The organism is Streptomyces sp. NPDC048636 (assembly GCF_040650655.1).
In the GTDB taxonomy this organism is placed as follows: Bacteria; Actinomycetota; Actinomycetes; order Streptomycetales; family Streptomycetaceae; genus Streptomyces.
On sequence record NZ_JBEZHR010000002.1, the window covers coordinates 922,747 to 979,449 of the forward strand.

Below are 56,703 nucleotides of genomic sequence, written 5' to 3' on the forward strand. Positions count from 1 at the left end.
TTCGCGCTCTCCGTCGCCGAGACCGCGGTACACCCGGACCGGCCCTCCTCGTCGGTCGGACTGGACGCGCCCGACTTCACCCCGGACGCCTTCACCACCTCCTACGCCCGCGGCGGCGACCAGGACGTCGCCGTCACCGTCCGTAAGAGCGTGCGTGACAAGCGGCTCAACTACCGCGTGGACGGCGGCCGTACCCACACCGAGGCGCTCAAGCCCTGGAAGGGCGGGGAGAGCTACGGCGGCGAGGACAACCTCACGTTCGACCAGTACCGCGCCACCGTCGAGGGCGCGGATCCCGGTGAGAAGGTCAAGGTCTGGTACACCGGCCGTACCAGGAGCGGCAAACGGACCGCCAGCGAGCCGTTCACCTATACGGTCGCCTCCCGGCCCCGCGCCGACACGCTGGTGATCGCCGAGGAGGGCGGCAGCGACCCGGCCCGGCACACCGCCGCGTACACCAAGGCGCTCGCCGACAACGGCCGTAAGGCCGCCGTCTGGGACGTCGCGGCCAAGGGCGCGCCCTCCGCGCTCGGGGTGCTCGACCACTTCCGCACCGTGCTCTGGTACACCGGCGCCGAACGGCCCGGCGGCAAGACCCTGCTGGCCGTACGCGACTTCCTCAACGAGGGAGGGAAGCTGATCACCACCGGTGAGCGCGCCGGTGGCAGTTCCGAGGTGGGCCCGGCCGACACCGACGACTTCAGCCAGTACTACCTGGGCGCCGACAGCCGGATCACCCTCAAGTCGCCGGCGGCCTACCAGGGCGGCGGCGCGCTCAAGGGCACCGCGGCCACCCTGGGCGACGCCCCCGGCAACCCGCTGGACACCGCGGGCGGCTACACCGTCACCTCCGATGTGCTGCCGCCGAAGGACTTTCCGCAGTTCCGCAGCGCGGGCGCGGGCGAGTACCCCGGCGCGCGCTCCCCGTACCAGCCGTACGAGGGCGACTGGATGGCGGCGGCGGGTCACCACGACAACTCCTGGAAGCGGCTCACCCGCACCGTCGATCTGACCGGGGTGGGCGCGGCCGACAAGCCGAACCTGACCTTCCGGCTCAGCCATGACACGGAGCCCGGCTACGACCATGTGATCGTCGAGGCCCACACCGTGGGTCAGGACGACTGGACCACACTGCCCGACGCGGGCGGCGGCAGTTCCACCAAGGTGCCCGCCGAGTGCGAGGCGGGCTTCCTGCTCAACCTCCACCCGTTCCTCAAGCACTACCTCACCCCCGGCGACGACGGCTGTAAGGCGACCGGCACCACCGGCGCCTGGAACAGCTTCACCGGCTCCTCCGAGGGCTGGCGGCCGGTCTCCCTCGACCTGAGCGGCTACGCGGGCAATAAGGTCGAACTGGCGGTCTCCTACGTCACCGATCCGGGCACCGGCGGGCGCGGCGCCTTCATCGACAGCACCGCGCTGGTCGTCGGCGGCGCCACCCACGACACCGAGGGATTCGAGACGGCGCTCGGACCGTGGTCCGCGGCCGGGCCGCCGGACGGCAGCCCGGCGAATCCCGCGGACTGGAGCCGGTCCCAGGAGCTCTTCCACACCTCCGCGGGGGTCACCACCAGGGACACCGTGCTGCTCGGCTTCGGCCTGGAGCACGTCCCCGGCGCCGCCCAGCGGGCGAAGCTGATCGGTGGCGCACTCCGCGCCCTGCACCGTTGACAGACCGTGACGAACCGTGACTGAATCGGCGGCCCATACCACTTTTCGGTGGTCATGGGCCGCCGATGCCAATGTCACGTACGTCTCGTGATAGCGGTAGGGTCGGAGGCGGTCGGGGACATCCACACAAGCTCGCCGGGCAGCCCGGCACACCTAACGAGGAGATCGGTTCGTGACGATCCGCGTAGGCATCAACGGCTTCGGTCGCATCGGCCGCAACTACTTCCGCGCGCTTCTCGAGCAGGGCGCGGACATCGAAATCGTCGGTGTCAACGACCTGACCGACAACGCCACCCTGGTGCACCTGCTGAAGTACGACACCATCCTCGGACGGCTGAAGCAGGAGGTCAGCCACACCGAGGACACCATCACGGTGGGCAGCCAGACGTTCAAGACCATGGCCGAGCGCGACCCGGCCGCCCTCCCCTGGGGAGAGCTCGGTGCCGACATCGTCGTCGAGTCCACCGGCATCTTCACCAAGCGCGCCGACGCCGCCAAGCACCTTGCCGCCGGCGCCAAGAAGGTCCTGATCTCCGCGCCCGCCAAGGACGAGGACATCACGATCGTGATGGGCGTCAACCAGGACAAGTACGACCCGGCCAAGGACGACGTCATCTCCAACGCCTCCTGCACCACCAACTGTGTGGCGCCGATGGCCAAGGTCCTCGACGAGAGCTTCGGCATCGTCAAGGGCATGATGACGACGGTCCACGCCTACACCAACGACCAGCGCATCCTGGACTTCCCGCACAAGGACCTGCGCCGCGCCCGCGCCGCCGCGGAGAACATCATTCCGACCTCCACCGGCGCCGCCAAGGCCACCGCCCTGGTCCTGCCGCAGCTCAAGGGCAAGCTGGACGGCATCGCGATGCGCGTTCCGGTCCCGACCGGCTCGGTCACCGACCTCGTCCTCGAGCTCGACCGCGAGGTCACCAAGGACGAGATCAACACCGCCTTCCAGAAGGCCGCCGAGGGCCAGCTCAAGGGCATCCTGGAGTACACCGAGGACCCGATCGTCTCCTCGGACATCGTCAACTGGCCGGCCTCCTGCACCTTCGACTCCTCCCTGACCATGGTCCAGGGCAAGCAGGTCAAGGTCGTCGGCTGGTACGACAACGAGTGGGGCTACTCCAACCGCCTGGTCGACCTGACCGTTTTCGTCGGCGGCAAGCTCTGACGCTGTCGCGGTGAGAGAGGAAAGGGGCCCGCGCTACGACGCTGTCGCGGCGGGCCCCTTTCCCATGATCAAGGAGCCATTCTGTGAAGACGATTGACGATCTCCAGGTCGCCGGGCAGCGGGTGTTCGTCCGCGCCGACCTGAACGTCCCGCTCGACGGCGAGACGATCACCGACGACGGCCGGATCCGCGCCGCCGTCCCGACGATCACCAAGCTCCTGGACCGGGGTGCCAAGGTCATCGTCGCCTCGCACCTCGGCCGCCCCAAGGGCGCGCCCGACCCGCAGTACTCGCTGGCCCCCGTGGCGCGGCGGCTCGGGGAACTCCTCGGCAAGCCGGTCGCCTTCGCGACCGACACCGTGGACGACAGTGCGCGCGCCACCGTCGAGGGGCTCGCCGACGGCCAGGTCGCGCTGCTGGAGAATCTGCGTTTCAACGCCGGTGAGACCAGTAAGGACGACGCCGAGCGCGGCGCCTTCGCCGACCGGCTCGCCGCCCTCGCCGATCTCTATGTGGGCGACGGCTTCGGCGCGGTGCACCGTAAGCACGCCTCCGTCTACGACCTCCCGGCGCGGCTGCCGCACGCGGCGGGCGATCTGATCGCCGCCGAGCTGACCGTGCTGAAGAAGCTCACCGAGGACGTCAAGCGCCCGTACGCGGTGGTCCTCGGCGGCGCCAAGGTCTCCGACAAGCTGGGCGTGATCGACCATCTGCTGGAGAAGGCCGACCGCATCCTGATCGGCGGCGGTATGGCCTATACCTTCCTCAAGGCCCAGGGCCATGAGGTCGGCGGCTCGCTGCTCCAGGAGGACCAGGTCCCCACCGTCCGCGAGTATCTGCGCCGGGCCAAGGAGCGCGGGGTGGAGTTCGTGCTCCCGGTCGACGTGGTGGCCGCCGCCGAGTTCCCGGACCTGAAGACAAAGGCCCCGGCGCACCCCGAGGTGCTGTCCGCCGACGCCATCCCGGCCGACCGGCAGGGGCTGGACATCGGCCCGGAGACCCGCAAGCTCTACGCCGCCAAGCTGGCGGACACCGCCACCGTCTTCTGGAACGGCCCGATGGGTGTCTTCGAGCACCCCGACTACGCCGACGGCACCAGGGCCGTCGCCCAGGCGCTGCTCGACAGCCCCGCCTTCACCGTGGTCGGCGGCGGCGACTCGGCAGCGGCTGTCCGCATCCTGGGATTCGACGAATCCGCTTTCGGCCATATCTCGACCGGCGGCGGCGCAAGCCTCGAATACCTCGAGGGCAAGACTCTCCCCGGCCTCGCCGCACTGGAGGACTGAACACCGTGAGTGACCGTATTCCGCTGATGGCGGGCAACTGGAAGATGAACCTCAACCACCTCGAGGCCATCGCCCATGTCCAGAAGCTCGCCTTCGCCCTCGCCGACAAGGACTACGAGGCCGTCGAGGTCGCGGTCCTGCCGCCCTTCACCGACCTCCGGTCGGTGCAGACCCTGGTCGACGGCGACCGGCTGAAGATCAAGTACGGTGCCCAGGACATCTCCGAGCATGACTCCGGCGCCTACACCGGCGAGATCTCCGGGCCCATGCTCGCCAAGCTGAACTGCGCCTTCGCCGTGGTCGGCCACTCCGAGCGGCGCCAGTACCACGACGAGACCGACGAGATCTGCAACCGCAAGGTCAAGGCGGCCTTCCGGCACGGGCTCACCCCGATCCTGTGCGTCGGCGAGGGCCTGGAGGTCCGTAAGGCGGGCAACCAGGTCGCGCACACCCTCGCGCAGATCGACGGCGGGCTGGCGGACATCCCGGCCGAGCAGGCCGAGACCATCGTGATCGCCTACGAGCCGGTCTGGGCGATCGGCACCGGCGAGGTGGCGACCCCCGAGGACGCCCAGGAGGTCTGCGGGGCGATCCGCGCCCGGCTGGCCGAGCTGTACAGCCAGGAGCTGGCCGACAAGGTCCGGATCCAGTACGGCGGCTCGGTGAAGTCCGGCAATGTCGCCGCGATCATGGCCCAGCCGGATGTGGACGGCGCCCTGGTCGGCGGTGCCGCGCTGGACGCCGAGGAATTCGTCAAGATCGTTCGTTTCCGCGACCAGTGAGTATGCCGTAGCGCATGGGTCGTCGTACCCTGTCGGGGGTCGTGGTGGCGCGATCGCGCCATCCGGCCCCCGACGTCCGTAACTGCCCGAGAGAGTTGGTCCAGCTGTGATCATGGGGTTCTCGATCGCCCTCATCGTCTTCAGCCTTTTGATGATGATGCTGGTGCTCATGCACAAGGGGAAGGGCGGCGGTCTGTCCGATATGTTCGGCGGCGGCATGCAGTCCTCGGTGGGCGGCTCCTCGGTCGCCGAGCGCAACCTCGACCGGATCACCGTCGTGGTCGGGCTGCTGTGGTTCGTCTGCATCGTTGTCCTCGGCCTTCTGATGAAGCTCGACTGAGCCTCGAGTGAGGTTTCAGCCGGGCTTCGGTCAGGTGTTGTTCGTCCGCCGACCGGCATCCGATAACTGACGTTCCGTCCGTCAGCGGGTCAAGGGCGGCTTATCATGGGGGTGGCGTCCTCGGTGGCGGGTGTAACTCCACTCACTGGACGCGCGTTGGGCCTTACGTAGACTGGGGCGCCGGGCAGCGAAGCTCACCATCAATGTTTCGCGGCACCATCACGCAGGGAGTTACGACCGTGGCAAGTGGCAACGCGATCCGTGGAAGTCGGGTCGGAGCGGGGCCGATGGGAGAAGCCGAGCGAGGCGAATCGGCTCCGCGCCTGCGCATCTCCTTCTGGTGCTCGAACGGGCACGAGACTCAGCCGAGCTTCGCCAGCGACGCACAGGTCCCGGAGACCTGGGACTGCCCCCGGTGCGGTTTCCCCGCCGGTAAGGACCGGGACAATCCGCCGGACCCGCCGCGCACCGAGCCGTACAAGACGCATCTGGCGTATGTGCGGGAGCGGCGCAGCGACGCCGACGGCGAGGCGATCCTCGCCGAGGCGCTGGCCAAGCTCCGGGGCGAGATCTAGCAGCACCCGCCGACCGAGCAGCGCGTACGACGGCCCGGCCGGGCACCCTCCCGAGGGGGTGCGCGGCCGGGCCGTCGTCCATGTCCAGGGCCCATGTCCGGGGCCGTTGTCAGTGGCGGGGGCTACGGTCGGGGAGTGCTGATTCACGGGGGTGTCGCGGCCGGGGGCGGCCCCTGGGGGAGGGGTGGAGATGAGCGCGCTGGAAGCGGAGGAGCGGGGGCGTGAGCGGGTCGGCGGGAAACCGGCGGCGCCCGCCTGGCGCGGGGGTTTCGGGCGGCTGTGGACGGCCGCCGTGGTCTCCCGCTTCGGGGACGCGCTGCGCGGGGCGGCGCTGCCGCTGCTGGCGGTCTCCCTGACCGATTCACCGGTTCTGGTGTCGCTGGTGACCGCCTGTGGCTTCCTGCCCTGGCTGCTGTTCGGGCTGCTCGGCGGGGCGCTCGCGGACCGGGTGGACCAGCGGAGGGCGATGTGGGCGGTGGACGCGGTGCGGGCCGTCCTGATGGCCGGGTTCGCCGTGGCCGTCTGGAGCGACCACGCCACCATCGGGCTGCTGCTCGGGCTCGGCTTCGCCCTGACCACCCTCCAGACCCTCTTCGACAACGCCGCCACCGCGCTGCTGCCGTCGGTGGTGGGGCGGGAGGCGCTGGGCCGGGCCAACGCCCGGCTGATGACCGGGCAGGAGGTGATGGGCCGGTTCGTGGGCGCCCCGCTGCTGCCGGTGCTGTGGGGGCTGGGCGCCGCGGCGCCGTTCTGGGCGGACGCGGCCACCTATCTCATCGCCGCCCTCCTGGTCGCCTCGCTGGGCGTGGTGGCCCCCGAGCGCGCGCCGCGCCCGGCGGGGCGCACCCTGCGCCATGACATCGCCGAGGGCATCGGGCTGCTGTGGCGGGACCGGGTGCTGAAGTCGCTGTGCGCCTGCACCATGCTCGTCAACATCGGCATCGGCGCGCTGATCGCCACTCTGGTGTTGATCGTCACCGGCTGGCTGGACGCCGGGAACACCGGCTATGCCGTCGTGGTGACCGTCTACGGGATCGGCAGTGTGACCGGAGGGCTGGTGGCCGGCCGGATCACCGACCGGCTGGGCCGGGTGCGCGCCCTGCTGGTGTGCGGGGCGGTGCAGTTCGCCGCCCTGGTGGTGCTCGGCACGGTCCGCGACCTGCCGGTGGCCGTCGCCGCGATGGGCCTGTTCGGCCTCTCCGGGATGGTCTGGAACGTCACCGAGGTGACGATGATGCAGCAGCGCAGCCCCGCCGAGATGGTGGGCCGGGTGAGTGCGGCGTTCCGCACCCTGACCATCGCCGGAGCCCCGCTCGGCGCCCTGCTCGGCGGGGTGATCGCCGCGGCCTGGGGGCTGAACACCCCGGCGCTGGCGGCCGCCGCGCTGTTCGCCTGCGGTCTGGTGGCCCTCGTTCCGGGAATGCGGTCCGGGATCAATTAGGTTGGTGGCCAACGGGTCCAGGCACCGACAAGAAGTGGGCTGATGTCCGAGATGAACGCAGAAGGCCGTGGCAGGCTCGACCAGCTGCCCGAGTGGCAGGCGCTGGTCGCACACCGCAAGGAGCTGGGTGACGCGCAGCTGCGCGAGCTGTTCGCCAACGACCCCGGGCGCGGGCGGCGGCTCACCCTCCAGGTCGGCGATCTGCATCTGGACTACTCCAAGCACCTGGTCACCGACGAGACCTTGCGGCTGCTGCGCGAGCTGGCCCGCGCCACCAGGGTGGCCGAGCTGCGGGACGCGATGTTCCGCGGCGAGAAGATCAACACCACCGAGCACCGGGCGGTGCTGCACACCGCGCTGCGGGCGCCCCGCTCCGCCGTCATCACGGTGGACGGCAAGGACGTCGTCCAGGATGTGCACGCGGTCCTCGCCAAGATGGCCGTCTTCACCGACCGGGTCCGCTCCGGTGACTGGACCGGGCACACCGGCAAGCGCATCAAGAACGTCGTCAACATCGGCATCGGCGGCTCGGATCTGGGCCCGGCGATGGCGTACGAGGCGCTGCGCGCCTACACCGACCGCTCGCTGACGTTCCGGTTCGTCTCCAATGTGGACGGTGCCGACCTCCATGAGGCGGTGCGCGATCTGGACCCGGCCGAGACGCTGTTCATCGTCGCGTCCAAGACCTTCACCACCATCGAGACCATCACCAACGCCACCTCCGCCCGCGAGTGGCTGCTGACCGGTCTGGGTGCCGGTCCGGAGGCCGTCGCCAAGCACTTCGTGGCGCTGTCGACCAACGCGGAGAAGGTCTCCGCGTTCGGTATCGACACGGCCAATATGTTCGAGTTCTGGGACTGGGTCGGCGGGCGCTACTCCTACCCCTCGGCGATCGGCCTCTCGCTGATGATCGCCATCGGCCCGGACCACTTCCGCGAGATGCTGGCCGGATTCCACCTGATCGACGAGCACTTCACCGCCGCCCCGCCGGAGGAGAACGCACCGCTGCTGATGGGCCTGCTGGGCATCTGGTACGACAACTTCCACGATGCCCAGTCCCATGCCGTGCTGCCCTACAGCCACTACCTCTCCAAGTTCACCGCCTACCTCCAGCAGCTGGACATGGAGTCCAACGGCAAGTCGGTGGACCGTCAGGGCGAGCCGGTCGACTGGCAGACCGGTCAGGTGGTCTGGGGCACCCCCGGCACCAACGGCCAGCACGCCTACTACCAGTTGCTCCACCAGGGCACCAAGCTGATCCCCGCCGACCTGATCGGTTTCGCCCGGCCGGTGGACGACCTGGAGCCCGGTCTGGTCGCCCAGCACGACCTGCTGATGGCCAACCTCTTCGCCCAGGGCCAGGCGCTGGCCTTCGGCAAGACCCCGGAGGAGGTCGCCGCCGAGGGAGTGCCCGCGGAGCTGGTGCCACACAAGACCTTCCACGGCAACCGCCCCACCACCACGATCCTGGCCTCCGAGCTGACCCCCTCGGTGCTCGGCCAGCTTGTCGCGCTCTACGAGCACAAGGTGTTCGTCCAGGGCGCCGTGTGGGACATCGACTCCTTCGACCAGTGGGGCGTGGAGCTCGGCAAGGTGCTCGCCAAGCGGGTGGAGCCCGCCCTCACCGAGGGCGCGGAGGTCGAGGGGCTCGACCCGTCCACCGAGCAGCTCGTCGCCACCTACCGCGCGCTGCGCGGCCGTTGAGCCCTCCCGCCGATATCCCCGGGACACAGCGATCCCCCGTGCGCAGGGCGCACGGGGGATCGTCCGTCTCCGGCTCGATGACCCGGGTTACGGGGAGGCCGGGGGATACAGCCCGCGCGGCAGCCCGGCCGCCGCGGCCCGGTCCAGCAGCCACAGCGTGCGGCCACGGCCGTACGCCCCCGCCGCCGGGGCCTGGAGCTCACCGGCGCCCGACAGCGCGATGGTGACCGCCTTCGCCTTGTCCTCACCGGCCGCCAGCAGCCACACCTCCCGCGCCGCGCGGATCGCGGGCAGGGTCAGCGTGATCCGGGTGGGCGGCGGCTTGGGCGCGCCGCGCACCCCGACCACCGTCCGCTCGGTCTCCCGTACGGCGGGCAGCTCGGGGAAGAGCGAGGCCACATGGGTGTCCGGCCCGACGCCCAGCAGCAGCACGTCGAAGGAGGGCACCGCGCCGTGGTTCTCCGGCCGCGCGGCCCGCGCCAGGTCGGTGGCGTACGCCTCGGCCGCCGCGTCCACCTCGCCGCCGTACGGACCGTTGGACGCGGGCATGGCGTGCACCCGCGCGGGATCCACCGGCACCGCGTCCAGCAGCGCTTCCCGCGCCTGGGTGACATTGCGGTCCGGATGGCCCTCCGGCAGGAACCGCTCATCGCCCCACCACAGGTCCAGCCGGGACCAGTCCACCGCGTCGCGCGCCGGGGAGGCGGCGAGCGCGGCCAGCAGGCCATTGCCGTTGCGTCCGCCGGTGAGGACCACCGAGGCGGAACCGCGGGCGGCCTGGGCGTCCACGATCTTCGTGAGCAGCCGGGCCGCCGCGGCCTGGGCCATCAGCTCCTTGTCGCGGTGGACGACGACCTGCGGGGCCGTCATGCGTCCGCCGCCTTCCCGTCCGCCGGGTCCGCGGCCCCGCTTCCGGCCTTGCCCTCCGCCGACTTCGCCTTCGCCGCCGGGGAGTGCTTCGGCGGCGCCGGGACCGGACGGTCCTGGCCACTGCCGTGCCCCTGACCGGACGGGCGCGCCGGGGCATGGGTCGCCGCCGCGGCATTGCCCAGCTTGTTCACCCCGAACTTCACCGCCGAGGCGTACATCTCGTCCGGGTCCAGCCGACGCAGCTCCTCGGCGATCAGCTCCGACATCTCCCGCCGCTGGAGCGCCACATGGCGGTCCGGCTGCCCCGGCATGGCCAGCTCGGCCAGCGCACCGTTGGCCCGGTCCAGACAGATCTCACCGTCGGCCGTCTCCAGCCGGACCGCGGTCAGCCCGGGGCCGTCCGAGACCTGGCGGTCCACCGGTACCCGCAGCCGCTCGGCGAGCCACAGCGCGAGCAGCTCACTGCTCGGGTTGTACGCCTCGCCCTCCACGGTCGCGGAGGTGATCGGGGAGTGCTTCTGGTCCAGCGCGGCCGCGAGCACACTGCGCCACGGGGTGATCCGCGTCCAGGCCAGATCGGTGTCGCCCGGGGTGTAGGTGTCGGCCCGCGTCCCCAGCGTGGCGACCGGGTCCTCGGTGGCCTGGGCGTCGGTGATCCGGCGCTGGGCGAGCTGGCCGAGCAGGTCCTCGCTGGGGTTGGCCGGGGCGTCCTCGGGCCACCACACCACCACCGGGGCGTCCGGCAGCAGCAGCGGGAGCACCACCGAATGGGCGTGGTTGGCCAGTTCGCCGTGGAGCCGCAGCAGGACCGTCTCACCGGTGCCGGTCTCGCCGCCGACCCGCACCTCGGCGTCCAGCCGGGCCATCTTGCGGTCCCGGGGCGAGCGCCCCGGACGCTTGATGACCACCAGATTGCGGGACGGATGCTCCTTGGACGCCTCGCTGGCCGCCTTCAGGGCGTCATAGTGATTGCCCTCGTCGGTCACGAGGACCAGGGTGAGCACCATGCCCGTGGCGGGGGTGCCGGTGGACCGGCGCGCCTGGACCAGAGCGGAGTTGATCCGGGCGGACGTGGTGTCCGTGAGATCGATGTTCATGGCCGCCGCCAGCTCCGTCCGTCTCGTGCGAGCATCTCGTCCGCGGCCTTCGGACCCCAGGTCCCGGCCGTGTACTGCTCGGGCTTGCCGTGCTTGTCCCAGTAGGCCTCGATCGGGTCGAGGATGCGCCAGGACTGCTCCACCTCCTGATGGCGGGGGAAGAGGTTGGCGTCGCCGAGCAGCACATCGAGCAGCAGCCGCTCGTACGCCTCGGGGCTGGATTCGGTGAAGGACTCGCCGTAGGCGAAGTCCATCGTCACGTCCCGGATCTCCATGGAGGTGCCGGGCACCTTGGAGCCGAACCGGATGGTGATGCCCTCGTCCGGCTGCACCCGGATGACCAGGGCGTTCTGCCCCAGCTCCTGGGTGTCGGTGGTGTCGAAGGGGGAGTGCGGGGCGCGCTGGAAGACCACGGCGATCTCGGTGACCCGCCGCCCGAGCCGCTTGCCGGTGCGCAGGTAGAAGGGGACGCCCGCCCAGCGGCGGTTGTCCACCTCCAGCTTGATCGCGGCGTAGGTGTCGGTATTGGAGTGCGGGTCGATGCCCTCCTCCTCGAGATAGCCGAGCACCTCCTCGCCGCCCTGCCAGCCGTGTGCGTACTGGCCGCGCACGGTGTGCTTGCCCAGCTCCCGGGGGAGCTTGACGGCCCTGAGCGCCTTGAGCTTCTCGGTGACCAGCGCGTCCGCCTCGAAGGAGGCGGGCTCCTCCATGGCGGTCAGGGCGAGCAACTGGAGCAGATGGTTCTGGATGACGTCACGGGCGGAGCCGATGCCGTCGTAGTAGCCCGCCCGGCCGCCGATGCCGATGTCCTCGGCCATGGTGATCTGGATATGGTCCACATAGCTGCGGTTCCAGATCGGCTCGAACATCGTGTTGGCGAAGCGCAGCGCCAGGATGTTCTGGACCGTCTCCTTGCCCAGGTAGTGGTCGATCCGGAAGACGTCGCTGGGACGGAAGACCTCATGGACGACCTGGTTGAGCTCCTGCGCGCTCGTCAGGTCGTGGCCGAAGGGCTTCTCGATGACCGCGCGGCGCCAGGAGTCGCCCTGCCCGTCGGACAGCCCGTGCTTCTTGAGCTGCTGTACCACGGTGGGGAAGAACTTCGGCGGCACGGACAGGTAGAAGGCGAAGTTGCCGCCGGTGCCGCGGGCCTTGTCCAGCTCCTCTATGGTCGACCGCAGCTTCTTGAACGCCTCGTCGTCGGAGAAGTCACCGGGGACGAACCGGAACCCCTCGGCGAGCTGCTGCCAGACCTCCTCGCGGAACGGCGTCCGCGCGTGCTCCTTGACGGCGTCATGGACGACCTGGGCGAAGTCCTCATGCGCCCAGTCGCGGCGGGCGAAGCCGACGAGCGAGAAGCCCGGCGGCAGCAGACCGCGATTGGCCAGGTCGTAGACCGCCGGCATCAGCTTCTTCCGGGACAAGTCGCCCGTGACACCGAAGATGACCAGGCCGGACGGCCCCGCGATACGCGGGAGCCGCCGGTCCCTCGGGTCACGCAGCGGATTGCTGCTGGTGGTCAAGGTCTTCACGCCTCCGAAGGTGCGAGGCGGTTGAGCTCCGCCTCCGTGGACTTCAGCAGGTCGTTCCAGGACGCCTCGAACTTCTCGACGCCCTCGTCCTCCAGGAGCTGTACGACGTCGTCGTACGAGATCCCGACACCGGCCAGCGCCTCGATATCGGCCTTGGCCTGCTCGTACGTGCCGCGCACGGTGTCACCGGTGATCCGGCCGTGGTCGGCCACGGCCTCGAGGGTGGCCTCCGGCATGGTGTTCACCGTGCCCGGGGCGACCAGGTCGTCGACGTACAGGGTGTCCTTGTACGCCGGGTCCTTGACGCCGGTCGAGGCCCACAGCGGACGCTGCTTGTTGGCGTTGGCCCGGTCCAGGGCGGCCCAGCGCTCGGAGCCGAAGACCTCCTCGAACGCCTGGTAGGCGAGGCGGGCGTTGGCCACGGCGGCCTTGCCGCGCAGCGCCTTGGCCTCATCGGTGCCGATCTTGTCGATCCGCTTGTCGATCTCGGTGTCCACCCGGGAGACGAAGAAGGACGCGACCGAGTGGATCTTGGACAGGTCGAGACCGGCGGCCTTCGCCTTCTCCAGACCGGCCAGGAACGCGTCCATGACCGCGCGGTAGCGCTCCAGGGAGAAGATCAGCGTGACGTTGACGCTGATGCCGAGACCGATCACCTCGGTGATCGCCGGGAGCCCGGCCTTGGTGGCCGGGATCTTGATGTAGGTGTTGGGCCGGTCCACCAGCCAGGCCAGCTGCTTGGCCTCGGCGACGGTGGCCGCCGTGTTGTGCGCCAGCCGGGGGTCGACCTCGATGGAGACCCGGCCGTCCTGGCCGCCGGTGGCGTCGTGCACCGGCCGCAGGATGTCGGCGGCGTCCCGGACGTCCGCCGTGGTGATCATGCGGACCGCTTCCTCGACGGTGACCTTGCGGGCCGCGAGATCGGCGACCTGCTGCTGGTAGCCGTCGCCGCCGGAGATCGCCTTCTGGAAGATCGACGGGTTGGTGGTGACACCGACGACATGCTGCTGGTCGATCAGTTCGGCCAGATTGCCGGACGTGATCCGCTTGCGGGAGAGGTCGTCGAGCCAGATCGCGACGCCTTCGTCGGCCAGCCGCTTGAGTGCGTCTGTCATGAGTTATGTCTCCTACTCGTCGCTGCTGTCAAGTCGGCGGGCGTCAGCGCCCGGTGGCGTCGAGGGACTCGTGGGCGGCGGTGACCACGGCCTCGGCGGTGAGACCGAACTCCCGGTAGAGGACCTTGTAGTCGGCGGAGGCGCCGAAGTGCTCCAGCGAGACGATGCGGCCGGCCTCGCCGACGTAGCGGTGCCAGGTCAGCCCGATACCGGCTTCCACGGCCACGCGGGCCTTCACGGACGGCGGCAGCACGCTGTCGCGGTACCCCTGGTCCTGCTCCTCGAACCACTCGACCGACGGCATCGACACGACGCGGGCCGGGACCCCGGCGGCCTGGAGCCGCTCACGCGCCTCGACGGCGAGCTGGACCTCGGACCCGGTGGCGATCAGGATCACCTTCGGCGCCGCCTCCTGCCCGTCCGCCCCCGCGGCCTCGAACAGGACGTAACCACCCTTGGCCGCGCCCTCGTCGGCCTCGTAGGTCGGCACGTTCTGCCGGGTGAGCGCGATGCCGTGCGGTGCGGGCCTGTCCGTGTGGCGACGGGTGATCTCGCGCCAGGCGATCGCCGTCTCATTGGCGTCGGCCGGCCGGACGATGTTCAGGCCCGGGATGGCGCGCAGCACGGAGAGGTGCTCGACCGGCTGGTGGGTCGGGCCGTCCTCGCCGAGGCCGATCGAGTCATGCGTCCATACATAGGTGACCGGCAGCTTCATCAGCGCGGCGAGCCGGACGGCGGGGCGCATGTAGTCGGAGAAGACCAGGAAGGTGCCGCCGTAGACCCGGGTGTTGCCGTGCAGCGCGATGCCGTTCATGGTCGAGCCCATGGCGTGTTCGCGGATGCCGAAGTGGATCGTGCGGCCGTAGGGGTCGGCCTCCGGCAGCGGGTTGCCCTTCGGGAGGAAGGACGAAGAGGCGTCGATGGTGGTGTTGTTGGAGCCGGCGAGGTCGGCGGAGCCGCCCCACAGCTCGGGCAGCACCCCGCCGAGCGCCTTGAGCACCTGGCCGGACGCCTTGCGGGTGGCGACGTCCTTGCCCGCCTCGAACACCGGCAGCGTGGACTCCCAGCCCTCGGGCAGCTCGCCCGCGGTGATCCGGTCGAACTCGGCGGCCCGCTCGGCGTTGTTGTTCCGCCACTCCTGGAGCGTCTTGTCCCAGGCGGCGTGCGCCTCACGGCCGCGGTCGACCAGACCCCGGGTGTGGTTGATGACGTCGGTGTCCACCTGGAAGTGCTGCTCGGGGTCGAAGCCGAGGACGCGCTTGGTGGCGGCGACCTCCTCCGCGCCGAGCGCCGAGCCGTGCGACGCCTCGGTGTTCTGCGCGTTGGGCGCGGGCCAGGCGATGATGGTGCGGGCCGCGATGATCGAGGGGCGCTCGGTCTCGGCCTGCGCCGCCTTCAGCGCCGCGTGCAGCTGGTGGATGTCGAAGTCGCCGCTGGGCGCCTGCTCGACGCGCTGGACGTGCCAGCCGTACGCCTCGTAACGCCCGAGGACGTCCTCGGAGAGCGCGGTGGCGGTGTCGCCCTCGATCGAGATGTGGTTGTCGTCGTACAGGGCGACGATGTTGCCCAGCTTCTGGTGGCCGGCGAGCGAGGACGCCTCGGCGGAGATGCCCTCCTCCAAATCGCCGTCGGAGACGATCGCCCAGATGGTGTGGTCGAAGGGGGAGGCGCCCTCGGGCGCCTCCGGGTCGAACAGACCGCGCTCGTAGCGGGCGGCCATCGCCATGCCGACCGCGTTGGCGATGCCCTGGCCGAGCGGACCGGTGGTGGTCTCCACACCGGTGGTGTGGCCGAACTCCGGGTGGCCCGGGGTGAGGCTGCCCCAGGTGCGGAACGCCTTCAGGTCGTCGAGCTCCAGACCGAAGCCCGCCAGGTACAGCTGGACGTAGAGGGTGAGGCTGGTGTGGCCCGGGGACAGTACGAACCGGTCGCGGCCCGCCCATCCGGCGTCGGAGGGGTCGTGCCGCATCAGCTTCTGGAAGAGCAGGTACGCGGCGGGCGCGAGACTCATGGCCGTGCCGGGGTGGCCGTTACCGACCTTCTGCACGGAGTCCATGGCCAGGACGCGGGCGGTGTCCACGGCCCGCTGGTCCAGATCGGTCCATTCAAGGTCTGTGGTAGTCGGCTTGGTGCTCACCCTGAGTCAGGGCTCCTCTCCACACTGTCGCTATCCGGTGACCGTGTGTCCACCGGCGATGTCGAGCCTACCCCTGGAACGACGGTCATTTTTTCGCGTTCCACACGATGGTCGGGGAACGAACCGGAGGGCTCGGCGCATTCCCTCTCACGGTTGCGCGGGGTGATCGGAAGGAGATCGGAAGGAGCTGTTCCGGGCGGTGTGCGCCGTGCGCGCCCTGGTCGGCGCGGGCCGCCAACACGAGCCGACCCCGGCGGCGAGCGGCACATCCGCTACGTCTAGAGTGGCGTGGTACGCGCAAGTCTTTACCGGCTCTTCATGTCCGGTGCTTGCTGGTTCTTGCTTCCACCAGGGGTGTGCGTGACGGCCGTCGAATCCCGTCCTGCGGGGGTGCTGGAGACGAGCGAAACGGGCTCCGGCCACCGGCCGCTCGGGGCCCGTCTCATGGCGTTCGTCGCGCTGACCAAGCCGCGCGTCATCGAGCTGCTGCTGATGACCACGGTGCCGGTCATGTTCCTGGCCGCCCAGGGCGTTCCCGATCTGTGGCTGGTGCTGGCGACCTGTGTCGGCGGCTATCTGTCGGCGGGTGGCGCGGCCGCGTTCAACATGTACCTCGACCGCGATATCGACGCGCTCATGGACCGCACCTCACAGCGTCCACTGGTGACCGGGATGGTCTCGCCCGCCGAGTGCCTGGTCTTCGCCTCGGTGCTCACGGTGGGCTCCACGGCCTGGTTCTGGACCCTGGTCAACCCGCTGTCCGCGATGCTGTCACTCGGGGCGCTGGTCTTCTACGTCGTCGTCTACACGATGCTGTTGAAGCGGCGCACCTCGCAGAACATCGTCTGGGGCGGGATCGCGGGCTGTATGCCCGTGCTCATCGGCTGGTCCTCGGTGACCAACGAGGTCTCCTGGGCCGCCGTCATCCTCTTCCTTGTCATCTTCTTCTGGACGCCGCCGCACTACTGGCCGCTGTCGATGAAGGTCAAGGACGACTACGAGCGGGCCAGTGTGCCGATGCTGCCGGTGATCGCGGGCAACCAGGCGGTCGCGAAGCAGATCGTCCTCTACAGCTGGGCCATGGTCGGTGTCTCCCTGCTGCTGTGGCCGCTGGGCTACACCGGCTGGTTCTACCCGGTCGTCGCGGTGCTGCTCGGCGCGTTCTGGCTCAAGGAGGCGCATGGGCTCCAGGCGCGCGCCCGCGCCGGGATCACCGGGGCCAAGCTCAAGGAGATGCGGCTCTTCCACTGGTCCATCACCTATGTGTCGCTGCTCTTCGTGGCCGTCGCCGTGGACCCCTTCCTGCGTTGATTACCGACGGGTAGCATTGGCGTCATGGCAGACAGCACTCAGGCGGAGACGGCGGAGACGGTCGGGAGCGCCCAGCCCGCCAAGCCCTCCAAGGACGAGAAGCGGGCCCAGCGGCTGGCCCACGAGATCACGGCCTTCGCCACGAGCCACGGCGGCAGCGCCGAGGGCCAGCTCGCCCACATCGGCCGCGGCACCACCCGGATCGCCCTGGTGGGGGCGGACGGGGAGTGGGGGGTGCTGGTAGCCCCCTCGCACGAGGCCGCACGCCGCGCCACCGAGATCGCCGGGCTCACCCTCCAGGACGAGTTCGACGGTGAGATGGCCGCCAAGGTCCGCACCGGTCCGTATGAGTGGACGCGTATGGCGGGCATCCAGATCGGCGGCCCCGCCAACTCCTGATCCGAGCGCGGCCGGAGCTCCGGCCCGAGCGCGGCCGAACCCCGAGCCGGAGTCGGCCAACCCCCGAGCCGGGTCCCGACACCTCGCACCCCTTTCGCCCGTTAAGCCCATCGATGCCGGAGGGCGAGGAGGCGGCGGCGATGGACGAGGCGACGGACTCCCCGGACACCCCGGGCCCGCCGACCGGCCCGGTCCCGCGGGCCGGGCCGGGTGCGGTGGCGGGGCTGTTCACGCTGCCGCCCCTGGTCGACCAGTACAGCCACGGCACCGTCCACGGCGAGCTGGGACTCGGCTCGTTCGAGACCCATCTGGCCTCCGCCGCCGGATCGGGCGCCGCCCCCGCGGGCACCACCTTCTTCGACAGCTGGACCGGTCTCGCGGTGCGCCGCTGGTGCCCGCCGCTGCTGGGCATGGACCCGCACTGCGCACCGGTCAGTTATCTCGCCCGCCGCCGTGAACTCGGTGCCTACCAGGCCGCCCGGCTGCTGCTGCGCGGCGCGGGCATCGACACCTTCCTGCTGGAGTCCGGCGCCCCGAGCGACCTCACCTCGCCCGCCGAGCTGGCCGCCGCCGCCGACGGCCGGGTCCACGAGGTGGTGCGGCTGGAGCCGCTGGCCGAGCAGGTGGCGGACACCTCCGGCACGGTCGACGCGTTCACCGGCAACACCGCCGAGGCGCTGTACGCCGCCGCCCAGCACGCCACCGCGTTCGCCATGGGCATCGCCTACTGCGACGAGGTCCCCCCGGACCCGCGCGAGGTGCGCCGCGCGGCCGCCCGCAGGCTGGCCGGGGGCCCGGTCCGGGACCGTTCCTTCGACCCCGCGCTCGCCCAGCACCTGCTGTGGAGCGCGGTGGCCACCGGGCTGCCGGTGCAGCTGCACTGCGCCGATCCGCAGCCGCTGCTCGGCTTCCTGCGTGCCACGGCCGGGTTCGGCACCGATCTGGTGCTGCTGCCCGAGCGGCCGTACCACCGGCGGGCCGCCCAGCTCGCCGCGGCCTTCCCGCACGTCTACGCGGACGCCGGGCCGCGGCCGGAGGAGACGCTGGGCGAGGCGCCGTTCGGCAAGCTGCTGTTCTCCACCGGGGCGCGGGCGCTGCCCGAGCTGTATGTGACCGCCGCGCGGCTGTTCGCCCACTCCATGGCGCGGCTGACGGCCGAGTGGATCGCCGACGGGGCGTGCACCCGTAACGAGGCGCGGCGGATCACCGGGCTGATCGCGGCCGGGACCGCGCGCCGGGTCTACCGGCTGGAGGCGGCGGGCTGTACCGGTCCGGCGGCCGGGGCGGCCGCGGTCTCGGGCTGAAGCGCCTCGTGCTCCCCGGAGGGGGACGGCAGCTCGGCGGCCTCGTCGGCCACCGCCACGGACGCCGCGCCCCCGGTGCGCTCGCGCAGCGCGAGCAGGGCCCGCAGCGTCGCGATCCACACCAGGCAGGAGCCGAACATATGGGTGCCGACGACGATCTCGGGCAGGTGGGTGAAGTACTGGACGTAGCCGATCACGCCCTGGAGCAGCAGGACGACCAGCAGCTCCAGCACCCCGCGGCGCGGGGCGGCCGGGGCCTTCACGGCGCGCAGGGTGAACCACAGGGCGGCGGTGAGACCCAGCACGATGTAGACGAAGTCCACATGCAGCTGGGTGATCTCCTGCCAGTCCACCGGGATGCGGTGCACCTTACGGGCGTCACCGGCGTGCGGACCCGCTCCGGAGACCGCGGTACCGATGACGATCAGCGCGGCCGTCGCGCCCACCAGCAGCCAGGTCAGCTGGCGCACCGGGCGGACCACCAGCTGCCGGGGCGCGCCATCGCCCTCCCGGGCCCGCTGCCAGGTCACCACGGCGACCGTGAGCAGCGCGGTGGCCAGCAGGAAGTGCGAGCTGACGATGTACGGGTTGAGTCCGGTGAGGACGGTCACCCCGCCGACCACCGCGTTGCCCATGATGAGCCAGAACTGGATCCAGCCGAGCCGGGTGAGCGAGGTGCGTACCGGAGTGCGGGCGCGGGCGGCGATGATCAGCAGTCCCACGACCGCGCACAGCACGTAGGTCAGCATCCGGTTGCCGAACTCGATGAAGGCGTTGATGCCCGCCTCGGCGGTCGGCGTCAGGCTGTCGGAGGTGCACTTCGGCCAGGTGTCACAGCCCAGTCCGGACTGGGTCAGCCGGACCGCGCCACCGGTGATGACGATGACGACGGCCATCACCACGGCGGCCAGCGCGGCGCGCTCGACGAAGCGCGCGGACGGCTGCCAGCGCCGGGCGATCTGCTCGAGAGGGTTCAGCGAAGAGGGCACGGGCCCATCGTAGGCGGCCGCTTGTGCAGCTTTTCACGAGGGTCCCGGAACGGGCGGAACCGGCCGTTCCAGGGGACCGGCTCCGGCGGCCGGGGCTACTCCCAGCGGAAGAAGCGCGCCGCCGCGCCCAGACCCAGCACCGACCACACCGCCAGGATCCCCAGGTCCCGCCAGGGCACCGGGGCGCCGTCCTGGAGGACGTCCCGCAACCCGCCCGACAGCGCGGAGATCGGCAGCAGCTCCAGCACACCCCGGACGGCGTCCGGGAACTTGTCCAGCGAGACGATCACCCCGCCCGCGACGAGCAGCAGCAGGAAGACCAGGTTGGCGGCGGCGAGGGTCGCCTCGGCCTTGAGGGTGCCCGCCATCAGCAGCCCGAGACCGGAGAACGCCGCGGTGCCCAGGATCAGCAGCAGCGCGACCGCCAGCGGATTGCCGTGCGGCGACCAGCCCAGCGCCAGCGCGATCGCGGTCAGCAGCCCGATCTGGAGGACCTCGGTGACCAGTACCGAGCAGGTCTTGGCGGTCATCAGCCCCCAGCGGGGCAGCGGGGAGACCGCGAGCCGCTTGAGCACGCCGTAGCGCCGCTCGAAACCGGTGGCGATGGCCTGTCCGGTGAACGCCGTGGACAGCACGGCGAGCGCCAGTACGCCGGGGGCCAGGAAGTCCACCGTCTCGCCGTCGGCGCCGGTGTCCACGATGTCGACGCTGCTGAACAGCACCAGCACCAGGGACGGGATGACCACGGTCAGCAGGAGCTGCTCACCGTTGCGCAGCAGCATCCGGGTCTCCAGCGCTGCCTGCGCCCGGATCATCCGCGCCAGCGGCGCGGCCCCGGGCCGGGGGAGGAAGGTACCGGTGGCGGTCACGCGCGCAGCTCCTTGCCGGTGAGCTCCAGGAAGACGTCCTCGAGGGTGTGCCGCTCGACCGAGATCCGGTCCGGCATCACCCCGTTCTGCGCGCACCATGAGGTGACGGTGGCCAGCAGTTGGGGGTTGACCTTGCCGGTGACGCGGTAGCCGCCGGGGGTCAGCTCATCGGCCGTGCTGTCGGTGGGCAGCGCCTTGAGCAGCGAGACCAGATCGAGCGCGGGGCGGCCGGTGAAGCGCAGGGTGTTCTCGGCGCCGCCGCGGCACAGCTCCTCGGGGCTGCCATCGGCGATCACCTTGCCGCCGTCGATGATCGCGACCCGGTCGGCGAGCTGTTCGGCCTCGTCCATGTAGTGGGTGGTGAGCACGACGGTGACACCGTCCTGGCGCAGCTCGCGGATGAGCTCCCAGGTGGCGCGGCGCGCCTGTGGGTCGAGACCGGCGGTCGGCTCGTCGAGGAAGACCAGCTCGGGGCGGCCGACGACGGCCATGGCCAGGGCGAGCCGCTGCTGCTGGCCGCCGGAGAGTCTGCGATAGGTGGTGCGGCCGCAGGAGTCGAGACCCAGCCGCTCGATCAGCAGGCCGACGTCCACCGGATGGGCGTGCAGGGAGGCGGTGTGGCGCAGCATCTCTTCTGCGCGCGCGCCGGAATAAACGCCTCCGGACTGGAGCATCACCCCGATCCGCGGCCGCAGTGCCGCCGCGTCCCGGGCCGGGTCCAGGCCGAATATGCGCACCGTCCCGGCGTCGGGGCGGCGGTACCCCTCGCAGGTCTCGACGGTGGTGGTCTTACCGGCCCCGTTGGGTCCGAGAACGGCGCTCACGGTGCCGCGCGCGACGGACAGGTCGAGCCCGTCGACGGCGGTCTTCGAGCCGTACCGTTTGACCAGGCCGACGATGTCGACCGCGGGCTCTTCTCGCATGCCGGGCAGTCTACGAATCGCCGGGGGCGCCGTGGGCGGCAGGGCGGAAGCCGTTCCCTCCGAAGTGCGTCGTCCCGGCCCCGCCCGCCGCCTCGCCGCCGCCTCCCCACCGCATCGTCGCAGGTGAAGTTAGGTGTGCCTAAGTGATGCACTCCACCGAAGGGCGTCTCCGCCCTCGCTTGTATGTCCGCCGGGAATTACGCAACAATGGCGTTGTGAAATACGCGAGCGAGGCTCCGAAGGGACGCGCGGCCGAGACGGCCGCGCGGTCCGGCGTGCCCGTGTCCGCGTCCGACGAGCAGCACGGCACCCGTAACAGGGTCGCCCGTTCCATCCTCGATCACGGCCCCTCCACCGCGGCCGAGCTCGCGCTGCGGCTGGAGCTGACCCAGGCGGCCGTCCGCCGCCACCTCGACATCCTGCTCGCCGACGGCGTCGTCGAGCCCCGCGAGAAGCGGGTGTACGGGGCGCGGGGGCGCGGCCGCCCGGCCAAGGTCTTCGCGCTGACCGACTGCGGCCGTGACGCCTTCGACCAGGCCTACGACACGCTGGCCGTCGACGCCCTGCGCTGGATCGAGCAGAGCGCCGGGGGCGGTGAGGCCGGGCGGGCCGCCGTCGCGGCGTTCGCCCGCGCCCGGCTGGCCGCACAGGCCGAGGCGTACCGCGGTGCCGTCGAGGCCGCCGACCCCGCCGGCCGTACCCAGGCCCTCGCGGGCGCGCTGTCCGCGGACGGGTACGCTGCTACGGCGCGCAGCGCGCCGGTCGGCGAACAGCTCTGCCAGCACCACTGCCCGGTCGCCCACGCAGCCGAGCGCTATCCGCAGCTGTGTGAGGCGGAGACCGAGGTCTTCTCCCAGCTGCTCGGGACTCATGTGCAGCGTCTGGCCACCATCGCCCATGGCGACGGGGTGTGCACGACGTTCATTCCGAAGACCGACAGAACCGAATCGGCCGCGCAGGCCGACTCCAGCACCACCCTCAAGACCACCACCGCATCTGCCAGCACGGCCGGGAGGAACCCCGAATGACTCTCCCCACGGAGACCGCTCACCCCGAGCTCGAGGGCCTGGGTAACTACGAGTACGGCTGGGCCGACTCTGACGTGGCCGGCGCTTCGGCCAAGCGCGGGCTCTCCGAAGAGGTCGTCCGCGACATCTCGGGGAAGAAGTCCGAGCCCGAGTGGATGCTCAACATGCGTCTGAAGGGCCTGAAGCTCTTCGGCAAGAAGCCCATGCCCACCTGGGGCTCGGACCTGTCGGGTATCGACTTCGACAACATCAAGTACTTCGTGCGCTCCACGGAGCAGCAGGCCGCCTCCTGGGAGGACCTGCCCGAGGACATCAAGAACACCTACGACAAGCTGGGCATCCCGGAGGCGGAGAAGCAGCGCCTGGTCGCCGGTGTCGCCGCCCAGTACGAGTCCGAGGTCGTCTACCACCAGATCCGTGAGGACCTGGAGGAGCAGGGCGTCATCTTCCTCGACACCGACACCGCGCTCAAGGAGCACCCGGAGCTGTTCAAGGAGTACTTCGGCACGGTGATCCCGGCGGGCGACAACAAGTTCGCCTCGCTGAACACGGCGGTGTGGTCCGGCGGCTCGTTCATCTACGTGCCCAAGGGCGTCCATGTGGAGATCCCGCTCCAGGCCTACTTCCGGATCAACACCGAGAACATGGGCCAGTTCGAGCGGACGCTGATCATCGTCGACGAGGACGCCTACGTCCACTACGTCGAGGGCTGCACCGCGCCGATCTACAAGTCGGACTCGCTGCACTCCGCGGTCGTCGAGATCATCGTCAAGAAGGGCGCCCGCTGCCGCTACACGACCATCCAGAACTGGTCGAACAACGTCTACAACCTGGTCACCAAGCGCGCCGTCGCCTATGAGGGCGCCACCATGGAGTGGGTCGACGGCAACATCGGCTCCAAGGTGACCATGAAGTACCCCGCCGTCTACCTGATGGGCGAGCACGCCAAGGGCGAGACCCTGTCCATCGCCTTCGCCGGTGAGGGCCAGCACCAGGACGCCGGAGCCAAGATGGTCCACATGGCGCCCCACACCTCGTCCAACATCGTCTCCAAGTCGGTGGCGCGCGGCGGTGGCCGTACCTCCTACCGCGGTCTGATCGAGATCGGCGAGGGCGCCGAGGGCTCCAAGTCCAATGTGCTCTGTGACGCCCTGCTGGTGGACACCGTCTCGCGGTCCGACACCTACCCGTATGTGGACGTCCGTGAGGACGATGTGTCCATGGGCCATGAGGCGACCGTCTCCAAGGTCAGCGACGATCAGCTCTTCTACCTGATGAGCCGCGGTCTGTCGGAGGACGAGGCCATGGCGATGATCGTCCGCGGCTTCGTCGAGCCGATCGCGCGCGAACTGCCCATGGAGTACGCGCTGGAGCTCAACCGGCTGATCGAGCTGCAAATGGAGGGCGCGGTCGGCTGACGCCACCGCTCCTGACGCCCCACCGCACGGGGGCATCCCCGTGAAAGCCACAGAAGGCAGAAAGCGAGCAGTTCGACAGCCATGGCTGAAACCATTCCCGCCGGATCCACTACGGACGGTGTCATCCAGGTGGGCCAGCCCACCGATGCGCGGGTCAGCGCCCCCGCGTCGTACGACGTGGCCGACTTCCCCGTGCCGCGTGGCCGGGAGGAGGACTGGCGGTTCACCCCGCTGGAGCGGCTGCGCGGCCTCCACGACGGCACCGCCGTCGCCGACGGCGGTGTCAAGGTCGAGGTGAGCGCCCCCGAGGGCGTCACCCTCGAGACCGTGGGCCGGGACGACGCGCGCCTGGGGAAGGCCGGCAAGCCGGTGGACCGGGTGGCGGCCCAGGCGTACAGCTCCTTCGAGAAGGCGTCGGTCGTCACCGTGCCCAAGGAGACGGTGCTCACCGAGCCGGTGCGGATCGCCGTGCACGGCGAGGGCGGCACCGCCTTCGGCCACCAGCTCGTCGAGCTCGGCGCCTTCGCCGAGGCCGTCGTGGTCATCGACCACACCGGGGACGCCACCCTCGCCGCCAACGTGGAGTACGTGCTCGGCGACGGCGCCAAGCTCACCGTGGTCTCCGTCCAGGACTGGGACGACAACGCCGTCCACGCCGGTCAGCACACCGCGCTGGTCGGCCGGGACGCCAGCTTCAAGTCCGTGATCGTCACCTTCGGCGGCGATCTGGTGCGGCTCCACCCGCGGGTCGTCTACGGCGCCCCCGGCGGTGAGGCCGAGCTCTACGGCCTGTACTTCACCGACAACGGCCAGCACCAGGAGCACCGGCTCTTCATCGACCACGACACCCCGCACTGCCGGAGCAACGTGGCCTACAAGGGCGCGCTCCAGGGCAAGGACGCCCACGCGGTCTGGATCGGCGATGTGCTGATCCGCGCCGCCGCCGAGGGCACCGACACCTATGAGCTCAACCGCAACCTGGTCCTCACCGACGGCGCCCGCGTCGACTCGGTGCCCAACCTGGAGATCGAGACCGGCGAGATCGTCGGCGCCGGCCACGCCAGCGCCACCGGCCGCTTCGACGACGAGCAGCTGTTCTACCTGATGGCGCGCGGCATCCCGGCCGACGAGGCCCGTCGGCTGGTCGTCCGGGGCTTCTTCGCCGAGCTCGTCCAGCAGATCGGCATCCCCGATCTGGAGGAGCGCCTGATCGCCAAGATCGAGGCGGAGCTGGAGGCGTCCGTAGGATGACCGACACCTTCGTACGCGTCTGCGCCCTGGCCGAGCTCGAGGAGGACACCCCCAAGCGGGTCGAGCTCGAGGGCGTTCCGGTCGCCCTGGTCCGCACCGAGGGCGAGGTGTTCGCGGTCAACGACATCTGCTCGCATGCGAACGTCTCGCTGTCCGAGGGCGAGGTCGAGGACTGTCAGATCGAGTGCTGGCTGCACGGCTCCAGCTTCGACCTGCGCACCGGCAAGCCGTCCGGCCTCCCGGCCACGCGCCCCGTCCCCGTATACCCCGTAAAGATCGAAGGGGACGACGTGCTCGTCTCCGTCACCCAGGAGTCCTGAGGCACCCATGGCAACGCTTGAGATTCACGACCTGCACGTCTCCGTCGAGGCCGAGGGCGGCCCCCGGGAGATCCTGCGCGGCGTCGACCTGACCGTGAAGCAGGGCGAGACCCACGCCATCATGGGCCCCAACGGCTCCGGCAAGTCCACCCTGGCCTACTCGCTGGCCGGTCACCCGAAGTACTCCATCACCGGCGGCACCGTCACCCTCGACGGTGAGAACGTGCTGGAGATGTCCGTCGACGAGCGCGCCCGCGCCGGTCTCTTCCTCGCCATGCAGTACCCGGTCGAGGTCCCCGGCGTCTCCGTCTCCAACTTCCTGCGGACCTCCGCCACCGCCATCCGCGGCGAGGCCCCCAAGCTGCGCACCTGGGTCAAGGAGGTCAAGGAGGCCATGCAGCGCCTCCAGATCGACCCGGCCTTCGCCGAGCGCAATGTCAACGAGGGCTTCTCCGGCGGTGAGAAGAAGCGCCACGAGATCCTCCAGCTGGAGCTGCTGAAGCCCGCCATCGCGATCCTCGACGAGACCGACTCCGGCCTCGACGTCGACGCGCTGCGCGTGGTCTCCGAGGGCGTCAACCGGGTCCGTGAGTCCGGTCAGGTCGGCACCCTGCTGATCACGCACTACACCCGCATCCTGCGGTACATCAAGCCCGACCACGTCCACGTGTTCGCCGCGGGCCGGATCGCCGAGTCCGGCGGCCCGGAGCTCGCCGACAAGCTGGAGGCAGAGGGCTACGAGGCATATGTGAAGGGAGGCGCGTCCACGTGACACAGCTGCCGGGCCTCCTCGACACCGAGGCGATCCGCAAGGACTTCCCCATCCTGGACCGCGTGGTCCACGACGGGAAGAAGCTCGTCTACCTGGACAACGCGGCCACGTCCCAGAAGCCGCGCCAGGTCCTGGACGCGCTGAACACCTACTACGAGCGCTCCAACGCCAATGTGCACCGCGGTGTCCATGTGCTGGCCGAGGAGGCCACGGCGCTGTACGAGGGCGCCCGCGACAAGGTCGCCGGCTTCATCAACGCTCCCAGCCGCGATGAGGTGATCTTCACCAAGAACGCGTCGGAGTCGCTGAACCTCGTGGCCAACATGCTCGGCTGGGCCGATGAGCCCTACCGGGTGGACCGCGAGACCGAGATCGTCATCACGGAGATGGAGCACCACTCCAACATCGTTCCGTGGCAGCTGCTCTCGCAGCGCACCGGCGCGAAGCTGAAGTGGTTCGGCCTCACCGACGACGGCCGGCTGGACCTGTCGCAGATCGAGCAGGTCATCACCGAGAAGACCAAGGTCGTCTCGTTCGTCCTGGTCTCCAACATCCTCGGCACGGTCAACCCGGTCGAGGCGATCGTCCGCCGCGCCCAGGACGTGGGCGCCCTGGTCGTCATCGACGCCTCCCAGGCCGCCCCGCATATGGCCCTGGACGTCCAGGCCCTCCAGGCCGACTTCGTGGCCTTCACCGGCCACAAGATGTGCGGCCCGGACGGGATCGGTGTGCTGTGGGGCCGCCAGGAGCTCCTGGAGGACCTGCCCCCGTTCCTCGGCGGCGGCGAGATGATCGAGACGGTCTCGATGCACTCCTCGACCTACGCCCCCGCGCCGCACAAGTTCGAGGCCGGTACGCCCCCGATCGCCCAGGCCGTCGGCCTCGGCGCGGCGGTGGACTATCTCTCCGCGGTCGGCATGGACAACATCGCCCGCCATGAGCACGCCCTCACCCACTACGCGGTCGGCAGGCTCCTGGAGGTCCCCGATCTGCGCATCATCGGCCCCACCACGGCCGAGGAGCGCGGTGCCGCGATCTCCTTCACGCTCGGCGACATCCACCCCCACGATGTGGGCCAGGTGCTCGACGAACAGGGCATCGCGGTCCGGGTCGGCCATCACTGCGCCCGCCCCGTCTGCCTGCGGTACGGAATTCCCGCGACCACGCGAGCGTCGTTCTATCTGTACTCCACCCCCGCCGAGGTCGACGCCTTGGTGGAGGGCCTGGAGCACGTACGGAACTTCTTCGGGTAGGGGCGACCGCGTGAGACTGGATTCGATGTACCAGGACGTCATCCTGGACCACTACAAGAACCCCCATGGACGGGGCCTCAGGGACGGCGACGCGGAGGTACACCACACCAATCCGACCTGCGGGGACGAGATCACCCTGCGGGTGCGGCTCGACGGCGAGACGATCGAGGACGTCAGCTACGAGGGCCAGGGCTGTTCCATCAGCCAGGCCAGCGCGTCCGTGCTCAATGAATTGCTGGTGGGCAAGGAGCTGAGCGAGGCTCGCAGGATCCAGGAGACGTTTCTGGAGCTGATGCAGTCCAAGGGGCAGACCGTTCCGGACGACGCCATGGAGGAGGTGCTGGAGGACGCGGTCGCGTTCGCCGGTGTCTCCAAGTACCCCGCCCGAGTGAAGTGCGCCCTGCTCAGCTGGATGGCATGGAAGGACGCCACCGCACAGGCGCTCGGCGAAACCGCTGGAGGGAAGACCGCATGAGTGAAGACGTGACGACCACCAAGCCCGCCAGCGAGGAAGAGGTCCGCGAGGCCCTGTACGACGTGGTCGACCCCGAGCTGGGGATCGACGTGGTCAACCTCGGGCTGATCTACGGCGTTCATATCGACGACGCCAATATCGCCACCATCGACATGACGCTGACGTCCGCGGCCTGTCCGCTGACCGACGTCATCGAGGACCAGGCGAAGTCGGCGACCGAGGGCATCGTCAACGAGCTGCGGATCAACTGGGTCTGGATGCCGCCGTGGGGTCCCGACAAGATCACCGACGATGGCCGCGAGCAGCTGCGCGCCCTCGGCTTCAACGTCTGAGCGCCCCTCAGCACCTGCTTTACGGCAGCGGCCCCCGCGCATCCGCGCGGGGGCCGCTGCCGTCTTCGCGAGACGCCGCCTTCGCGGGACTGCGAGGGCCAACATGTGTACAGCCGTACGCATCGTTGTGTACGCTCGTACGCATGGGGTACCTGATGCTCTCCGGCGCGATCATGGCTGAGGTTCTGGCCACCACTTCGATGAAATACAGCGACGGCCTCACCCGGCTGTGGCCCACCCTGGCAACCGTCACCGGATATCTGATCGCCTTCGCCCTGCTCGCCCAGACCCTCAGAACGGTCTCCGTCGGCACCGCCTACGCCATATGGGCCGGGATCGGGACCGCCGTCATCGCCGTCATCGGCACGGTCTTCCTCGGGGAGTCCGCGACCGCCGCCAAGGTGGTCGGCGTGCTGCTGGTCATCGCCGGGGTCGTGGTGCTCAACATCGGCGGGGCGCACTGATGCCGCGCCGCTACGACCCCGGACGGCGGCAGCGCATCATCGACGCCGCGATCACCGTGGTCGGCGAGCGCGGCATCGGCGGGCTGAGCCATCGCACGGTGGCCGCCGAGGCGGACGTACCGCTCGGCTCGACCACCTACCACTTCGCCACCCTCGACGATCTGCTGGTCGCCGCGCTCAGCCAGGTCAACGCCGACTGGCTGGCGGAGCTCGATCGCTGGGAGCGCACCGCCGACCCCGATCGCCCGCTCGCCGACGAACTGCTGCGGCTGATCGAGATGCTGCTGGGCGGGGACCGCATCCGGCTCGAGCTGGAGTACGAGCTGTATTTCGCCGCGCTGCGCCGGGAGGCGGTCCGGTCCATCGCCGCTGCCTGTCCGGACGAGATGGCCACCCGGCTGGCCCGCCGGATCCCGGACCCCGGCACCGCACGGTCGGTGGCGGCGCTGGTGGACGGGGTGATACTCCAGGTACTGCTGACCGGCAGACCGCTGGTGCGGGCCGAGGTACGGGCCGCGCTGGAGCGGCTCACCGGCTGAGCCGGGACGAGGGGGCGGCGCGTGAACCCGATCGGGCCCTGCGGGGAACAGGGGGGAGCGGCCCGGACTCTTCGCCCGGCTCTACGACCGGTACGCGCCCGGCGTCCACCGCTACGCCGCCCGCTGCCTCGGCGATGACCCCGGCCAGCCGCACAGTACCCCCGATGGTCCGGCACAGGGAGCCGGACCATCGGGGCACGCCACTGACGAACCCGACGAACGGTGCCCACCGCTGGCGGACCCTTCCGCGGCCGGGACCGGAGCAGACCGTTCCGGACCTGGACCGGCCAGGTCCGGGGCCGGCCTCCGGACCGGGGCATGAGACCGGTTCGCCTCCCGGGGGCGCCTCCGGTTAGCGTTCTGACCATGACCGACGCAGCCACCACCCGTACCACCCGCCCCGGCGCCGTCGCCGCCGGACTCGCCACCCTCACCGAGGACGGCACCGTTCTGGACACCTGGTTCCCGTCCCCCGAGCTGGCCGACGCGCCCGGTCCGGCCGGGACCGAGCGGCTCGACGCCGAGCGGACCGCGCGTCTGCTGGGCGAGACCGCCGTCAAGGCGCTCGGCCCGGACCCGCGCCGCGGGGTCGAGGTCGTGGCCGTCCGTACGGTCATCGCCTCGCTCGACGACAAGCCGCTGGACGCCCATGACGTCTACCTCCGGCTGCACCTGCTCAGCCACCGGCTCGTCGCGCCGCACGGCCAGAACCTCGACGGGATGTTCGGCGTGCTGGCCAACGTGGCGTGGACCTCGCTGGGCCCGGTCGCCGTCGACCAGCTGGAGCGGGCCCGCCTCGCCGCCCGTGCCGAGGGCCTCCAGCTCTCCGTGACCAGTGTCGACAAGTTCCCGCGGATGACCGACTACGTGGTCCCCGCCGGGGTCCGCATCGGTGACGCCGACCGCGTACGGCTCGGCGCGCACCTCGCCGCCGGGACCACCGTCATGCACGAGGGCTTCGTCAACTTCAACGCGGGCACCCTCGGCACCTCGATGGTCGAGGGCCGGATCAGCGCGGGTGTCGTGGTCGGCGACGGCTCGGACATCGGCGGCGGCGCGTCGATCATGGGCACCCTCTCCGGCGGCGGCAAGCAGACCATCGCCATCGGCGAGCGCTGCCTGCTGGGCGCCCAGGCGGGCATCGGCATCTCGCTCGGCGACGACTGCATCGTGGAGGCGGGGCTCTACGTGACCGCGGGCACCCGCGTCACCCTCCCCGATGGCAAGATCGTCAAGGCGCTTGAGCTCTCCGGCGCCCGCAACCTCCTCTTCCGCCGGAACTCCACCACCGGTGCGGTCGAGGCGCTGCCGCGCTCCGGTTCGTGGGGCGGTCTCAACGAGGCCCTGCACAGCCACAACTAGCCGCGGTCAGTCACCACTGAGGTCCCAGGCCGGTCCGGTCGTCGCCCGCTTGTAGGTGTCGATCAGGCCGGCCGTGGTGTCGGTGCGGGCGGGGAGCAGCGGCGCCCGCACCGGCCCGCCGGGCAGCCCCAGCGCGTCCAGCAGCGCCTTCGCGGTGACCGCCCCGGGAAGGTGGGACATCATCGCGTCGATCAGCGGGGTGAGCGCGAGATGGCGGCGGGCCGCGGTGCCCGGGTCGCCGGTGTCGTACGCGTCCACCACGGCACGCACCTGCCGTCCGGCCACATTGGCGACGGTGCTGATGTACCCGGCCGCGCCGATCGCCCGCAGCGGCAGATTCTGCTCGTCGCAGCCGGAGTAATAGGCGAGTTCGGTCGCCGCCAGCACCCTCGCCGACTTCATCAGGTCGTACGCGCAGTCCTTCACCCCCGTCACCCGCGGGTGTTCGGCGAGCCGCAGCAGGGTGTCGTACGAGAGCGCGGTGCCGGTGCGCCCCGGGATGTCGTACAGCAGGACGGGCAGCCCGACCGCGTCCGCGACGGTGCGGAAGTGTGCCCGGACCGCGTCTTGCGGCGGGCGGCTGTAGTACGGGGTGACCACCAACAGCGCGTGGGCGCCCGCCCGTTCGGCCGCCCGCGCCAGCTCGACCGCGTGCCGGGTGTCATTGCTGCCGATCCCCGCGGTGATCCGCGCCCGGTCGCCGACCGCCTCGGCCGCCGCCCGGACGACCGCCTCCTGCTCGGCGTCGCTGGTGGTGGGCGCCTCCCCGGTGGTGCCGTTCAGCACCAGTCCGTCGCAGCCGTCCTCGTCGACGAGGCGGGTGGCGAGGAGTTGGGCGCCGTCCAGGTCGAGCGAACCGTCGGCGGCGAACGGCGTGACCATGGCACAGGCGGAACGGCCGGAAGGACCGACGGTGCGGTGGTGGTGTGTGGACATAAGGGAATCCTCCTGCCCTTTGATCTACAGGTCTACTGCGGAGTTCTACACATCACTGTGAAGTGTCGCTTACGGGTGGCCGCGGCGGGTGCGGCGCGCCGGGGCTATGGCTTCTCGGCGTAGACGTAGACCCGGGCACCCGACTTGGTCGTGCTGCCCGCGCCCTTTCCGCTGTAGACCACGTACACCTCCCGCCGTACGCCCTCGTCGATATCGGTGAAGGCCAGGTCCGCGTGGGAGGGGACATGACCGGTGAGGCCGTCCGCGACCGCGCGCGGGATGGCGGCGTCGACGCGGGCGGGGCCGCCGATCCGGTAGGTGGCGCGGAAGTCCTTGACGCTGCTGTCCTGACCACCGTTGACCCGGTAGCGCAGACAGGCGGTCCGCCCGGCCGTATGTCCCTCGACCGGTACGTAGAAGCGGTGCGCGTCCGGATTCTGTTCGGGTGCGAAACGGGCCAGTTGCTCGGCCCGGTCGATCGCCGAGGGGCGAGCGAAGCTGTCCCGTCCGAGGAAGAACCACCCCACTGCGGCCATACACAGGAGCACCACCAGGCCCAGAAGACCCAGGGGAAGCATCCAGCCCGCCCGGTGTCGTGTGGCCCTCGACAGCGACATCTGTCCCCCTGACGCACGAGTGCTCCGGAGCCCGGCGGGATGCCGGACTCCGGAGCACTCTAGCCAGCCGCGTGCGCGAACACCCTTACGGGCGGACGCGGACGACCTGTGGGTCGTGGTCGCTGGACTGGTCCGCGAACTCGGAGTTGATGTGCACGATGTCGTAGTCCGGGCGGCGCAGTGCGCGGCTGGTGAGGATGTGGTCCAGCACCTGCGAATTGCCGTTGTAGACATAGCCGTAGCGCTCGGCGCGCGGCAGTCGCGTCACCAGGTCGGTGAGGACCCCGCCCTTGGTGAGCGCGCCCAGTGCGGGCGAGAACTGGTAGTCGTTGAGGTCGCCCGCGACCACCACGGCGGCCTTCGGGTCGGCGGCCAGCAGCTCCTTGACGAAGGTGTTCACCGCCTTCGCCTGTCCGGTGCGCTGGGTCTCCGAGGAGCGGGCCGGGGGCTGGAAGCGGCTGTCCAGGCCCTGGTCGCCGCCCTTGGAGTTGAAGTGGTTGGCGACCACGTACACCGGGCGGCCACGGAAGGAGAACTGCGCGGCCAGCGGCTTACGGCTGTCCTTCCACACCTCGTCGGCCGGGGCGATCCGGCCCGGCGAGGCCGACAGCGACGCCTTGCCGTCCTTCTTCACCACCCGCACCGGGGTGGTGGAGTCCCCGCCCGGGACATCGGTGAACGAGACCCGCTGGGGGTTGAAGAGGTACGCGACCCGGATGTTGCCGCCCGGCTGGCCGCCGTCCTGGTCGTCAACCGGGTCGATCTGGCGCCACTCGTACGAGGGGCCGCCGGCCGCCGCGATCGCGTCGGTGAGCTTCTTCAGAGTGGCGTTCGCGCCGACGACCGAGTCGTTGGTCGGGCCGTTGTCGTCCTGGACCTCTTCCAGGGCCACGATGTCCGGCGAGGCGAGATTGGAGACCAGCGCGGAGGCGAGACGGTCGAACTTCGCCTGCGCGGTCTTGGGGGAGAGGTTCTCCACGTTGTAGGTGGCGATGGAGAGCTCGTCCGACTTCTGCGGCCGGGTCCGCTCGCGCTCCGGTCCGTGGTCGGCGAGTTCGCCGAGGGCGGTGGCCGCGATGGTGTAGCCGCCGAAGTTGTCGTAGTCGAGCGGGCCCTCGGTGGCGCCGGTCAGCTCGTCGCCGACGTCCGCCACCGGGAAGGGGTGCTGGGCGTAGGGGAGGAGGGACGCCACCTTCAGCCGACCGGAGTTCGGGTCGCGGTAGGAGTCGTAGAGCGCTCCGCCGCGCGCGGTGCGGTGGTGACGCGGCTCGGCGGTGACCCACAGCTCCTTGTAGGTGTTGGTCGCCCCGACGACGGGAGCGTTCTTGACGGCGACCCGCATTCCCTCCAGCGACTCGTACAGGTCCAGCGCGTACGAACGCGGCCGCAGCGTCAGCCCCTCGATGGAACCGTCCTTGGCGTCCCCGCCGTCCGGGGCCTTCGGGGCGTAACGGTCGGGGACGGTGGAGGCGTTGAGGCGGAACGTGGCGGGCAGCGCGTTGCCGGAGGAGCCGACCGTCCAGGTCGCCTTGGTGATCTCCGTCATCGATTGCAGCCCGGCGTCGGCCCCGCCCGGGTAGTACTCGCTCACCGTGCCGGACACCGTGACCGCGTCGCCGACGGCCACGGAGGGCGTCGTCGACCCGGTGAACACGAAGATCGCCTCACTGGTGGCCCGGTCCTTGTCCGGGCTGGCGTCCTGCATCCAGAACCCGCGCGCGGAGCCGAAGGAACGTATCGCCGTCACCGTACCGGGGACGTCGGTCACCTTCTGCCCGGCCAGCGGGGATATCCGGGTGCTGCCCTGGATGTCATGAATCCGTACCTCGGCGGCGGACGCCGATGACGGCACGACGAGCAACCCGGCCGCGAGTGCGGAGGCGACGACGGCGGTGACGGTGAGAGGTGCGCGCAGGGCGCGTGGGGACATGGTGATGGCCTCCGGAAAGGAGTGAACAGAGGGAAAATGGGCCTCTACGCGCGTCAATCTCGGCCCTAGCCAGGGCAGTTGTCAAGGGATGAAGGATGTACGGGGTGGGACGCGTGGATGAATCCACGCGGTGGGGGGCGTGCGGGTGTGGATTGCCACATGGCCGCGCCGGGCGCAGGGGCCCCGCCCGGCGCGGGTGGGAGTGGTCTGTGGGCCGCGCCCATGTGGTCTGTCGGGTTCGTGCGTGGCCGGGGTCGGCGGGACGAGGGCGCCGTGCGTCCGGTGGCCACGGTGCGTAGGGGGCGGTGGTGCCTGCCGCCGTGGGCGGGGGTCTATGCGGGCCGGTCCGCGGTGGAGTCCCGGGGTGCGTCCATGGCGTGGCGTGTCGGTGGGACCCGCACGGTCACCCTTCCGTGCCGGGGGTCAGCGCGGTGCGGCCGGTGGGGTCTGGCGCGGGGGTGGGGCCGGGCCCGGCGGGTCGGGGCTGGCGGGCCGGGCACGACGGGTGACCGGGGCCCGGCCCAGCCTTCTTCCGCCCTGGGGGTCAGCGCGGTGCGGGTGGTGGAGTCCGGCGCGGGGCCCGGGGGCCGGGCACGGCGGGTGACCGGGGCAGCCCGGTGGGGCGTGGCTGAATCGGCCGGTTGGTGGGGCGCGGGGCCACATCGGGACGAAACTGGCCGCCCCTTCCGTCTACGCTGGGGTCGGGCCGCGTGTCCATACCGTGCCCGAGACATCCGAATCCCCGAGGAGATGACTCCGCCCATGCCCGGAGACCGCCCCACCATGCCGCCCGTGCGGCTGCGTACCGACGCGGAACTCGCGCGGGACGCGCTCGCCGCGCCGCTCCTCGCCCGCGCGGTGCGGCTCGCCCGCTGGGTCGAGCCGGGGAAGCCGGTCGGTTCGGGCGGCGTCCTGTCGGAGGAGGATCTGCGCGCCGCCGTCGAGCTGCTCGACCTCGCCGCCGACGAGAACGGCCCGGCGTACACCGCCCAGGCGTGGCAGCTCGCCGTCGACACCGGGCTCGTGGAGATCGAGGAGGTCGAGGAGACCGAGGACGGGGGCGAGGAGGCAGCGGACGGGGCGGACGCCACCGCCGTCAGCGGCGAGGAGCTGGGTCTGATCACCCAGGGCAGCCCCCGCGACATCCTCGACATCTGGCTCGACGGCTTCGAGACCGTCCTCGCCGACGCGGCCGCCCCCGACCTCGCCGATATCGTCGACCAGATCAGCGAGGGCGGCGAGCTCGATCTCGACTCGCTCGACTGGAACCCGGAGGAAGAGGCCGAGTTCCTCGACGGGATCCTCGGCAATCTCTATATGCTCACCGCCCTCGGCGAGGACGCCGGTTCCGTTCCGCTCCCCGCGCTTGTCGCCTCCATGATCGTCCCCGACGATATGGGCGAGCCCACCGACGACATCCTCGAAGAGGTCTCCGAGGCGATGATGCGGCTGGACGATCAGTTCCGGCTGCTCGCGCCGATGGGTCTGATCGACTACCAGCCGGTGGACGAGGCGCTGATCGAGGAGGTCGACGGCGAGGGCCGCATCCAGAGCCCGGACGCGGCGCCCGCCGACGGCGACGAGGAGGAGGACGTCTCCCGCTACGGGATGGTCCGGCTCTCCCCGCTCGGCGTCTACGGCATGCGGTCCCGCATGGTCGAGGCGGGTATCGACGCCCCGGCCGTCGGCGATCTCGCCGGCAAGGGCGCGGACGTGCTGCTGGACACCCTGCCCGGCCACCCCGAGCCCGCCGCGCAGGCGGAGGCCGAGCAGTGGCTCGCCCGCCGTACGCCGGAGGAGGCCGCCCGCGAACTGCTCGCCGCCGCCCGTGGCGACGACGAGTCGGCGCCGCTGCGCCGACTCACCTGCCAGCAGACGCTGTCGCTGGTCGGGGCGGATGCCGAGGCCGCGCTGCGCGAGGTGCTCGACGACCGCCAGCTGGGCGGTCTGGCCCGCGTCTGGCTGGCCGAGCACGGCGCGTCGGGCGTGCCGGAGCCGTCGGAGGAGATGGTCTTCTGGCTGACGGTGGACACGCTGGCCGCACAGCTCGCGACCGAGGACGACTCGGACGAGCTGCGGGAACTGGTGCGCGGACTGGTCGACCAGTCCGGGAGCTTCTTCGACACGGCCTGGCGGGTGGACCATCCGGCCACGGCGGACGTGCTGGAGGCGATGGGCCGTCTCCACCCGGACAAGAAGGCCGCCAAGGAAGCCCGCAAGGCCGCGTTCAAGGCCCGCTCCCGGGCGTGACCCCCGAGCGGTGATCCCCGAACGGGCATGACGCCCGTCAAGGCGAGTTGACGAGGCCGTCCCGGCAGCACTGCGCACGCACCGTGCTCCCGGGGCGGCCTCGCGGTGCGCTCAGCGCCCCAATCGGTGCGGTGATGTCGTGTTCCGTTCAACTGGCGTTCGGGCGAGGGCGACACCGTGAGCACGCAGGTCGGAGGAGATGTCTGCCGCTCAGGAGATGAAGATGCCGCTCACCCGAAGAGATTTCGCGAAGAGTTCCGCGTTCACCGGGGCCGGGGTCGCCCTCGTGGGCAGCGCCGGGGTGCTCGCCACCGCGCCCGGCGCCCTCGCCGCGGAGAACATCCACGGCGCGAACACGGCGAACGCGGCGAACGCGGCGAACGCGGCGGACACCGCCGCGGGCCGGGCCCGGCTGGGGTACGGGCCGCTCGTCTCCGACCCCGAGGGGATCCTGGCCCTCCCCAAGGGGTTCCGCTACCGCGTCATCACCCGCACCGGTGAGACCACGCTCGAGACCGGCGAGTCCACCCCCTCCAACCACGACGGCACCGCCACCTTCGAGGGCACCCGCGGTGCGACTCTCCTGGTCAACAACCATGAGCTGAAGGGCCCCCGTTCGGACTGGCCGCACCCGGTGCCGCTCACCGAGGGGCTGGTGTACGACCCGGCGGCGTCCGGCGGCTGCACCGTCGTCGAGGTGTCCAAGCACGGTGACCACGTCACCGAGTGGGTCGGCATCGCGGGCACCTCCACCAACTGCGCCGGTGGGCACACCCCTTGGGGCACCTGGCTGACCTGCGAGGAGACCGAGGACAAGGCCGGTCAGAGCGGTATGACCAAGGACCACGGCTATGTCTTCGAGGTCGATCCCCACGACCGCCGCGCCAACCGCGACCCCAAGCCGATCAAGGCCCTGGGCCGCTATGCCCACGAGGCCGTGGTCGTGGATCCCAAGCGCGGTGATCTCTACCTCACCGAGGACGCCGCCGGGCCGAACGGCCTCCTCTACCGCTGGATCCCGCCGCACGGCTTCCGCCACGGCCGCGGCAAGCTCCGCACCCTGGCCGATGACGCGGGCGTGCTCCAGGCGCCCATCTGCTATGACTCCGGCGGCCGGTTCGTCGACGACCTCTCCCGCGCCACCAGGACCGGCACGGTCTACGGCGTGGACTGGGTGAACGTCCAGGACCGCGACGCGAAGTCCACGCCGGTCCGCAAGCAGTTCGCCGAGGGCCGGATCACCCGCGCCCGCAAATTGGAGGGCATGTGGTGGGCGGACGGCGGGGTCTACGTCGTCTCCTCGTTCGCCCGTGAGGAGAGCCCGGTCCAGCACGACGGCCAGGTCTGGTTCTACGACCCCAAGCGCCGCACCCTCACCCTCAAGGTGCTGCTGGGCGTCAACCCCGACCCGGCCGAGGACGGTGCCTTCGACGGCCCGGACAACATCACCGTCTCGCCCTACGGCGGTCTGGTCATCGCCGAGGACGGCGAGGGCGTCCAGCACCTGTTCGGCGCCACCGACGACGGCCGGACCTACCCGATCGCCCGCAATGAGCTGAACATCGGCAGCGCGGAGAAGCCCGCGTTCAGCGAGTTCACCGGCGTTGTCTTCTCGCCCGACGGCCACACCCTCTACGCCAACATCCAGGACCCGGGCATCATGCTCGCGATCACCGGACCCTGGCGCCGCCAGCGCTGAAACGCCTGACGCCTGACGCCTCACGACCGCGGGACAGCTGAGGGACACCTGAGAGGCACCTGAGGGCAGCGGGGCCGGGAATCTCCCGGCCCCGTTCGCGTTGAGATGGGAGTGAGCTCCGACCGCGTCCGCAGCACCCGCTTCTCCGTCCTCGACCGCTCCCGCACCCGCCAGGGGCGGGACCGCTCGCGCGAACTGCGCGACACCGTGCGGTTCGCGGAGCAGGCCGAAGCCCTCGGATACCACCGCTTCTGGGTCTCGGAGCACCACAGCGTGCCCGGTGTGGCCGGTTCGGCGCCGACCGTCCTGGCGGCGGCCGTGGCCGGGGCCACCACCCGGATCCGGGTGGGCACCGGCGGGGTGATGCTGCCGAACCACCGTCCGCTGGTGGTGGCGGAGCAGTTCGGGGTGCTGGAATCCCTCTACCCCGGGCGGATCGATATGGGCCTGGGCCGCTCCGTCGGCTTCACCGACGGGATACGCCGCGCCCTGGGCGCCGACAAGGACGCCGCCGATGACTTCGGCGACCGGCTCGCGGAGCTGCTCGGCTACTTCACCGGGGACCAGCGCGCCCACCCCGAGGTCCATGCCCACCCCGCCGAGGGGCTGACGATCCCGGCGTTCGTCCTGGCCACCGGCGCCGGGGCGGATATCGCCGCGGCGGCCGGACTCTCCCTGGTGATCGGCGAGCTCCGCGGCGAGGACACCATGCTGCGCGCGATCGAGCGCTATCGGACCGGCTTCCGCCCCTCGGTGTGGTCGGCCGAGCCCTACGTGATCGTCTCGGGCAATGTCGCGGTCGCCGATACGGCGGAGGAGGCCCGCAGACTGCTGATCCCCGAAGCCTGGGCGATGGCCTACTCCCGTATCCACGGTGTCTTCCCACCGCTCACCCCGCCCGACGCCATCGAGGCACTGGCGATGAACGACAAGGAGCGCGGCTTCTACGAACGGGGCCTGGGCGGTCAGCTCCACGGCACCGAGGACGAAGTCGCCGCCGCGCTCGATACGTTGATCGAGCGCAGCGGCGCCGACGAGGTGCTGGTCACCACCAGCACCCATGACCGCGAGGCGCTGCTCGACTCCTACCGGCGACTGGCCCGGCTGGCCGGAATGACGGCGACGCCCGCTCCGGGGACGGTCTCAGAGGGACTTCGCGGCGGGCTTGACCATGCCGCGCACGGTGCGTGAGTCCACGTACTCACCCATCGCGGTCATCTCCCACTCACCCGAGAACTGCTTGATCAACTTCGCCATCATCACGCCCGTGCGCGGCTCGGCGGAGGTGATGTCGAAGCGGACCAGCTCGTCCCCGGTCTGCGCGTCGACCAGACGGCAGTACGCCTTCGCCACATCGGTGAACCTCTGCCCGGAGTAGGAGTTGACCGTGAAGACCAGGCCGGTGACCTCCGGCGGCAGCCCGCCCAGGTGCACGGTGATGGTCTCGTCGTCACCACCGCCCTCACCCGTGAGGTTGTCACCGGAGTGCTGGATCGCGCCGTTGAGGATGGCCAGCTTGCCGAAGAAGCAGGCGTCGATCTTCTTGCGGTCGACGCCGAAGGCGATGACGGACGCGTCGAGGTCGATGTCCTTGCTGCGGAAGGCGGGCTCCCAGCCGAGGCCCATCTTCACCGAGGTGAGCAGCGGACGGCCGCCCTTGACCAGCGAGACGGTCTGGTTCTTCTGGAGGCTGACCCGCCCCTTGTCCAGATTGATCTTGCCGCCGGAGGGAGCGGCAGCGGCGGCGGGCGCGGCGGCCGGGGGAGCGGGCGGTGCGGCGCTCGGCATGGGCGGCGGCGGGGCGCCGAACCCGGCGGGCGGCCCGGACGGCGGCGGCGCCTGCACCGGCGGCGCGACGGGCGCGGCGGGTGCGGGGGCCGCGGCGGGTGCGGCGGGCTCCTCGACCGAGACGCCGAAGTCGGTGGCGATCCCCGCCAGCCCGTCGGCATAACCCTGGCCCACCGCGCGGACCTTCCACGCGCCGTTGCGCCGGTAGACCTCGACCACCACGAGCGCGGTCTCGGTGCCGAGCCGGGGCGGGGTGAAGGAGGCGATCACGGCACCGTCGTCGGCGCCGCGCACGGTGGCGGTGGGCTCGGTGCCCGAGAAGGTCGCGCCCGGCTGGTCCAGGCTCGCGGTCACCACGATCTTCTCGATATCGGCGGGGACGGCGGCGGTGTCGACGGTGATGGTGTCGCCCGCGCCGCCCGCGCCCGCGCGGTGGGTCACCCCGGGGCCGGACGGCTGGTTGTAGAAGACGAAGTCGTCGTCGGAGCGCACCTTGCCGTTGGCGGTGAGCAGCAGGCCCGACACGTCGAGCCGCACGGGGGCGGTGACGTCCACCGCCACACGGGCGACGGAAAGGGGGAGGTTCGAGCCGGGAGTCATTGCGGTCATGACCGGGATAACGAACTTCCCCGCTTTACGGTTCCTTGACCTGCCCGGTTCCTGTGCATCGGTTGTGCGCCCGTTCTCCCCCGGCGGAGCCCCTGTGGACCGGCGCACCCGAGGGGCGGCGTCAGCGCCTTTCGCAGGCGACGGCCTCGGCGGGCTCCACCGCGTTCCGCTCGTGCCGTCCGCCGGTCGCGGCCGCCGCGACGCCCACCACGCTCACCGCCATCCCGGCCAGTGCCAGGGCGCCCGGCGCGTCACCGAACATGACGTACGCCCACACCGCCGTGGTCGGTGGGGTGAGGTAGATCAGCGCGCTCGTCCGGGTGACCCCGTCGCGCCGCAGGCTCAGCCAGTAGAAGCCGTAGCCGCCCACCGTGGAGAGCAGTACGGTCCACGCCACCGCCGCCCAGAACGCCCCGCCCGCCGGGGGCCCGGCGTGCCCGCCCACCGCCGCCACCCCCGCGAACAGCAGGGCGCTGGTGACGCAGTGCAGCGGTACGGCGTCCACCGGGGCCAGCGGCGCCCGCGCCCGGCGCTCCAGGAAGCTGGCCGCCAGCAGCGCCGCCATCGCCGCGAACGGCAGCCCGTACGCCCATCCCGGCGCCGCGCCCGCGCCCAGGTCGTCCCGGACCACCAGCGCCACCCCGGCCAGGCCGATCGCCAGCCCCGCCCACTGCCGCGGCGCCACCCGCTCGCCCAGCAGCCGCCCGGCCAGCGCTCCCGCCGCCAGCGGCTGCAACGCGGCGATCAGGGCCGCCGTCCCGCCCGGCACCCCGAGCCCGACCGCCCAGACGATCCCGCCCAGATAGCCGCCCTGCGACAGAGCGCCGATCACGGCCTGCTCGGCGACCGCCCGCGGCGCAAGCCTGCGCCGCCGCAGCAGCAGCCAGGCCCCGCCCAGCACCGCGGTCGCGGCGATGAACCGCCACATCAGCAGCGTGTCCGCGGTGGCCTGCCGGGTCCCGAGCTCCGCCCCGATGAAGCCGGAACTCCACATCACCACAAGGCCGAGGGAGGTGATCGCGCTGCCGGGCATGGGCTGTCCTCGCTTCCCCGACGGGATCGGGTATACCGATCTGTTTACTCCTCTCCGTACTAGACTAAACAGATCGGTTTACCCAGTCCATCCCGGGAGGCGAACCACGTCATGGAAGCGCTCACGCCCGCCGCCCGCCGCGTCCTCGACTCGGCCGCCGAGCTCTTCTACGGACACGGGATCAACGCCGTCGGCGTGGACCTGATCGCCAAGCACGCCGGAGTCACCAAGAAGACGCTCTATGAACGCTTCGGCTCCAAGGAGGCGCTGATCTCCGCCTACCTGCGCGAACGCGACGCACGCTGGCGCGCCTGGCTCACCGCCCAGGTCGACGCGGCGCCCCCGCGGGACCGCGTCCTCGCCACCTTCGACGCCCTGGCCGACTGGATGCGCCGTGAGAACCCGCGCGGCTGCGGCTTCGTCAACGCCGCCGCGGAGCTGCCGGACGCGGACCATCCGGCGCGTGCCGTGATCGCCGACCAGAAGCGGTGGCTACGCGGCTATCTGCGGCGGCTGTGCGAGGAGGCGGGCGCGTCGGACGCCGGTGAACTGGCCGATGAACTCCTGCTGCTCCATGAGGGCGCCACCGTGCTCAACGGCCTGTCGGCCCTCGCCGACCCGGTCGCCGTCTCACGCCGGATGGCCGTGGCCGCCCTGGAGCGCGCCGGGGCCGTGACGGGCCGGCGCCGGACGGCTGAGGGCCGACGGCTGACGGCCGACGGCTAGAAGCGGTCCCACAGAGGCGGGTTGGTGCAGAAGACCCCACCGAGCCGGTCGGTGTCGGGATCGCCCGGCACCAGCTCGCCCTGTTCCGCGATCAGCTTCTCCGCGTACACCTCCGCGTCGTCCCGGGGCTCGTACCCCAGCTCGCGCGCGGAGCTGAGGTCCCACCACAGGCGGGTGTTGGCGGAGCTGCCGTAGACCACCCGGAAGCCGACGTCCTCCGCGCTCAGCGCGGCGTGCAGCAGCCGGGCGGCGTCGGCCGGGCTCAGCCATGTCGACAGCGCGCGTACCGTCGGCGGTTCCGGATCGCAGGAGCCGATGCGGATGGCGACCGTCTCGATGCCGTACTTGTCCCAGTAGTACGAGCCCAGGTCCTCGCCGAACGCCTTCGACAGCCCGTAGAAGGTGTCGGGCCGGTGCCGGGTCCCGACGGGGATCGCCGGATCGCCGTCGGCGGCGGGGCGCGGGGTGAAGCCCACCGCGTGGTTGCTGGAGGCGAAGACCACGCGGCGGACGCCCGCCTCCCGCGCCGCCTCGTAAAGGTGGTGAGTTCCCTCGATGTTGGCGCGCAGTATCTTCTCGAAGGTCGATTCCACCGAGATGCCCGCGAGGTGGACGATCGCGTCCACGCCCCGTACGGCCTCGCGCAGCGTGTCCCTGTCCGCCAGGTCGGCGGTGATGGCGTGCGGCGCGCCCTCGACGGGGGCGAGGTCCAGTAGCCGCAGCTCGTAGCCGTACCGCGGGAGGAGTTCGCGCATCCAGGTGCCCATCCCTCCGGCGGCGCCGGTGAGGAGGACGGTGCGGGGAGCGGGCATGGGCGGAGCCTCTCGTGAGTGTGCGGTATCCCGGTCGGTCTCAGTCTCGCCGTCGCGCGCCGTGTGTCCAAAGGTGTGACCGCCGAGCAACCTTGGCCGGGGCCATGTCGTCTCACTGGTCAGGACGGGCGACTGGTGATGTGGACCCGTCCCAGGTGAATCCCTATACATGTGATGTATACACCCGGTGTAGAGTGCCTGGGTGCCCCGTCAATGAGGCGCCCCTCGGCGTCGGTTGATGAGGCGCCGACCACTTTGGCGCACCTATGCCCCTTTTGGTCGCCGGACGATCGAGGCGCAGTAAAACCGGCATACGGTGCATAACTTCATCAAGCGGGGGACTTCATGAGGCGAATAGGCCGCATATCCATGCTGGCGACGGCCGTAACCCTGGCGCTGGGCCTCAGTGGCTGTGGCGCCTCCTATGACACGACCGCGCCGCGCAGCGCCAGGGAGCAGGCGGCGGAGGACCAGCAGGCGAAGGCGGACGCGAAGAACACGACGCTCGACACGGCGGACGGTACGAAGCCCGTCGACTGCTCCAAGGCCAAGTGTGTCGCCCTGACCTTCGACGCCGGCCCCAGTGAGAACACCCCGCGGCTGCTGGAGATCCTGAAGAAGAACAAGGCGCACGCGACGTTCTTCATGCTCGGTAAGAACCACATCGAGAAACACCCCGACCTGGTGCGGCGGATCGCCGACGAGGGGCATGAACTGGCCAACCACACCTGGTCGCACAAGATCCTGACCGACTCCGACGACGACGAGGTGCGTTCGGAGATCAACCGGGTGCAGAAGGCCGTGAAGAAGCTGACCGGCCGCACCCCACTGCTGATGCGTCCGCCGCAGGGCCGCACCGATGAGCGGGTCTCGAAGATCAGCCGGGAGCTGGGGGTGGCGCAGGTGCTCTGGAGCGTCACCGCGAAGGACTACCAGACCAATGACTCCGCGCTGATCAAGGAGCGGGTCCTCGACCAGACGGAACGCGACGGCGTCATCCTGCTGCACGACATCTACAAGGGCACGGTCCCGGCGGTGCCGGGGATCCTCAAGGAGCTGAAGGAGCGGGGCTACACGGTGGTGACCGTGGGGCAGCTGCTGGCTCCGGCCGTGGCGGAGCCGGGCAAGGTCTACAAGCCCTGAGGTCCGCGCCCTGAGTTTCGCGCGCTGAGGTCCGCGCGCCCTCAGCCCTGCGCGACGAACAGGATCGGCCACAAAATGATCAAGAATTGCCGGACCCTATCGCTGGGGTGGTTCATTTTCGTAATCTAAGGATCCTCGAGACGGCGGCGACCTAATCTGGACTGGCGGCAACTACGGCACGGAACGGCCGGTCCTGATCCCCCGGTCCGTTCTCTCGACGCAGAACAGGAGTTGCCATGAGGGTGAGGCGCAAGCGGGGCCGCCACCGCCGCCGCAAGGACCGCACGCTGCCGCTCGGCAGCGCGGTCATCGTGGCATCGGCTGTGGCGGGGGTGTACCTGACGGCCTCCCCGGACGGCGCCCAGGCCGTGCCCAGCACCGTCTATGTCGCCCCAAGTGGCAGTGACAGCAAGGCGGGTACCCTCGCCTCGCCCTTCCGGACGCTGGAGAAGGCGTTCTCGGTGGCCGAGGCGGGCACCACCATCGAGGTGCGCCGTGGCACCTACTACCCGGCCCGCACCCTGCGCAGCTCGGTCGACGGCACCAAGCGCGAGCGGGTCGAACTGCGGCCCTACGACGGCGAGAAGGTCCGGATCGACGGCTCCCGGCTCCGCACCGGCTCCGCCCTCGTCGCCCTCAGCGGTGACTACTGGACCGTCTCCGGCCTCGAACTGCGCAACGCCCCCGGCGGCGGGCTGGTGTGCACCTCCTGCTCCCAGGACGTCTTCCACAGCCTCACCACCCGGGACAACGGCGACACCGGGCTGACCCTGCGCGGCGCGGGCACCACCGACAACGTCATCCGGAACCTGGACTCCTCCGGTAACCACGACGCCGCCACCGGCGGACAGCGAGCCGATGGCATAGCCCTCACCCATGGCTCCGGCACCGGCAATGTGATCACCGGCTCCCGGCTCTACCACAACAGCGACGACGGCGTGGACCTGTGGATGTGGGCCAGCCCCGTCACCATCGAGCACTCCTGGGCGTACGGAAACGGCGAGAACCGCTGGCGGATCCCCGGCTTCACGGGCGACGGCAGCGGTTTCCAGCTCGGTGCCGACCGGGTCGCCGCACCCTCGCCCGCCCATGTCGTACGGTCCTCGGCCGCCTGGAGCAACAGCAAGAGCGGCTTCGCCGCCGGTGGCAATACGGGCGACCTCCGTATCCAGCGCAGCACCGCCTTCGGCAACGCGCGCAAGGGCTTCGACCTCGACGGCACCCACGCCCGGCTGCGGTCCAACCTGTCCGTCTCCAACGGCGGGGCCAAGGCCGACATGGGGCGGTTCGCGGTCTCCGAGGGCGACAACTGGACGCCGGGCGCGCGGCCTTCGCCGCCCTTCGTCACCACCGACCCCACCACGGCCTACGGCTCCCGTCGGCAGGACGGCTCGCTGCCCGTCACCAGCTTCCTGGTGGTGATGGACAGCACGCCGCTCGGCTCGCCGATGAAGTGACCGCCGCGGATCAGCGGTGGCCCATGATGGGGCGCGGCCGGTAGGGCTCCTCCAGCCGGGCCACCTCGCTCTCGTCGAGCTCCAGCTCCACCGCCGCCACCGCGTCGTCCAGATGCGCGGTCTTCGTCGCGCCCACGACCGGCGCCGTCACCGCGGACCTGCCCAGCAGCCAGGCCAGGGCGATTTGTGCGGGGGCCACCCCGCGCTCGGCGGCCACCTCGCGGGTCGCGTCCACGATGGCGAACTCGGCGTCCGCGTACCACTTCTCGACCAGCGCGTCGTTCCGCGCGCGGGTGGTGGGGCCGGAGCGGTCGCGGTCGCGGTTGCCCGCGAGCAGACCGCGCGCCAGCGGGCTCCAGGGGATGACCCCCACCCCCTGATGCGCGCAGAGCGGGTTCATCTCCCGCTCCTCCTCCCGGTACAGCAGGTTGTAGTGGTTCTGCATCGAGACGAACCGGGTCCAGCCGTACGAGGCCGCCGTGTGCTGCATCGTGGCGAACTGCCACGCGTACATCGAGGACGCCCCGATGTACCGCGCCTTCCCCGCCCGCACCACATCGTGCAGCGCCTCCATGGTCTCCTCGACCGGCGTCTCCGGGTCGAAGCGGTGGATCTGGTAGAGATCCACATGGTCGGTGCCCAGCCGCCGCAGCGAGCTGTCGACGCCCGCCATGATGTGCTTGCGCGACAGCCCCCGGTCGTTGGGGCCTGGGCCCATCGGGGAGTACACCTTGGTGGCGAGCACATAGTCCTCGCGGCGGGGGAACAGTTCGCGCAGCAGCTCGCCGGTGATCTCCTCGCTGCGGCCCATGGCGTACATATCGGCGGTGTCGAAGAAGGTCACCCCGCGCTCCACCGCCCGGCGTACGATCGGCCGCGCCGCGTCGATGTCGAGCTGCCACGGGCGGTGTTCGGGGCTGCCGTAGCTCATCATGCCCAGGCAGATCCGGGACACCTTGACACCCGAGGTGCCCAGCCGCGCGTACTCCATCTCGCTTCCCCTCTCGCCGTCCTCGCCCCTGAGCCCTCAGCACACCACCACCGGGGCCGGATGTCAGCCGGGAGTGACGAACCCGCACTCGTACGCCGCGATCACCGCCTGGGTGCGGTCGCGGACGCCCAACTTGGCGAGGACCGACGCCACATGCGTCTTGACCGTGGCCGGGCCCACCGCGAGCCGCTCGGCGATCTCGGCGTTGGTCAGCCCGCGGGTGATCAGCCGCAGCACCGCGGCCTCCCGCTCGGAGAGCCGGTCGCGGAGCTGACGCGCTCTCTCACCGGAGGGGTCCGCGCGGGTGGCGGCGTGTTCGGCGGCCAGCGCCCGGACCGCCGCCGGGAAGAGCAGCGAATCGCTCCGCGCCACCAGCCGTACGGCCTCCACCAGTTCCTCCGCGCGGGACCGCTTGAGCAGGAACGCGCTGGCTCCGGCGCGCAGCGCGTCGTACACATAGCTGTCGTTCTCGAAGGTGGTCACCACGATGACGCGGGGCGGGTCCGCGACGGTGCGCAGGATCTCCTCGGTGGCCCGGATACCGTCCCCGTCGGGCATCCGGACGTCCATCAGCACCACGTCCGGCCGCAGTCGGCCGGTCAGCGACACGGCCTCGGCGCCGCTGCCCGCCTCGCCCACCACCTCCAGGTCCGGTTCGCTGGACACGATCGCGCGCAGCGCGGTGCGCACCATCCGCTCGTCGTCGGCGAGCAGCACCCGCAGGGTGGAAGGGGGAGCCGGGGGAGTGGTCACCGGGAGACCTCCAGCGGGAGCCGGACCGTCAGCCGCCAGACCTCACCGGCCGGTCCCCAGTCGCAGACCCCGCGCAGCAGGGCCGTCCGTTCGGCGATCCCGCGCAACCCCCGGCCGCCGCCGGTGCGCCGACCCCGGGCGGTGCCGCCCACCGGGTTCTCCATGCTGATCTCCAGCTCCTTCCGTCGTCCGTCCTCGCCGATGCGCAGCCGCACCGGCACCGGCCCCGCATGGCGCAGCGCGTTGCTCAGGCCCTCCTGCACGATCCGGTACGCCTCGCGGGAGACCACCGGCGGCACCGCGCCGAGCGGACCGGGGGCCGTCAGCTCGACCGTGACGCCCGCGGCGCGGGTGCGGTCCAGCAGTCCGTCCAGATCGGCGAGGGTGGGGGCGGGGGCGGCGGCCGTACCGCCGCCGCGGCCGGTGTCTTCGTCGCCTTCCCGCAACAGCCCGAGCACGGTGTCGAGTTCACCGACCGCGCCCCGGCTGGTCTCCTCGATGGCGGCCAGCGCCTGCCGGGCGAACTCCGGGTCGGCGTGGAGCACCTTACGCGCGGCGCCCGCCTGGAGGGTCACCGCGCTGAGGGCGTGGCCGACCGCGTCATGGAGCTCCCGGGCGAGGCGGTTACGGGAAGCCAGCCGGGCCGCCCGCTCCTCCGCGGCGGCGAGCCGCTCGGCCGGGACCGGGCCGAGCAGCGCGGGCGCGCAGCGGGCCAGCAGCGCCCCGGCGCCCACCGCGACCGCCACCACCAGGGCCAGCAGCAGCAGCGCGGCGATCGGCGCGCCCACGGTACGGGCCCCGCTGAACTCCGGCCAGTCCATCTCCCGGGCGTGGGAGACATCGGTGAACGGCAGCGACAGCAGCACCACCGCACCGGGCGGCAGGGACAGCGTCACCCCGCTGACCACCCCGCCGACCGCCAGATGCAGGGTGTACCAGAGCGCGGCGCGGCTGCGCGCGTCCCAGGAGGCGGCGGGCCCGGTGGCGAGTTCGGCGGAGGCGGGCAGTCCGCACAGCGAGCGGGCCGCCGTCGCCTCCAGCGGCCGCACCAGCGGGAAGAGCGCGGTGACGGCGGCCGGCGGCAGCGCGGCGACGAAGGTGACGAGCTGCCAGCCCAGCGAACTGAACGGACGGAACCCCGGGACCAGCGCGGACAGGATCACCGTGGTCAGCAGGAAGTACGGCATCAACAGGGCGCCGCCGAGCACCAGATGAACCCAGCGCAGCAGGGCGCGCCGCCCGAGTGCCGTATGTGCCGCCCGCCCCCACCACGCGCCGGTCATTCGTACAGCGTACGCGGAGGGTTACAGACGGCGGGTGGCGAGGGTGAGCCGGTCGCGGGCGTCGAACAGCGCGTCCTTGATCATCCGCTCATGGGCGGCGGTCAGCCGGGCGACCGGCACCGAGCAGCTGATCGCGTCCCGCGCCGGGGTGCGGTAGGGGATCGCGACGCCGAAGCAGCGCAGACCCAGGGTGTTCTCCTCGCGGTCCACCGCGAAGCCCTGTGCGCGGACGGTGTGCAGCTCCTCGATGAGCCGCTCACGGTCGCCGATGGTGTTCTCGGTGACCGCGGGCAGCGCCTCCGGCAGCATCGCCCGCACCTGCGCGTCGGAGAAGGTGGCCAGCAGCGCCTTGCCCAGCGCGGTGGAGTGGGCCGGCAGCCGACGGCCGACACGGGTGAACGGGCGCAGGTAGTGCTGTGACTGACGGGTGGCGAGATAGACCACGTTGGTGCCGTCGAGCCGGGCGAGATGGATGGTCTCGGTGGTGTCGTCGGCGAGCCGGTCCAGCGTGGGACGGGCCGCGGCCACCACCTCGTCACCGTCGATATAGGAGGTGCCGACGAGCAGCGCGCGCACCCCGATGCCGTAGCGGGTGCCGGTGGCGTCGGTCTCCACCCAGCCCAGCTCGACCAGCGTGCGCAACAGCATGTACAGGCTCGACTTGGGGTAGCCCACCGCCTCCTGGACCGCTGCCAGGCTGTGCATACCGGGTCGTCCGGCGAAGTACTCCAGCAGCTCGACCGTGCGCACCGCGGACTTGACCTGGCCCGAGACCTGGCCCGCGCCCGGCCCGGCAGCTCCGCCCGGTGCGGCAGCAGACATCGCCTTGACCCCCCTGTTCGGCCAGCCATAGAGTCCCGGGGGAATTCACCATCCGGGACAGCGTTCAGCGTATCGAACAGCGGTCGAGATGCGAGACGCAAGCAGTGGATACACAGCAGGAGGAATCCGCGGTGTCAGCACCAGTGTGGAGCGTCGACCCCCGAACCGGAAAGCAGCGGGAACAGGTGGCCGACGAGGCCACCGCGGACGAGGTGGACCGGGTCGTATCGGCCGCCCACGCGGCCCGTGGCGCCCTCGCGGACCGTACGGTGCGCGCCGCCCTGCTGCGCACCGCGGCCGACCTGCTCGACTCCGCCCGCGATGTGCTGGTCGAGGCCGCCGACGCGGAGACCGCGCTCGGCCCGGCCCGGCTCACCGGTGAACTCGCCCGCACCACCTACCAACTGCGGTCCTTCGCGGACGTGGTGGACGAGGGCGGCTTCCTCGACATCCGGATCGATCACGCCGATCCCGGGCAGACCCCGCCCTGGCCCGATCTGCGCCGCCACAAGGTCCCGCTGGGCGTCGTCGCCGTCTACGCCGCCAGCAACTTCCCGCTCGCCTTCTCCGTACCCGGCGGCGACACCGCCAGCGCCCTGGCCGCGGGCTGCCCCGTGGTCATCAAGGCCCACCCCGACCACCCCGCCACCTCCGAACTGGCCGCCGCCACGCTGCGCCGCGCCGCCGAGCGGGTCGGCCTGCCCAGCGAAGTGATCGCCGTGGTGCACGGTTTCGACGCGGGTCTGGACCTCGTCCGCCATCCGCTGGTCGCCGCCGCGGGGTTCACCGGTTCGATCCGGGGCGGCCGCGCCCTCTTCGACGCCGCGGCGGCCCGGCCGGTGCCGATCCCCTTCCACGGCGAACTGGGCAGTCTCAACCCGGTGGTGGTCACCGAGGCCGCGGCCGCCGAGCGGGCCGAGCAGATCGGCGCGGGCCTCGCGGGCTCGATGACCCTGGGCGTCGGCCAGTTCTGCACTAAGCCCGGCTTTGTCCTGGCGCCCGCGGGGGAGACCGGCGACCGGCTGGTCACCGCCCTCACCGCCGCGGTCAGCAACACCGACCCCGGGGTGCTGCTCGACCACCGGATGCGCGACGCCTTCCTCGCCGGGATCCTCGAGCGCTCCGAGCTGCCCGAGGTGAAGGCCCCGGTCACCCCGGGCGCGGGCGGTGAGCACACGGTCAGCGCGGGCTTCCTGACCGTGCCCGCCCGGCTGCTCGCCGAGGAGGGGCCGCACGACATGCTGCTGGAGGAGTGCTTCGGCCCGGTGACCGTGGTCGCCCGCTACGACGGCGACGCCGACATCACCGCCGTCCTCGCCCGGCTCCAGGGCAACCTCACCGCCACCGTCCAGATCTCCGCCGCCGAGGCCGAGGACGAAGGCGGCCGGGCCGCCGCCCTCCTCGCCGAGCTGACCCCGCTCGCCGGCCGGGTCCTGGTCAACGGCTGGCCGACCGGTGTCGCCGTCGCCCCCGCCCAGCACCATGGCGGCCCCTACCCGGCGACCACCTCCACCTCCACGTCCGTCGGCGGCACCGCCGTGGAGCGTTGGCTGCGGCCGGTCACCTACCAGGACACCCCGGCCGCCCTGCTGCCGCCGGAGCTGCGTGAGGACAACCCGCTGGGGCTGCCCCGCCGGGTCGACGGCGTCCGGGAGCGGGGTCGCCGCGGCGAGGAGAGCGGCGACCCGACCGGCTGATACCGGTTTCCGCCCCCGCGTCATGGAGCCTCGGGGGAAAGTCGCAGGTCAGAGGGGATGCATAAGGATCGCTTGAAGGCATGCGTCATAATCTGGCAATGGACGCGGGGGTGCGGCCGAACCATAGTGGATCGACATGGAGAGCCTGGCAGGCGCGGAATTCGCGCCACAGACGACGTACCTCAACACCGCGTCCATGGGTCTGATCCCCGCACGCTCCGTAACCGCCATGAAGGCGGCCCTCGACGACGCGACGGCCGGGAGCCTCGCCGCCGAGGCGGCCTTCGAGGCCGTCGAGGGGACCCGCACCGCCTACGCCCGGATCGTCGGGGTACCGGCGAGCCGGGTCGCCACCGGCGGCTCGGTCGCCGTCTTCGTCGGCATGATCGCCGCCTCACTGCCCTCCGGCGCCGAAGTCCTCGTCGCCGACGGCGACTTCAGCTCCCTGGTCAACCCCTTCGCCGTCCGCCGTGACCTCAAGCTGCGCACCGTGCCGCTGGAGGAGATCGCGGACGCCGTACGGCCCGGCACCGCGCTGGTCGCGGTCAGCGCCACCCAGTCGGCGGACGGCCGGATCGCCGACCTCGACGCCATCCGCGCGGCGGCCCGCGCCCACGGCGCCCGCACCCTGGTGGACACCAGCCAGGCCGCCGGGTGGCTGGCGGTCAAGGCCGCCGAGGCCGACTTCACCGTGTCCGTCGGCTTCAAATGGCTGCTGTGCCCGCGCGGCGTCGCCTTCCTGACCGTGCCCGCGGACCTGGGCGGAATCACCCCGGTCTTCGCGGGCTGGGTCGCGGGCGAGGAGCCCTGGGACAGCTGCTACGGGCCGGTGGCCGAACTGGCCCACTCCGCCCGCCGCTTCGACGAGAGCCCCAGCCTGTTCTCCTATGTGGCCGCCCGGCACTCCCTGGCGCTGGTCGAGGAGCTGGGCATCGGGGCCATCGCCGCCCATGACCGCGCGCTCGCCGACCGCTTCCGCGCCGGGGTCATCGAGCTCGGCCACACCCCGGTGGCCGCCCCGGGGTCGGCGATCGTCTCGGTGCCGGGGCTCGGGAACGCGGCGACCCGGCTGGCCGAGCGGGGGGTCCATGTCTCGGCGCGGGCCGGGAACCTGCGCGCCTCGTTCCACCTGTACAACACGGCGGCCGAGGTGGACCGGCTGCTGGAGGTGCTGGCGGGCTGAGCCCACCGGACGGCCCGTACACACGGCCCGTACACACAGAGCCTGACCAGTCCGCACAAGCCTGAGGGGAGCCGGGACATCCCGGCTCCCCTCAGGCTCAGGCGCGGGTCAGCTCAGGGCTGACCGGACGGTCTCACCGCACCGGGGTGAAGTCCCGCGCACCGATGTAGTCCGGCCGCGGCACCGGCGCCGCGAACGGCTCCACCGCGGTGTTCTCCACGCTGTTGAACACGATGAAGACATTGCTGCGCGAGTAGGGCGTGATGTTGTCGCCCGAGCCGTGCATACAGTTGCAGTCGAACCAGGTGGCCGACCCGGCCTTACCGGTGAACAGCTTGATGCCGTGCTTGTCCGCGAACGCGGTCAGCGCCTCGTCCGTCGGAATGCCCGCATCCTGCATCTGGAGCGACTTCTTGTAGTTGTCCTTCGGAGTCGAACCCGCACAGCCGAGGAAGGTGCGATGCGACCCGGGCATGATCATCAGCCCGCCGTTGGTGTCGAAGTTCTCCGTCAGCGCGATGGAGACCGACACGGTCCGCATATTCGGCAGGCCGTCCTCGGCGTGCCAGGTCTCGAAGTCCGAGTGCCAGTAGAAGCCCGAGGCCCCGAAACCCGGCTTGACGTTGATCCGGCTCTGGTGGACGTACACGTCCGAGCCCAGGATCTGGCGGGCCCGGCCCACCACACGCTCGTCACGCACCAGGTTCGCGAAGACCTCACTGATCCGGTGAACCTCGAACACCGACCGCACGGCCTGCGACTTCGGCTCGATGATCGAGCGGTCGTCGGCACGCACCTCCGGGTCGTTGATCAGCCGGTTCAGTTCGTTCCGGTAGACCGCGACCTCATCCGGAGTGATCAGCTGCTCGATCGCCAGAAAGCCGTCGCGATCGAAGTCGCTGAGCTCGGACTCCGGGATCGGCCCCGGGGCGCCGGGCTCGGACCACACCACCGGGTCCACCCGGGGTGTGGCCACCTCGGTTGCTCCTCGGGTCGGATACAGGTCAGTGACCGTGGTCATCAGATCAGACCTCCTCGTCCTCTGTGATCAGCGGGTATACGCCGTTCTCATCATGGTCCTCCCGTCCGGTGATCGGGGGGTTGAAGACACAGACGCAGCGGAAGTCGGTCTTGGGCCGCAGCGTGTGCTTCTCATGGCCGTTCAGCAGGTACATGGTGCCGGGAGTGATCCAGTGCTTCTCGCCGGTCTCGTCGTTGGTGAGCTCCGCCTCGCCCTCGACACAGAGCACGGCCTCGATGTGGTTGGCGTACCACATGGAGGTCTCGGTGCCCGCGTAGAGCACGGTCTCGTGCAGGGAGAAGCCGACCTTCTCCCTGGCCAGCACGATGCGCTTGCTCTCCCAGGTGCCACTCTTCGACTTGATGTGGCGTTCGGTGCCCTCGATGTCCTTGAAGGATCGGACGATCACGGTGAGTTGCTGCCTTTCTCTGTTCTCTGTGGTGCCTTACGGAAGGGTCAAGCGGTCTCGCGGACCGCGCGGGCGAGGGTCCGCAGCCCCTCGTCCAGCTCCTCGGGCGAGATGGTCAGCGCGGGCAGCAGCTTGACGACCTCGCTCTCGGGGCCCGAGCTCTCCACGAGCAGTCCGAGCTCGAACGCGCGGCGGCAGATGGCGGTGGCGCGGTCCTTGTCCTCGAACTCCAGGCCCCAGACCAGACCGCGGCCGCGGAAGTGGGCCCCGGACTGCTCCTCGTCGCAGATGGCGGCCAGCGCCTGCTCGACCTGCTCGCCGCGGGCCAGCGTCTGCTTCTCCATCTGGCCGTCGGACCAGTAGGTGTCCAGGGTCGCGGCGGCGGTGACGAACGCCGGGTTGTTGCCGCGGAAGGTGCCGTTGTGCTCGCCCGGCTCCCAGATGTCCAGCTCGGGCTTGAACAGGCAGAGCGACATCGGCAGGCCGTAGCCGCTGATGGACTTCGAGACGGTCACGATGTCCGGGGTGATGCCCGCCTCCTCGAAGGAGAAGAAGGCACCGGTGCGGCCGCAGCCCATCTGGATGTCGTCGACGATCAGCAGCATGTCCTGGCGCTCGCACAGCTCGGCCAGGGCGCGCAGCCACTCGGCACGCGCGACGTTGATACCGCCCTCGCCCTGGACCGTCTCGACGATCACGGCGGCGGGCTTGTTGAGACCGGAGCCCTGGTCCTCGAGCAGCCGCTCGAACCACAGGAAGTCCGGCACGGTGCCGTCGAAGTAGTTGTCGAACGGCATCGGGGTGCCGTGGACCAGCGGGATACCGGCACCGGCGCGCTTGAAGGCGTTACCGGTGACGGCCAGCGAGCCCAGCGACATGCCGTGGAAGGCGTTGGTGAAGGAGACGATCGCCTCGCGGCCCTTGACCTTACGGGCCAGTTTCAGCGCGGACTCGACGGCGTTGGTGCCCGTCGGGCCCGGGAACATGACCTTGTACGGCAGGTCGCGCGGGCGAAGGATGTTGTTCTGGAACGACTCCAGGAACGCGCGCTTGGCGGTGGTGGACATGTCGAGCCCATGCGTCACACCGTCGCGCTCGATGTAGTCGATCAGTGCGCGTTTCAGCACCGGGTTGTTGTGGCCGTAGTTGAGCGACCCGGCACCGGCGAAGAAGTCGAGGTAGGTGTGGCCGTCCTCGTCGTACATGTGGCTGCCCTGGGCGCGGTCGAAGACGGCGGGCCAGCCACGGCAGTAGCTGCGCACCTCGGACTCCAGGGCCTCGAAGACGCTCAGGGCGGGCGGGGTGATGGTCACAGCATTCTCCTGGGAGATGAGTGTTACGAGGGGGGGTGAGGAGGGGTGATGGGTGGGATGGAGCGAGTTCTCGGAGCCGCGGTCAGGGGCCGCGGCAGGGCGGGGCCGGATCGCCGGTGATCCGGATCGCCGGGACCGGATCAGGGCCGGTCCGCGAGCGGGCCGATGCGGTACAGCACCTCGGGCTCGTGTCCTCCGTCGGGGAACAGGTCACCGTGGAAGAGGACCTCGCGCTCCACCGGCGCACCGTGCCGTTCGGCGAACGAGGTGAACAGCCGGTTCGAGGCGGTGTTGTCCGGGGTGATCGTGGTCTCGATGCCACGGACCCCCATCCCGGCGACGCGCTGGGTCAGCCCGTCGAGCAGGGTGGCGGCCAGTCCGCGGCCGCGGAAGGCGTCGTCGACGGCTACCTGCCAGACGACGAGCGTCTCGGGGCGCTCGGGGCGGATGTAGCCGGTGATGAAGGCGACCGGTCCGCCCGCGGCGTCGCGGGCCACCACGGAGGTGGCTGCGAAGTCACGGCACCACAGGAGGTAGCTGTAGGAGGAGTTGAGGTCCAGGGTCTTGGAGTCGCGGGCGATTCGCCAGATCGCGGCTCCGTCCTCGACGCGCGGTGTGTCGAGGGTCAGTCCCTCCGGCAAATCCAATTCGCTACGGGCTAGGTCTGCTTGTGCGGCGGTCATGCAAATTAAATTTACCCAGCAGAATCGGAAAATGCATCGTGGGGAGGGGTTACGTGGAGGGGGTCTGCTGTGTTATCACGCGGGCACGTGCGTACGCGCGGCGGATCGCCGAAAAGCCTTGGTTTGTACGGGAGTTAGTGGGAGGAATCGCCTCGCGTGTGGAGTCTGTCACATCTGCGTAACCCGCGCGTGACGGGTGTGAATTCTGGGCTCCGGGACGTGGGAAAAATCTGGGTTTAAGGTCCGGGAGAGCGGGCAGACGATTGTGGGAAGCTGCACTTGGAAAGTGCCACCAATTTATCTTTTGGCGACCCTGAATTCAATCATCTCCGGAGAAGTCCGGGGGAACGCACAGCGAAGTTGCCGAAGGGCCCCGAGGAACATCCGGGGTAATCGGGGCGATGGCGGGGCGATGGCCCTCTCCGGTCCTCGTACGCGGTCTCGTACAGTGCGTGACATGAGGGATAGCGCGGTGCTGCACATCAAGGGCAGGGTCCTGGTGGGGCCGGGGGACGAGCTCGCGTCGGGGGGTGTTGCGGCGGGTTCTGCCGCGAATGCTTCTGTGAGTAGCGGCGGAGTCGCGGAGGGTGTCCGAAGCGAACTGTGGGTGGTGGACGGCAAGATCACCTTCGAGCGTCCGGCCGGGGCCCGTGACGTCCGGCTCATCGAGGGCTGGGCGCTGCCCGGTCTTGTGGACGCCCACTGCCACGTCGGTCTCGACGCCCATGGTGCCGTGGACGAGTCCACCAGCGAGAAGCAGGCGCTCACCGACCGTGAGGCCGGGGCGCTGCTGCTGCGGGACGCCGGATCGC

53 protein-coding genes (2 of these 53 cut by a window edge) are annotated in these 56,703 nt (G+C 70.8%); 31 read left to right on the top strand and 22 right to left on the bottom strand.

Going from position 1 to position 56,703, the window contains the following annotated elements; translation table 11 throughout:
• The 8 genes from AB0C66_RS09960 to pgi form a co-directional block, all read left to right on the top strand.
• On the top strand, positions 1-1,671 hold the 3' portion of the coding sequence (locus tag AB0C66_RS09960; protein WP_362435222.1) for a M14 family zinc carboxypeptidase. Its footprint begins 1,293 nt before the window's first position; the window shows 1,671 of its 2,964 coding nt (coding positions 1,294-2,964); the start codon falls outside the window, past its left edge; it ends in the stop codon at positions 1,669-1,671.
• A gap of 172 nt (positions 1,672-1,843) precedes the next feature.
• Positions 1,844-2,848, top strand: a complete 1,005-nt coding sequence (gene gap / locus AB0C66_RS09965; protein ID WP_362435225.1) for a type I glyceraldehyde-3-phosphate dehydrogenase — start codon at positions 1,844-1,846, stop codon at positions 2,846-2,848.
• A gap of 83 nt (positions 2,849-2,931) precedes the next feature.
• On the top strand, positions 2,932-4,134 hold the full coding sequence (locus tag AB0C66_RS09970; protein ID WP_362435228.1) for a phosphoglycerate kinase: 1,203 nt from the start codon (positions 2,932-2,934) through the stop codon (positions 4,132-4,134).
• A 5-nt stretch (positions 4,135-4,139) separates the two neighbouring features.
• Positions 4,140-4,916, top strand: coding sequence for a triose-phosphate isomerase (gene tpiA / locus AB0C66_RS09975; protein ID WP_362435231.1), 777 nt, complete (start codon positions 4,140-4,142; stop codon positions 4,914-4,916).
• A gap of 112 nt (positions 4,917-5,028) precedes the next feature.
• Complete coding sequence (gene secG / locus AB0C66_RS09980) at positions 5,029-5,256, top strand: preprotein translocase subunit SecG (RefSeq protein WP_362435233.1); 228 nt, start codon at positions 5,029-5,031, stop codon at positions 5,254-5,256.
• Positions 5,257-5,495: 239 nt separating this feature from the next.
• Positions 5,496-5,831: an RNA polymerase-binding protein RbpA gene (locus tag AB0C66_RS09985; RefSeq protein WP_308358464.1), complete on the top strand. Its 336-nt coding sequence runs from the start codon at positions 5,496-5,498 to the stop codon at positions 5,829-5,831.
• Between the two features lie 190 nt (positions 5,832-6,021).
• Entirely contained in the window at positions 6,022-7,272 is a 1,251-nt protein-coding gene (locus AB0C66_RS09990; RefSeq protein ID WP_362435236.1) for an MFS transporter, read from the top strand.
• A gap of 51 nt (positions 7,273-7,323) precedes the next feature.
• The gene (gene pgi, locus AB0C66_RS09995) at positions 7,324-8,976 is read left to right on the top strand and encodes a glucose-6-phosphate isomerase (protein ID WP_362435639.1); all 1,653 of its coding nucleotides are present in this window, start codon (positions 7,324-7,326) and stop codon (positions 8,974-8,976) included.
• A gap of 87 nt (positions 8,977-9,063) precedes the next feature.
• On the opposite strand, the gene pgl is transcribed toward pgi, so the two are convergent.
• Genes pgl through tkt form a run of 5 tightly spaced genes read right to left on the bottom strand, consistent with a single transcriptional unit; the run spans position 9,064 to position 15,727 of the window.
• Positions 9,064-9,846, bottom strand: coding sequence for a 6-phosphogluconolactonase (pgl, locus tag AB0C66_RS10000; RefSeq protein ID WP_362435239.1), 783 nt, complete (start codon positions 9,844-9,846; stop codon positions 9,064-9,066).
• Entirely contained in the window at positions 9,843-10,943 is a 1,101-nt protein-coding gene (gene opcA, locus AB0C66_RS10005) for a glucose-6-phosphate dehydrogenase assembly protein OpcA (RefSeq protein WP_362435242.1), read from the bottom strand. Before opcA ends, pgl begins: the two co-directional genes overlap by 4 nt.
• Entirely contained in the window at positions 10,940-12,466 is a 1,527-nt protein-coding gene (zwf, locus tag AB0C66_RS10010) for a glucose-6-phosphate dehydrogenase (protein ID WP_362435641.1), read from the bottom strand. The genes opcA and zwf overlap by 4 nt, the downstream gene beginning before the upstream one ends.
• Positions 12,467-12,471: 5 nt before the next feature.
• Complete coding sequence (tal, locus tag AB0C66_RS10015; RefSeq protein WP_362435245.1) at positions 12,472-13,590, bottom strand: transaldolase; 1,119 nt, start codon at positions 13,588-13,590, stop codon at positions 12,472-12,474.
• Between the two features lie 43 nt (positions 13,591-13,633).
• Entirely contained in the window at positions 13,634-15,727 is a 2,094-nt protein-coding gene (gene tkt, locus AB0C66_RS10020) for a transketolase (protein WP_362435248.1), read from the bottom strand.
• A gap of 360 nt (positions 15,728-16,087) precedes the next feature.
• On the opposite strand from tkt, the gene AB0C66_RS10025 reads away from it, so the two are divergent.
• The 3 genes from AB0C66_RS10025 to AB0C66_RS10035 all read left to right on the top strand — a co-directional run bounded on the left by AB0C66_RS10025 (position 16,088) and on the right by AB0C66_RS10035 (position 18,741).
• Positions 16,088-17,038 (top strand): heme o synthase, encoded by a 951-nt coding sequence (locus AB0C66_RS10025; protein ID WP_362435251.1) that lies wholly within the window; start codon positions 16,088-16,090, stop codon positions 17,036-17,038.
• A 24-nt stretch (positions 17,039-17,062) separates the two neighbouring features.
• Entirely contained in the window at positions 17,063-17,437 is a 375-nt protein-coding gene (locus AB0C66_RS10030; RefSeq protein WP_362435254.1) for a hypothetical protein, read from the top strand.
• A 224-nt stretch (positions 17,438-17,661) separates the two neighbouring features.
• Positions 17,662-18,741, top strand: coding sequence for an amidohydrolase (locus AB0C66_RS10035; RefSeq protein ID WP_362435643.1), 1,080 nt, complete (start codon positions 17,662-17,664; stop codon positions 18,739-18,741).
• Here AB0C66_RS10035 and AB0C66_RS10040 read toward each other — a convergent pair.
• The 3 genes from AB0C66_RS10040 to AB0C66_RS10050 form a co-directional block, all read right to left on the bottom strand.
• Positions 18,678-19,730 carry a COX15/CtaA family protein gene (locus AB0C66_RS10040; protein WP_362435257.1) on the bottom strand — a complete coding sequence of 351 codons (1,053 nt, stop codon included), beginning with the start codon at positions 19,728-19,730 and terminating at the stop codon, positions 18,678-18,680. The two genes, AB0C66_RS10035 and AB0C66_RS10040, sit on opposite strands and share 64 nt — an antisense overlap.
• Before the next feature lie 95 nt (positions 19,731-19,825).
• Positions 19,826-20,599 (bottom strand): ABC transporter permease, encoded by a 774-nt coding sequence (locus tag AB0C66_RS10045; RefSeq protein ID WP_362435260.1) that lies wholly within the window; start codon positions 20,597-20,599, stop codon positions 19,826-19,828.
• The gene (locus AB0C66_RS10050; RefSeq protein ID WP_362435263.1) at positions 20,596-21,522 is read right to left on the bottom strand and encodes an ABC transporter ATP-binding protein; all 927 of its coding nucleotides are present in this window, start codon (positions 21,520-21,522) and stop codon (positions 20,596-20,598) included. Before AB0C66_RS10050 ends, AB0C66_RS10045 begins: the two co-directional genes overlap by 4 nt.
• A gap of 215 nt (positions 21,523-21,737) precedes the next feature.
• Between AB0C66_RS10050 and AB0C66_RS10055 the strand changes: the two genes are divergently transcribed.
• The 11 genes from AB0C66_RS10055 (at position 21,738) to dapD (ending at position 30,736) form a co-directional block, all read left to right on the top strand.
• Positions 21,738-22,550: an ArsR family transcriptional regulator gene (locus AB0C66_RS10055; protein ID WP_362435266.1), complete on the top strand. Its 813-nt coding sequence runs from the start codon at positions 21,738-21,740 to the stop codon at positions 22,548-22,550.
• A complete protein-coding gene (sufB, locus tag AB0C66_RS10060) occupies positions 22,547-23,968 on the top strand; it encodes a Fe-S cluster assembly protein SufB (RefSeq protein WP_362435269.1) in 1,422 nt (473 codons plus the stop codon). The genes AB0C66_RS10055 and sufB overlap by 4 nt, the downstream gene beginning before the upstream one ends.
• 81 nt (positions 23,969-24,049) lie before the next feature.
• Positions 24,050-25,219: a Fe-S cluster assembly protein SufD gene (gene sufD, locus AB0C66_RS10065; RefSeq protein ID WP_362435272.1), complete on the top strand. Its 1,170-nt coding sequence runs from the start codon at positions 24,050-24,052 to the stop codon at positions 25,217-25,219.
• Positions 25,216-25,539 carry a bifunctional 3-phenylpropionate/cinnamic acid dioxygenase ferredoxin subunit gene (locus AB0C66_RS10070; protein WP_362435275.1) on the top strand — a complete coding sequence of 108 codons (324 nt, stop codon included), beginning with the start codon at positions 25,216-25,218 and terminating at the stop codon, positions 25,537-25,539. The genes sufD and AB0C66_RS10070 overlap by 4 nt, the downstream gene beginning before the upstream one ends.
• Before the next feature lie 7 nt (positions 25,540-25,546).
• Positions 25,547-26,311, top strand: coding sequence for a Fe-S cluster assembly ATPase SufC (gene sufC, locus AB0C66_RS10075; protein WP_362435278.1), 765 nt, complete (start codon positions 25,547-25,549; stop codon positions 26,309-26,311).
• Positions 26,308-27,564 carry a cysteine desulfurase gene (locus AB0C66_RS10080; RefSeq protein ID WP_362435280.1) on the top strand — a complete coding sequence of 419 codons (1,257 nt, stop codon included), beginning with the start codon at positions 26,308-26,310 and terminating at the stop codon, positions 27,562-27,564. The genes sufC and AB0C66_RS10080 overlap by 4 nt, the downstream gene beginning before the upstream one ends.
• A gap of 10 nt (positions 27,565-27,574) precedes the next feature.
• A complete protein-coding gene (gene sufU, locus AB0C66_RS10085; RefSeq protein ID WP_362435282.1) occupies positions 27,575-28,039 on the top strand; it encodes a Fe-S cluster assembly sulfur transfer protein SufU in 465 nt (154 codons plus the stop codon).
• Positions 28,036-28,371, top strand: coding sequence for a metal-sulfur cluster assembly factor (locus AB0C66_RS10090; protein ID WP_362435284.1), 336 nt, complete (start codon positions 28,036-28,038; stop codon positions 28,369-28,371). Before sufU ends, AB0C66_RS10090 begins: the two co-directional genes overlap by 4 nt.
• Positions 28,372-28,514: 143 nt before the next feature.
• Positions 28,515-28,835: a multidrug efflux SMR transporter gene (locus AB0C66_RS10095; RefSeq protein ID WP_362435286.1), complete on the top strand. Its 321-nt coding sequence runs from the start codon at positions 28,515-28,517 to the stop codon at positions 28,833-28,835.
• Positions 28,835-29,374: a TetR family transcriptional regulator gene (locus tag AB0C66_RS10100; protein ID WP_362435289.1), complete on the top strand. Its 540-nt coding sequence runs from the start codon at positions 28,835-28,837 to the stop codon at positions 29,372-29,374. Before AB0C66_RS10095 ends, AB0C66_RS10100 begins: the two co-directional genes overlap by 1 nt.
• Before the next feature lie 366 nt (positions 29,375-29,740).
• Positions 29,741-30,736 carry a 2,3,4,5-tetrahydropyridine-2,6-dicarboxylate N-succinyltransferase gene (gene dapD, locus AB0C66_RS10105; RefSeq protein ID WP_362435291.1) on the top strand — a complete coding sequence of 332 codons (996 nt, stop codon included), beginning with the start codon at positions 29,741-29,743 and terminating at the stop codon, positions 30,734-30,736.
• A gap of 6 nt (positions 30,737-30,742) precedes the next feature.
• On the opposite strand, the gene dapA is transcribed toward dapD, so the two are convergent.
• The 3 genes from dapA to AB0C66_RS10120 all read right to left on the bottom strand — a co-directional run bounded on the left by dapA (position 30,743) and on the right by AB0C66_RS10120 (position 34,219).
• Entirely contained in the window at positions 30,743-31,672 is a 930-nt protein-coding gene (gene dapA / locus AB0C66_RS10110; protein ID WP_362435294.1) for a 4-hydroxy-tetrahydrodipicolinate synthase, read from the bottom strand.
• A gap of 104 nt (positions 31,673-31,776) precedes the next feature.
• On the bottom strand, positions 31,777-32,208 hold the full coding sequence (locus tag AB0C66_RS10115; RefSeq protein WP_362435296.1) for a hypothetical protein: 432 nt from the start codon (positions 32,206-32,208) through the stop codon (positions 31,777-31,779).
• Between the two features lie 166 nt (positions 32,209-32,374).
• A complete protein-coding gene (locus tag AB0C66_RS10120) occupies positions 32,375-34,219 on the bottom strand; it encodes an endonuclease/exonuclease/phosphatase family protein (RefSeq protein WP_362435299.1) in 1,845 nt (614 codons plus the stop codon).
• Between the two features lie 762 nt (positions 34,220-34,981).
• On the opposite strand from AB0C66_RS10120, the gene AB0C66_RS10125 reads away from it, so the two are divergent.
• From AB0C66_RS10125 to AB0C66_RS10135, 3 genes are all read left to right on the top strand, one after another.
• On the top strand, positions 34,982-36,469 hold the full coding sequence (locus tag AB0C66_RS10125; RefSeq protein WP_362435301.1) for a hypothetical protein: 1,488 nt from the start codon (positions 34,982-34,984) through the stop codon (positions 36,467-36,469).
• Positions 36,470-36,692: 223 nt separating this feature from the next.
• Positions 36,693-38,168 (top strand): alkaline phosphatase PhoX, encoded by a 1,476-nt coding sequence (locus tag AB0C66_RS10130; RefSeq protein ID WP_362435645.1) that lies wholly within the window; start codon positions 36,693-36,695, stop codon positions 38,166-38,168.
• 105 nt (positions 38,169-38,273) lie between these two features.
• On the top strand, positions 38,274-39,359 hold the full coding sequence (locus AB0C66_RS10135) for an LLM class flavin-dependent oxidoreductase (RefSeq protein ID WP_362435302.1): 1,086 nt from the start codon (positions 38,274-38,276) through the stop codon (positions 39,357-39,359).
• Here the strand turns inward: AB0C66_RS10135 and AB0C66_RS10140 are convergent.
• Together AB0C66_RS10140 and AB0C66_RS10145 are read right to left on the bottom strand one after the other, a co-directional pair.
• A complete protein-coding gene (locus tag AB0C66_RS10140; protein ID WP_362435647.1) occupies positions 39,312-40,556 on the bottom strand; it encodes a TerD family protein in 1,245 nt (414 codons plus the stop codon). The two genes, AB0C66_RS10135 and AB0C66_RS10140, sit on opposite strands and share 48 nt — an antisense overlap.
• Positions 40,557-40,686: 130 nt before the next feature.
• The gene (locus AB0C66_RS10145) at positions 40,687-41,598 is read right to left on the bottom strand and encodes a DMT family transporter (protein ID WP_362435303.1); all 912 of its coding nucleotides are present in this window, start codon (positions 41,596-41,598) and stop codon (positions 40,687-40,689) included.
• Positions 41,599-41,709: 111 nt separating this feature from the next.
• Here AB0C66_RS10145 and AB0C66_RS10150 point away from each other — a divergent pair, with 111 nt between their 5' ends.
• Entirely contained in the window at positions 41,710-42,324 is a 615-nt protein-coding gene (locus AB0C66_RS10150) for a helix-turn-helix domain-containing protein (protein WP_362435305.1), read from the top strand.
• Here AB0C66_RS10150 and AB0C66_RS10155 read toward each other — a convergent pair.
• On the bottom strand, positions 42,321-43,136 hold the full coding sequence (locus tag AB0C66_RS10155; RefSeq protein ID WP_362435307.1) for an NAD(P)-dependent oxidoreductase: 816 nt from the start codon (positions 43,134-43,136) through the stop codon (positions 42,321-42,323). The two genes, AB0C66_RS10150 and AB0C66_RS10155, sit on opposite strands and share 4 nt — an antisense overlap.
• A 345-nt stretch (positions 43,137-43,481) precedes the next feature.
• On the opposite strand from AB0C66_RS10155, the gene AB0C66_RS10160 reads away from it, so the two are divergent.
• On the top strand, positions 43,482-44,279 hold the full coding sequence (locus AB0C66_RS10160) for a polysaccharide deacetylase family protein (protein ID WP_362435309.1): 798 nt from the start codon (positions 43,482-43,484) through the stop codon (positions 44,277-44,279).
• A gap of 236 nt (positions 44,280-44,515) precedes the next feature.
• Positions 44,516-45,736, top strand: a complete 1,221-nt coding sequence (locus AB0C66_RS10165; protein WP_362435312.1) for a right-handed parallel beta-helix repeat-containing protein — start codon at positions 44,516-44,518, stop codon at positions 45,734-45,736.
• 10 nt (positions 45,737-45,746) lie between these two features.
• On the opposite strand, the gene AB0C66_RS10170 is transcribed toward AB0C66_RS10165, so the two are convergent.
• From AB0C66_RS10170 to AB0C66_RS10185, 4 genes are all read right to left on the bottom strand, one after another.
• On the bottom strand, positions 45,747-46,727 hold the full coding sequence (locus AB0C66_RS10170; protein ID WP_362435315.1) for an aldo/keto reductase: 981 nt from the start codon (positions 46,725-46,727) through the stop codon (positions 45,747-45,749).
• Positions 46,728-46,790: 63 nt separating this feature from the next.
• Positions 46,791-47,480, bottom strand: coding sequence for a response regulator transcription factor (locus tag AB0C66_RS10175; RefSeq protein WP_362435317.1), 690 nt, complete (start codon positions 47,478-47,480; stop codon positions 46,791-46,793).
• Positions 47,477-48,763, bottom strand: coding sequence for a histidine kinase (locus AB0C66_RS10180; protein ID WP_362435319.1), 1,287 nt, complete (start codon positions 48,761-48,763; stop codon positions 47,477-47,479). The genes AB0C66_RS10175 and AB0C66_RS10180 overlap by 4 nt, the downstream gene beginning before the upstream one ends.
• A gap of 21 nt (positions 48,764-48,784) precedes the next feature.
• Entirely contained in the window at positions 48,785-49,585 is an 801-nt protein-coding gene (locus tag AB0C66_RS10185; RefSeq protein WP_362435322.1) for an IclR family transcriptional regulator, read from the bottom strand.
• 131 nt (positions 49,586-49,716) lie between these two features.
• Between AB0C66_RS10185 and AB0C66_RS10190 the strand changes: the two genes are divergently transcribed.
• Positions 49,717-51,282, top strand: coding sequence for an aldehyde dehydrogenase (NADP(+)) (locus tag AB0C66_RS10190; RefSeq protein WP_362435324.1), 1,566 nt, complete (start codon positions 49,717-49,719; stop codon positions 51,280-51,282).
• Positions 51,283-51,418: 136 nt separating this feature from the next.
• A complete protein-coding gene (locus tag AB0C66_RS10195) occupies positions 51,419-52,465 on the top strand; it encodes an aminotransferase class V-fold PLP-dependent enzyme (protein ID WP_362435327.1) in 1,047 nt (348 codons plus the stop codon).
• Positions 52,466-52,598: 133 nt separating this feature from the next.
• On the opposite strand, the gene thpD is transcribed toward AB0C66_RS10195, so the two are convergent.
• The 4 genes from thpD to ectA form a co-directional block, all read right to left on the bottom strand.
• Entirely contained in the window at positions 52,599-53,486 is an 888-nt protein-coding gene (gene thpD, locus AB0C66_RS10200) for an ectoine hydroxylase (protein ID WP_362435330.1), read from the bottom strand.
• Positions 53,487-53,490: 4 nt separating this feature from the next.
• Entirely contained in the window at positions 53,491-53,895 is a 405-nt protein-coding gene (locus tag AB0C66_RS10205; RefSeq protein WP_362435333.1) for an ectoine synthase, read from the bottom strand.
• Between the two features lie 47 nt (positions 53,896-53,942).
• Complete coding sequence (gene ectB, locus AB0C66_RS10210) at positions 53,943-55,208, bottom strand: diaminobutyrate--2-oxoglutarate transaminase (protein WP_362435336.1); 1,266 nt, start codon at positions 55,206-55,208, stop codon at positions 53,943-53,945.
• 140 nt (positions 55,209-55,348) lie between these two features.
• On the bottom strand, positions 55,349-55,891 hold the full coding sequence (gene ectA, locus AB0C66_RS10215) for a diaminobutyrate acetyltransferase (protein WP_362435339.1): 543 nt from the start codon (positions 55,889-55,891) through the stop codon (positions 55,349-55,351).
• A 457-nt stretch (positions 55,892-56,348) separates the two neighbouring features.
• On the opposite strand from ectA, the gene AB0C66_RS10220 reads away from it, so the two are divergent.
• Positions 56,349-56,703, top strand: the beginning of a protein-coding gene (locus AB0C66_RS10220) for an amidohydrolase family protein (protein WP_362435342.1). The gene runs 812 nt beyond the window's last position; only the first 355 of its 1,167 coding nucleotides appear in the window; it begins with the start codon at positions 56,349-56,351; the stop codon falls past the right edge of the window.

Coding starts and splice junctions, on each gene's coding strand:
- secG (WP_362435233.1), top strand. CDS start 5,029: ATGGGGTTCTCGATCGCCCTCATCGTCTTCAGCCTTTTGATGATGATG.
- AB0C66_RS09990 (WP_362435236.1), top strand. CDS start 6,022: ATGAGCGCGCTGGAAGCGGAGGAGCGGGGGCGTGAGCGGGTCGGCGGG.
- pgi (WP_362435639.1), top strand. CDS start 7,324: ATGAACGCAGAAGGCCGTGGCAGGCTCGACCAGCTGCCCGAGTGGCAG.
- pgl (WP_362435239.1), bottom strand. CDS start 9,846: ATGACGGCCCCGCAGGTCGTCGTCCACCGCGACAAGGAGCTGATGGCC.
- opcA (WP_362435242.1), bottom strand. CDS start 10,943: ATGAACATCGATCTCACGGACACCACGTCCGCCCGGATCAACTCCGCT.
- tal (WP_362435245.1), bottom strand. CDS start 13,590: ATGACAGACGCACTCAAGCGGCTGGCCGACGAAGGCGTCGCGATCTGG.
- AB0C66_RS10030 (WP_362435254.1), top strand. CDS start 17,063: ATGGCAGACAGCACTCAGGCGGAGACGGCGGAGACGGTCGGGAGCGCC.
- AB0C66_RS10050 (WP_362435263.1), bottom strand. CDS start 21,522: ATGCGAGAAGAGCCCGCGGTCGACATCGTCGGCCTGGTCAAACGGTAC.
- sufB (WP_362435269.1), top strand. CDS start 22,547: ATGACTCTCCCCACGGAGACCGCTCACCCCGAGCTCGAGGGCCTGGGT.
- sufD (WP_362435272.1), top strand. CDS start 24,050: ATGGCTGAAACCATTCCCGCCGGATCCACTACGGACGGTGTCATCCAG.
- AB0C66_RS10070 (WP_362435275.1), top strand. CDS start 25,216: ATGACCGACACCTTCGTACGCGTCTGCGCCCTGGCCGAGCTCGAGGAG.
- sufC (WP_362435278.1), top strand. CDS start 25,547: ATGGCAACGCTTGAGATTCACGACCTGCACGTCTCCGTCGAGGCCGAG.
- AB0C66_RS10090 (WP_362435284.1), top strand. CDS start 28,036: ATGAGTGAAGACGTGACGACCACCAAGCCCGCCAGCGAGGAAGAGGTC.
- AB0C66_RS10095 (WP_362435286.1), top strand. CDS start 28,515: ATGGGGTACCTGATGCTCTCCGGCGCGATCATGGCTGAGGTTCTGGCC.
- AB0C66_RS10100 (WP_362435289.1), top strand. CDS start 28,835: ATGCCGCGCCGCTACGACCCCGGACGGCGGCAGCGCATCATCGACGCC.
- dapD (WP_362435291.1), top strand. CDS start 29,741: ATGACCGACGCAGCCACCACCCGTACCACCCGCCCCGGCGCCGTCGCC.
- dapA (WP_362435294.1), bottom strand. CDS start 31,672: ATGTCCACACACCACCACCGCACCGTCGGTCCTTCCGGCCGTTCCGCC.
- AB0C66_RS10115 (WP_362435296.1), bottom strand. CDS start 32,208: ATGGCCGCAGTGGGGTGGTTCTTCCTCGGACGGGACAGCTTCGCTCGC.
- AB0C66_RS10120 (WP_362435299.1), bottom strand. CDS start 34,219: ATGTCCCCACGCGCCCTGCGCGCACCTCTCACCGTCACCGCCGTCGTC.
- AB0C66_RS10125 (WP_362435301.1), top strand. CDS start 34,982: ATGCCCGGAGACCGCCCCACCATGCCGCCCGTGCGGCTGCGTACCGAC.
- AB0C66_RS10130 (WP_362435645.1), top strand. CDS start 36,693: ATGCCGCTCACCCGAAGAGATTTCGCGAAGAGTTCCGCGTTCACCGGG.
- AB0C66_RS10135 (WP_362435302.1), top strand. CDS start 38,274: ATGGGAGTGAGCTCCGACCGCGTCCGCAGCACCCGCTTCTCCGTCCTC.
- AB0C66_RS10140 (WP_362435647.1), bottom strand. CDS start 40,556: ATGACTCCCGGCTCGAACCTCCCCCTTTCCGTCGCCCGTGTGGCGGTG.
- AB0C66_RS10145 (WP_362435303.1), bottom strand. CDS start 41,598: ATGCCCGGCAGCGCGATCACCTCCCTCGGCCTTGTGGTGATGTGGAGT.
- AB0C66_RS10150 (WP_362435305.1), top strand. CDS start 41,710: ATGGAAGCGCTCACGCCCGCCGCCCGCCGCGTCCTCGACTCGGCCGCC.
- AB0C66_RS10155 (WP_362435307.1), bottom strand. CDS start 43,136: ATGCCCGCTCCCCGCACCGTCCTCCTCACCGGCGCCGCCGGAGGGATG.
- AB0C66_RS10160 (WP_362435309.1), top strand. CDS start 43,482: ATGAGGCGAATAGGCCGCATATCCATGCTGGCGACGGCCGTAACCCTG.
- AB0C66_RS10165 (WP_362435312.1), top strand. CDS start 44,516: ATGAGGGTGAGGCGCAAGCGGGGCCGCCACCGCCGCCGCAAGGACCGC.
- AB0C66_RS10170 (WP_362435315.1), bottom strand. CDS start 46,727: ATGGAGTACGCGCGGCTGGGCACCTCGGGTGTCAAGGTGTCCCGGATC.
- AB0C66_RS10180 (WP_362435319.1), bottom strand. CDS start 48,763: ATGACCGGCGCGTGGTGGGGGCGGGCGGCACATACGGCACTCGGGCGG.
- AB0C66_RS10185 (WP_362435322.1), bottom strand. CDS start 49,585: ATGTCTGCTGCCGCACCGGGCGGAGCTGCCGGGCCGGGCGCGGGCCAG.
- AB0C66_RS10195 (WP_362435327.1), top strand. CDS start 51,419: ATGGAGAGCCTGGCAGGCGCGGAATTCGCGCCACAGACGACGTACCTC.
- thpD (WP_362435330.1), bottom strand. CDS start 53,486: ATGACCACGGTCACTGACCTGTATCCGACCCGAGGAGCAACCGAGGTG.
- ectA (WP_362435339.1), bottom strand. CDS start 55,891: ATGACCGCCGCACAAGCAGACCTAGCCCGTAGCGAATTGGATTTGCCG.